49 protein-coding genes are annotated in these 57,671 nt (G+C 40.5%); 13 read left to right on the top strand and 36 right to left on the bottom strand.

The genetic code is table 11. The annotated features are described in order from the left end of the window. Positions 1 to 40: 40 nt before the first annotated feature. Positions 41 to 853, bottom strand: a complete 813-nt coding sequence (locus tag N475_RS10345) for a DUF6279 family lipoprotein (RefSeq protein WP_155730858.1) — start codon at positions 851 to 853, stop codon at positions 41 to 43. 323 nt (positions 854 to 1,176) lie between these two features. Here N475_RS10345 and N475_RS10340 point away from each other — a divergent pair, with 323 nt between their 5' ends. Then, positions 1,177 to 1,905 carry a tetratricopeptide repeat protein gene (locus N475_RS10340; RefSeq protein ID WP_063365215.1) on the top strand — a complete coding sequence of 243 codons (729 nt, stop codon included), beginning with the start codon at positions 1,177 to 1,179 and terminating at the stop codon, positions 1,903 to 1,905. A 20-nt stretch (positions 1,906 to 1,925) separates the two neighbouring features. On the opposite strand, the gene N475_RS10335 is transcribed toward N475_RS10340, so the two are convergent. From N475_RS10335 to N475_RS10280, 12 genes are all read right to left on the bottom strand, one after another. Next, positions 1,926 to 3,317, bottom strand: a complete 1,392-nt coding sequence (locus N475_RS10335) for an aldehyde dehydrogenase family protein (protein WP_063365214.1) — start codon at positions 3,315 to 3,317, stop codon at positions 1,926 to 1,928. Between the two features lie 254 nt (positions 3,318 to 3,571). After that, positions 3,572 to 5,014 (bottom strand): SLC13 family permease, encoded by a 1,443-nt coding sequence (locus N475_RS10330; protein ID WP_405127471.1) that lies wholly within the window; start codon positions 5,012 to 5,014, stop codon positions 3,572 to 3,574. Between the two features lie 192 nt (positions 5,015 to 5,206). Continuing rightward, positions 5,207 to 6,730 (bottom strand): M20/M25/M40 family metallo-hydrolase, encoded by a 1,524-nt coding sequence (locus tag N475_RS10325; RefSeq protein ID WP_063365212.1) that lies wholly within the window; start codon positions 6,728 to 6,730, stop codon positions 5,207 to 5,209. 63 nt (positions 6,731 to 6,793) lie between these two features. Continuing rightward, positions 6,794 to 8,965 carry a M4 family metallopeptidase gene (locus tag N475_RS10320; RefSeq protein WP_063365211.1) on the bottom strand — a complete coding sequence of 724 codons (2,172 nt, stop codon included), beginning with the start codon at positions 8,963 to 8,965 and terminating at the stop codon, positions 6,794 to 6,796. 397 nt (positions 8,966 to 9,362) lie between these two features. Continuing rightward, positions 9,363 to 9,782: a hypothetical protein gene (locus tag N475_RS10315; RefSeq protein ID WP_155732566.1), complete on the bottom strand. Its 420-nt coding sequence runs from the start codon at positions 9,780 to 9,782 to the stop codon at positions 9,363 to 9,365. Positions 9,783 to 9,931: 149 nt separating this feature from the next. Further along, the gene (locus tag N475_RS10310) at positions 9,932 to 11,923 is read right to left on the bottom strand and encodes a TonB-dependent receptor plug domain-containing protein (protein ID WP_063365209.1); all 1,992 of its coding nucleotides are present in this window, start codon (positions 11,921 to 11,923) and stop codon (positions 9,932 to 9,934) included. Between the two features lie 140 nt (positions 11,924 to 12,063). Then, entirely contained in the window at positions 12,064 to 12,324 is a 261-nt protein-coding gene (locus tag N475_RS10305) for a CBU_0592 family membrane protein (protein ID WP_063356173.1), read from the bottom strand. A gap of 148 nt (positions 12,325 to 12,472) precedes the next feature. Further along, a complete protein-coding gene (locus N475_RS26065; protein ID WP_063356172.1) occupies positions 12,473 to 12,724 on the bottom strand; it encodes a hypothetical protein in 252 nt (83 codons plus the stop codon). Then, positions 12,725 to 13,129, bottom strand: a complete 405-nt coding sequence (locus N475_RS10295; RefSeq protein ID WP_063356171.1) for a DUF1761 domain-containing protein — start codon at positions 13,127 to 13,129, stop codon at positions 12,725 to 12,727. 79 nt (positions 13,130 to 13,208) lie between these two features. After that, positions 13,209 to 13,733 (bottom strand): response regulator transcription factor, encoded by a 525-nt coding sequence (locus tag N475_RS10290; RefSeq protein ID WP_063356170.1) that lies wholly within the window; start codon positions 13,731 to 13,733, stop codon positions 13,209 to 13,211. After that, positions 13,730 to 14,965, bottom strand: a complete 1,236-nt coding sequence (locus N475_RS10285) for a sensor histidine kinase (RefSeq protein WP_063356169.1) — start codon at positions 14,963 to 14,965, stop codon at positions 13,730 to 13,732. The genes N475_RS10290 and N475_RS10285 overlap by 4 nt, the downstream gene beginning before the upstream one ends. A 75-nt stretch (positions 14,966 to 15,040) precedes the next feature. Beyond that, positions 15,041 to 15,439 (bottom strand): nuclear transport factor 2 family protein, encoded by a 399-nt coding sequence (locus N475_RS10280; protein WP_063356168.1) that lies wholly within the window; start codon positions 15,437 to 15,439, stop codon positions 15,041 to 15,043. 138 nt (positions 15,440 to 15,577) lie between these two features. Between N475_RS10280 and N475_RS10275 the strand changes: the two genes are divergently transcribed. Beyond that, positions 15,578 to 16,651 (top strand): ketoacyl-ACP synthase III, encoded by a 1,074-nt coding sequence (locus N475_RS10275; RefSeq protein WP_063365208.1) that lies wholly within the window; start codon positions 15,578 to 15,580, stop codon positions 16,649 to 16,651. Positions 16,652 to 16,982: 331 nt separating this feature from the next. After that, positions 16,983 to 18,455 (top strand): aminoacyl-histidine dipeptidase, encoded by a 1,473-nt coding sequence (locus N475_RS10270; protein WP_063356166.1) that lies wholly within the window; start codon positions 16,983 to 16,985, stop codon positions 18,453 to 18,455. A 53-nt stretch (positions 18,456 to 18,508) separates the two neighbouring features. Here the strand turns inward: N475_RS10270 and N475_RS10265 are convergent, their stop codons facing one another. Next, complete coding sequence (locus N475_RS10265; protein WP_063365207.1) at positions 18,509 to 19,876, bottom strand: leucyl aminopeptidase family protein; 1,368 nt, start codon at positions 19,874 to 19,876, stop codon at positions 18,509 to 18,511. A 191-nt stretch (positions 19,877 to 20,067) separates the two neighbouring features. Continuing rightward, the gene (locus N475_RS10260) at positions 20,068 to 20,433 is read right to left on the bottom strand and encodes a hypothetical protein (RefSeq protein WP_063356164.1); all 366 of its coding nucleotides are present in this window, start codon (positions 20,431 to 20,433) and stop codon (positions 20,068 to 20,070) included. Between the two features lie 555 nt (positions 20,434 to 20,988). On the opposite strand from N475_RS10260, the gene N475_RS10255 reads away from it, so the two are divergent. Continuing rightward, positions 20,989 to 23,610 (top strand): TonB-dependent receptor plug domain-containing protein, encoded by a 2,622-nt coding sequence (locus N475_RS10255; protein ID WP_063356163.1) that lies wholly within the window; start codon positions 20,989 to 20,991, stop codon positions 23,608 to 23,610. A 96-nt stretch (positions 23,611 to 23,706) separates the two neighbouring features. After that, the gene (locus N475_RS10250; protein WP_063356162.1) at positions 23,707 to 25,143 is read left to right on the top strand and encodes a tetratricopeptide repeat-containing sulfotransferase family protein; all 1,437 of its coding nucleotides are present in this window, start codon (positions 23,707 to 23,709) and stop codon (positions 25,141 to 25,143) included. A gap of 13 nt (positions 25,144 to 25,156) precedes the next feature. Here N475_RS10250 and N475_RS10245 read toward each other — a convergent pair whose 3' ends face one another. After that, the gene (locus tag N475_RS10245; RefSeq protein WP_063365206.1) at positions 25,157 to 26,059 is read right to left on the bottom strand and encodes an alpha/beta fold hydrolase; all 903 of its coding nucleotides are present in this window, start codon (positions 26,057 to 26,059) and stop codon (positions 25,157 to 25,159) included. A gap of 121 nt (positions 26,060 to 26,180) precedes the next feature. Between N475_RS10245 and rlmF the strand changes: the two genes are divergently transcribed. Then, positions 26,181 to 27,053 (top strand): 23S rRNA (adenine(1618)-N(6))-methyltransferase RlmF, encoded by an 873-nt coding sequence (gene rlmF, locus N475_RS10240; protein WP_063356160.1) that lies wholly within the window; start codon positions 26,181 to 26,183, stop codon positions 27,051 to 27,053. A 36-nt stretch (positions 27,054 to 27,089) separates the two neighbouring features. Here the strand turns inward: rlmF and N475_RS10235 are convergent, their stop codons facing one another. The 5 genes from N475_RS10235 to N475_RS10215 form a co-directional block, all read right to left on the bottom strand. Next, positions 27,090 to 28,418, bottom strand: coding sequence for an ATP-binding protein (locus N475_RS10235; protein WP_063365205.1), 1,329 nt, complete (start codon positions 28,416 to 28,418; stop codon positions 27,090 to 27,092). Positions 28,419 to 28,470: 52 nt separating this feature from the next. Then, complete coding sequence (locus N475_RS10230; RefSeq protein ID WP_063356158.1) at positions 28,471 to 29,052, bottom strand: thymidine kinase; 582 nt, start codon at positions 29,050 to 29,052, stop codon at positions 28,471 to 28,473. 63 nt (positions 29,053 to 29,115) lie between these two features. Beyond that, the gene (locus N475_RS10225) at positions 29,116 to 29,901 is read right to left on the bottom strand and encodes a substrate-binding periplasmic protein (protein ID WP_063365204.1); all 786 of its coding nucleotides are present in this window, start codon (positions 29,899 to 29,901) and stop codon (positions 29,116 to 29,118) included. A 213-nt stretch (positions 29,902 to 30,114) separates the two neighbouring features. Beyond that, complete coding sequence (locus N475_RS10220; RefSeq protein WP_063356156.1) at positions 30,115 to 30,729, bottom strand: superoxide dismutase; 615 nt, start codon at positions 30,727 to 30,729, stop codon at positions 30,115 to 30,117. 18 nt (positions 30,730 to 30,747) lie between these two features. Next, complete coding sequence (locus N475_RS10215; protein WP_063356155.1) at positions 30,748 to 31,254, bottom strand: DUF2753 family protein; 507 nt, start codon at positions 31,252 to 31,254, stop codon at positions 30,748 to 30,750. A 280-nt stretch (positions 31,255 to 31,534) separates the two neighbouring features. On the opposite strand from N475_RS10215, the gene bfr (N475_RS10210) reads away from it, so the two are divergent. Beyond that, the gene (bfr, locus tag N475_RS10210; RefSeq protein WP_063356154.1) at positions 31,535 to 32,005 is read left to right on the top strand and encodes a bacterioferritin; all 471 of its coding nucleotides are present in this window, start codon (positions 31,535 to 31,537) and stop codon (positions 32,003 to 32,005) included. Between the two features lie 12 nt (positions 32,006 to 32,017). Continuing rightward, a complete protein-coding gene (bfr, locus tag N475_RS10205) occupies positions 32,018 to 32,482 on the top strand; it encodes a bacterioferritin (RefSeq protein WP_063365203.1) in 465 nt (154 codons plus the stop codon). A gap of 51 nt (positions 32,483 to 32,533) precedes the next feature. Here bfr (N475_RS10205) and N475_RS10200 read toward each other — a convergent pair whose 3' ends face one another. From N475_RS10200 to N475_RS10175, 6 genes are all read right to left on the bottom strand, one after another. Beyond that, positions 32,534 to 32,728 (bottom strand): (2Fe-2S)-binding protein, encoded by a 195-nt coding sequence (locus tag N475_RS10200; RefSeq protein WP_063356152.1) that lies wholly within the window; start codon positions 32,726 to 32,728, stop codon positions 32,534 to 32,536. Between the two features lie 178 nt (positions 32,729 to 32,906). Next, positions 32,907 to 35,684, bottom strand: coding sequence for a response regulator (locus N475_RS10195; RefSeq protein ID WP_155732565.1), 2,778 nt, complete (start codon positions 35,682 to 35,684; stop codon positions 32,907 to 32,909). Between the two features lie 57 nt (positions 35,685 to 35,741). Further along, positions 35,742 to 36,632, bottom strand: a complete 891-nt coding sequence (locus N475_RS10190; RefSeq protein ID WP_063356151.1) for a cation diffusion facilitator family transporter — start codon at positions 36,630 to 36,632, stop codon at positions 35,742 to 35,744. A gap of 142 nt (positions 36,633 to 36,774) precedes the next feature. Continuing rightward, positions 36,775 to 37,983 carry a hypothetical protein gene (locus N475_RS10185; protein ID WP_063365202.1) on the bottom strand — a complete coding sequence of 403 codons (1,209 nt, stop codon included), beginning with the start codon at positions 37,981 to 37,983 and terminating at the stop codon, positions 36,775 to 36,777. Between the two features lie 72 nt (positions 37,984 to 38,055). Continuing rightward, positions 38,056 to 39,114, bottom strand: a complete 1,059-nt coding sequence (locus N475_RS10180; RefSeq protein ID WP_227008501.1) for a WD40 repeat domain-containing protein — start codon at positions 39,112 to 39,114, stop codon at positions 38,056 to 38,058. Positions 39,115 to 39,190: 76 nt separating this feature from the next. Continuing rightward, complete coding sequence (locus tag N475_RS10175; RefSeq protein WP_063365201.1) at positions 39,191 to 40,195, bottom strand: WD40 repeat domain-containing protein; 1,005 nt, start codon at positions 40,193 to 40,195, stop codon at positions 39,191 to 39,193. A 252-nt stretch (positions 40,196 to 40,447) separates the two neighbouring features. Between N475_RS10175 and N475_RS10170 the strand changes: the two genes are divergently transcribed. Further along, a complete protein-coding gene (locus N475_RS10170; RefSeq protein ID WP_063356147.1) occupies positions 40,448 to 40,726 on the top strand; it encodes a hypothetical protein in 279 nt (92 codons plus the stop codon). Positions 40,727 to 41,019: 293 nt separating this feature from the next. Then, complete coding sequence (locus tag N475_RS10165; protein WP_063365200.1) at positions 41,020 to 42,369, top strand: hypothetical protein; 1,350 nt, start codon at positions 41,020 to 41,022, stop codon at positions 42,367 to 42,369. Positions 42,370 to 42,456: 87 nt separating this feature from the next. Here N475_RS10165 and N475_RS10160 read toward each other — a convergent pair whose 3' ends face one another. From N475_RS10160 to N475_RS10150, 3 genes are all read right to left on the bottom strand, one after another. After that, positions 42,457 to 43,944, bottom strand: a complete 1,488-nt coding sequence (locus N475_RS10160) for a trehalase family glycosidase (protein ID WP_063365199.1) — start codon at positions 43,942 to 43,944, stop codon at positions 42,457 to 42,459. 12 nt (positions 43,945 to 43,956) lie between these two features. Beyond that, a complete protein-coding gene (locus tag N475_RS10155; RefSeq protein WP_063356144.1) occupies positions 43,957 to 45,192 on the bottom strand; it encodes an MFS transporter in 1,236 nt (411 codons plus the stop codon). A 163-nt stretch (positions 45,193 to 45,355) separates the two neighbouring features. After that, positions 45,356 to 46,363, bottom strand: coding sequence for a LacI family DNA-binding transcriptional regulator (locus tag N475_RS10150; protein ID WP_063365198.1), 1,008 nt, complete (start codon positions 46,361 to 46,363; stop codon positions 45,356 to 45,358). A 482-nt stretch (positions 46,364 to 46,845) separates the two neighbouring features. Here N475_RS10150 and N475_RS10145 point away from each other — a divergent pair, with 482 nt between their 5' ends. Then, on the top strand, positions 46,846 to 49,065 hold the full coding sequence (locus tag N475_RS10145; protein ID WP_063365257.1) for a TonB-dependent receptor: 2,220 nt from the start codon (positions 46,846 to 46,848) through the stop codon (positions 49,063 to 49,065). A 204-nt stretch (positions 49,066 to 49,269) separates the two neighbouring features. Then, complete coding sequence (locus N475_RS10140; protein ID WP_063356142.1) at positions 49,270 to 49,461, top strand: hypothetical protein; 192 nt, start codon at positions 49,270 to 49,272, stop codon at positions 49,459 to 49,461. A 48-nt stretch (positions 49,462 to 49,509) separates the two neighbouring features. Here N475_RS10140 and N475_RS10135 read toward each other — a convergent pair whose 3' ends face one another. From N475_RS10135 to N475_RS10125, 3 genes are all read right to left on the bottom strand, one after another. Beyond that, positions 49,510 to 51,204 (bottom strand): phospholipase C/P1 nuclease family protein, encoded by a 1,695-nt coding sequence (locus N475_RS10135; protein WP_063365197.1) that lies wholly within the window; start codon positions 51,202 to 51,204, stop codon positions 49,510 to 49,512. Between the two features lie 146 nt (positions 51,205 to 51,350). Beyond that, positions 51,351 to 52,043 carry an aspartate/glutamate racemase family protein gene (locus N475_RS10130; protein WP_063356140.1) on the bottom strand — a complete coding sequence of 231 codons (693 nt, stop codon included), beginning with the start codon at positions 52,041 to 52,043 and terminating at the stop codon, positions 51,351 to 51,353. A gap of 265 nt (positions 52,044 to 52,308) precedes the next feature. After that, on the bottom strand, positions 52,309 to 52,899 hold the full coding sequence (locus N475_RS10125; RefSeq protein WP_063356139.1) for a hypothetical protein: 591 nt from the start codon (positions 52,897 to 52,899) through the stop codon (positions 52,309 to 52,311). A 499-nt stretch (positions 52,900 to 53,398) separates the two neighbouring features. On the opposite strand from N475_RS10125, the gene N475_RS10120 reads away from it, so the two are divergent. Next, positions 53,399 to 54,862 carry a hypothetical protein gene (locus N475_RS10120; RefSeq protein WP_155730854.1) on the top strand — a complete coding sequence of 488 codons (1,464 nt, stop codon included), beginning with the start codon at positions 53,399 to 53,401 and terminating at the stop codon, positions 54,860 to 54,862. Between the two features lie 138 nt (positions 54,863 to 55,000). Here N475_RS10120 and N475_RS10115 read toward each other — a convergent pair whose 3' ends face one another. From N475_RS10115 to N475_RS10105, 3 genes are all read right to left on the bottom strand, one after another. Next, complete coding sequence (locus N475_RS10115) at positions 55,001 to 55,432, bottom strand: hypothetical protein (protein WP_063365196.1); 432 nt, start codon at positions 55,430 to 55,432, stop codon at positions 55,001 to 55,003. A gap of 586 nt (positions 55,433 to 56,018) precedes the next feature. Further along, positions 56,019 to 57,035: a low-specificity L-threonine aldolase gene (ltaE, locus tag N475_RS10110; RefSeq protein WP_063365195.1), complete on the bottom strand. Its 1,017-nt coding sequence runs from the start codon at positions 57,033 to 57,035 to the stop codon at positions 56,019 to 56,021. Positions 57,036 to 57,134: 99 nt separating this feature from the next. Then, on the bottom strand, positions 57,135 to 57,608 hold the full coding sequence (locus N475_RS10105) for a cupin domain-containing protein (protein ID WP_063356135.1): 474 nt from the start codon (positions 57,606 to 57,608) through the stop codon (positions 57,135 to 57,137). Positions 57,609 to 57,671: the final 63 nt, after the last annotated feature.

Below are 57,671 nucleotides of genomic sequence, written 5' to 3'. Positions count from 1 at the left end.
CTAATGTAACAACTCGGTTTGCATATCGCTAACCCCTTACTCATAACTTAGTCTGTATTAACTCGTTCACAACTCCCAGCCACTTTTTAAAGTACTCATCAACGTGCTCTTGCTGTTGGGAAGTGAGTGTTTCTCTTAACTCCAACATCAGCTGGAGTTGTTTTTCAACCCATTGATCTCTTGTACGAAGAATATGGCTTGGGGCATGTTGCATAGAATTGAAAATATAGCTTCCCAGCAATTTTCGCTCCTGCTCCGTTAAAGCCTTATCGTTTGCAAGCAAAGACTCTATTTTGTTGATTCTCTTTTGTGAATATAAAAGCCAAACTTGTCTATAGTATTCAGTTTCATCAAAATACTTCTCGACTATTTTTCGCTGCTGTACGCTAAGGTCTCCTAAAATATCTTCAAATCGCTCTAGCGCCCTTTCAAGTCTACTTGTGTTTTTGGATCTTTCCTCTGCACGTTTTTTTAATGCGGCAATTAGTTCTTCTTTTTGCTGCGCGTTCAGATCCACTAATAGCTTCGTCACAGGGTCATTCATCGATTGAGATAAATTTGCCCAGTGCTCCTGAATGTCCGTACCTAGCTCCCTAAGTTGGGATTGGCTAAGGCTGCGCCAATTCCCTTCTAGCGATGTTAACCACCTCACATAGTCAGGCATATAGGCTTTTTGATGGATTACTTGAAAGTCGGCAAATGAAGTTAAAAAGTACCGCTCTTGTTCAGCATCCAATTCCACCAGTTCTTCTAACCGATTTAGTGCTAGCCGATCGGCATTTTTGTACATAGTCTCATAGAGGCAGCCACTCAATGTGAATATCATAATTAAAGTGAGTATATGTTTTCTCATTTGACCCATAATGCAATTAGTTATCATTTAAAGTTGACAGCAAGCTAAAAGTTATTGATAATCATTCTCAATGAAACGCAGTTATTGATTATACGCATATAGCGCTTTGTTTCATAACAGTGAATAACTACTCGACCCAGTTTATTCACGTACTCATATACTTGCTACATTACATTGCTCATATCAGTGACGGTTGATATGAAACTAAAAAGCCCTATAAGGGCTTTTTTTATTTCCCTTCAAAAGCTTATAATCTAAACTGGTAAATTGCACTAGGTGCATTAAACTAAATTTATCCCCCCTGTGCTATAAGGAGAAACGCCATGTGGCAAAAAATAACTCGAACCTTTGTGTTAGCGGGGCTTATTACTTGCTCTGCACCTTCCCTAGCAACGTTAGAAGAAGGCATCGCTGCAGCTAACATGGGTAAGTTCGATGTAGCCCTAAAAGAGTTTAGGTATCTTGTTGATATGGGTTACGCACCAGGTATGTATGAACTAGCTAAAATGTATGATGGCGGATATGGTGTACCCAAAGATCCAAGAAAAGCAGCTGAGTTATTACAACGTGCAGTAAAACTGGGTAGCTCAGACGCTATGTTTGCCCTCGCAGTTATGTACGAGGATGGAAGAGGCGTTAAGCTTGACAAGCAAAAAGCTGTCGATTTATTTACTCAAGCAGCGAGAAAAAACCTTCCAGCAGCCCAGTACAACCTAGGTGTTATGCATGCTAATGGAGATGGAGTAACCCAAGACTATCTCGAAGCTCGCTTTTGGTATGAGCGTGCTGCTGCGAATAACTATACATTAGCAATGTTTAATCTTGCTTTATTGTACTATCAAGGACTTGGCGTTCAGAAAAACATTGAACGCTCATATATTTGGAATACATTAGCTGAGTTTAACGGTTATCAACCCGCAACTGAAAGTAGGCAACTAGATGAGCAAAGCATGTCCCGCTCTCAAATAGAGAGAGGACAAAAGATCGCCAATGAGATATACCACAAGATACAAGCACGCACTTATATCGCTGGTAGTGGGTTTGTTGAGTAAACTACCGCCACCAAATTAGCCTACTTTAAATACAGCCATGTTAGTACTTTTCCTATGATGTGGCTGTATTTATCAAACATTTTGCTTCGCCATGCATGGGCACTTGAAATAAAGACCCCTTTTCCATGACTGAATGTTTTAAATCCCTCAATAGAGTGATATTGTCCAAAACCAGAACTACCAACTCCACCAAATGGCAGATCTGCCACTGCGACATGCAAAAGCATGTCATTAATACTCAACGAACCGCATGCAAGCCGATATTTTATGTCATTTTGTGCACATTTATTTTCAGTATATAAATAGCATGCAAGAGGTGTCTCTGTGCTCCTAATGATACTTTGAGCATGTTCTAAATCTGTTACCTTAAAAATATTCAGTATTGGACCAAACACCTCTTCTTGCATTACTTGTAATCCACTTGGGGGATCAAACACAAGGTGCACACCAAAGTCATCTGCAGTGGCCGTTTCTAGAGGCTTTGAATGCCAAACTTCTAAGCCTTTAGACTCGGCCTGTTGGAGCATTGCTGCCAACCTTGATTTATGATCGTCAGTCAATAACCCCGTACTGCTTTCATATTTGTTAGGACGTTTGAGATGCTCTTTTAGCTTGTGAACAAACTGCTCATACACTGCTTGATGTACCAATACATAATCTGGCGCTACACATATCTGCCCACAGTTCATTCGCTTCGCGAAGGCTAAATCCAACACTACTTTGTCAATATTCACGTCATTTAAGACAATTACAGGGGACTTGCCACCTAATTCTAAGGTAACAGGCACTAGGTTTTTCGCACACGCTTGGTAAACCTTTCTACCAACGTGCGTAGAACCAGTAAAAAACACATGGTCAAACGGTAATTCACTAAACCTTATTCCAATCTGACCATCACCTTCCACAACCACACAGTCTTCTGATAAACATGCCAAAATAGATCTAATGACCTTATTCACATTCGGGGTGTATTCACTAAGCTTTAGCATCACCTTATTGCCTGCTGCAATTGCTGTAGCCAGTGGTACCAATGACAATTGGATTGGATAGTTCCAAGGAGCGATAATTCCGACGACGCCTTTCGGTACGTATTCGATGTAAGTCTGTGAAGGTAAGAACTCAATACCTGGACTACGTTTGTCTGGTTTCATCCATTTCTTAAGGTTACGAGAAATGTGCCCAATATGGTTCACGGTGGGCACCATATCAGCCATAACGGTATCAAGCTCTGCGCGATGGCTAAAGTCGGATTGGGCCGCCGACACCAGCTCTGTTCTATGGTTCGCAATTGCTGACTTTAACGCCACTAACTTTTCAACCCTAAGTGCACAAGAGGTGTATGGCTGCTCCAAGTAAGCTGCTTTCAATCTAAACAACAATTGCTCCAATGCAGAGTCATGTTCAGTTTTCACAGATCTTTCCTCATATATCTAGTTAGCCGGTCCATCAGTGCAACCAAAAGTGCCTATACTCGTTTCTTTTTCACCGACATATTAAAGATAGTATCAAAGAAGTATGACAACCACTAGATTGTAAAAACCATGTTAAAGCAATACAGCGGATTAGTTTGAAGGATAAATATACGATTATGAATCAAAAAGACGTGACGAAACTATGATGACCAATAGCGCTGCCCTAATTTGCAGCGCTATTCAGTTCGCAGCGATTAAAACACAAAAACCCATTTAGCGACTGTTAGAGTTAAAACACTAATCATGGTGATGGCGATTAAGTTCAAGACAAAACCAGCTTTGACCATATCTCTTATCTTTATTTCTCCAGAGCCAAATACGATTGCATTTGGTGGCGTTGCTACGGGCATCATAAATGCACAGCTTGCAGCCATAGCAGCTGGAATAATCCAAATAAGTGGTGTTCCAGTTACTTGCTCTGCGACAGGACCTAGTAGAGGCAAAAAGCCCGCAGCTGTTGCGGTATTACTTGTCAATTCAGTTAAGAATGTAATAAGTGCTGCCACAGCGACCACACCTAGAACAATTGGAATGGCACTGGCACCAGCCAACAAGTTAGCAATGTATTCAGCAAGTCCAGAGCCTTTTATTTGGCTCGCTAGCGTTAATCCCCCTCCAAAAAGAAGCAAGATCCCCCAAGGTACATCTTTAGCTGCCGCCCAATCCATCACTTTTTCCCTACCATCTTTACTAGCGGGTAGGACAAACAACAAAATAGAAGCCGCGACAGCAATACCTGTATCTGTGATATCAAGTCCAGTCCATGTTTGAAGGTAAGGTCTTAGCAACCAACCAAATACAGCAAACAAAAATACAAACAATACATTTTTTTGCGCAATTGACATCCTGCCTAGTGCGGCTAGTTGAGAAGAAAAAATCTCAGTTAAAGCGTCACTATCTTCTTGCGGCGACAATTTAAATGCGAATTTCGTCAACCAAACCCAGCACAATAAAATCATGCCAAAAGTAAACGGCACCGCTACTATCATCCATTGCGCAAAGCCAATCTTTATCTGATAGTTATCCCATAAATATGCCACCATCAAAGCATTTGGAGCGGTACCAATAATTGTTCCAACCCCACCTAAACTAGCACTGTATGCGATTGCAAGTAACAGAGCTTTATCGTAGTTATTGCAACCATTACCATTTTTTTGCAGTACATGTATCACCGATAGCGCAATTGGTAATAACATCAAGGTGGTTGCCGTATTGTTGATCCACATAGACAAAAAACCGCTTACCAACATCATTGCAAGAATTTGATACTTGGGATTAGTACCACTTTTGAGCATCGTTTTAAGCGCGATCCTTTTATGCAGTTGCGACTTTTCCATTGCAATAGAAATTAGGAATCCACCCAAGAATAAAAAGATAAGGGGGTGTGCATATGCCGATGATGTACTTTTAATATCGTTAATACCCACCAATGGCACTGCCAATAAAGGCACTAAAGACGTAACAGGGATTGGCACAGCTTCACTAACCCACCAAACAGCTAGCCACATTGCCAGACCAGCAGTTCTCCACCCCTGTTCAGATAACCCTTCTGGACTATTGGTAAAGCACGTAATCAAGAAAAGAAATGGGCCCAATAATAGCCACAAATTATTAAAATGCGCACTGCCTTTATTCATTGTATCTGTCATTTTTGTATTTTTTATAATTATGCTTCGTAAATAAGGAGGCAGTATGAATCACATCAGGCACAACGACAAGACAGACCAGACTATAAGTAGCTCTTTTCAAGATATTAAAGCTGATTTTGGATAAACGTTACTGGAAGAGCAACTCAGACACTCTACCAGCAACGTACCTTTACATGCTATCTATTTGGCGCTGTAAGTTAGCGACACACCAGATGACTGCGAATACCCTCTTATATCAAAGTACCAGTTTCCAGCTGAGGGCGCGTTGAACGTGCAACTCTCATTGTTGCCGTACAAATACGGCCTACACCTATAGGTGGAAGTTGAGGACTGTGAACCAAAGTTCACGTACAAGTCAGCATCACCAGTGCCACCGGATATCGAAACTTTAAGCTCCTGATAGCCTGAACCGAGGGCCAAACTAAAACGTTGCCATTGACCAGAGCCCACATCCACACCGGTAATAACTTTTTGTATCGGCGTCGGGTCAGTTGGCGGGGGCGGAGGCGTGCTACCAGCTGTTTTTGCGAGTTCAGCTACATATGCGGCCGCTAACTTGGCAAAATTAATTGAATGACTTGCATCAAATCCAGTATCGTTTGACGTATGGATACTACGATTTGCCTCTCTCATTCGAGATTCAAATGGAAAGGATGCCGCAATTCCCTGTTGATACCAAGAAGCATGATCTGAACAGCCATAGCCACACCGATCAAATCCATAGTTTACGTTCGGTAAATACGCATCTAATAATTGGCTCATAAACGTATTTTGCGCACTATTTGTGTAGTCAGTTATAAAAACGATGTCATAACTGCCACCTTTATTACCTGACATATCAAATTGTGCCATACCTACGACATTTTTCCCTTGCGCTACATAGTCCGCTGCAATCGCTTTAGAGCCTCTTAGTCCTACCTCTTCTGCAGCATACCCCATGATTTGCACTGTTCGTTTAGGTTTGAAACCAGAGTCTGCAATCGCTTTTAACACTTCACTCAATACTGCAATCCCAGATGCGTTGTCATCTGCACCTGGCGCACGACCATTGCTTGAGTTTGAGCTATTGATAGAGTCTAAATGACCTCCAATAATCACTATTTCATCTGCTTTTTCACTACCTGGAATCGTTGCAATAACTGATGGCTGAGCCCACTGATGAGAGTATTGTTCAACCGTAATGTCGGCTCTATTTTTTGAAATATCGGCCCAGTGTTGCTTGACCCAGTTTGAGGCATCTACGCCAGACTGTTGAGTATAGTAACGATTGTAAAATGACATCAACGAGTTCACAGTACTATCAAGGCCTGTTGTAGAAACTCGAGAAATTAAATCTTGAACTGTATCGCCATTATCAATTGTGTAGGTTTGTGCAGGCTGTGCTAAGTGAGCCTGAGCAAGTTGCGATAGATATTGCTGTGCTTCAATTTCACTGTCATGAGCTACAAATCCACCACAGCGGTGATAATGGTCGTGCATAAAATGGCTAAGCTGAAAGTGCTCTTGTTCATCTACCAGAAGCACATCAACATCCGTCGAGCTCGATATGGCACTTTGGTAGACCGTACCTTTAAGCGCATTTTGTAGTTGATAGTGATGACTTGCTTGTGATTCGATGGTGATCCATTTAGGAGCTGGATCTGCGTTCGCGATGGCAGGCAAAACAATGCACGCCGCCATCGATAATAAGGCTTTTGTACACATAATTGTTCCTTTAAAGTGGTGCTAAACTGAGGCGGTAGAACACCGCCTCATCAATTGATGTGATTAATTGGCTTTGATATTAAGCGTCACGCCAGAGGCACTGTTATAACCTCTTAAGTCAATATGCCAAGTTCCACTTTGAGGGTTAGTAAAGGAACAAGACTCACTATTACCATTTTTATATGGTCTGCACTGGTAAGTCGATGTTGAAGAGGCAGAGCCGAAGTTAACATAAAGGTCTGCGTCACCGCTACCACCAGAGATAGTTACTTCAAGGCTAGAGTATCCGGCACCTAGCTGCTGTGTATACCTTGCCCATTGGCCAGAACTAACAGAAATATTACTCTCAGTTCTATCAATCGGTTGAGTACCACTCCCACCTGATGAATATGTACCAGTTAAAGATACTCCTGAGATTTGATTCCACGCTTCAACCATCACGTAGTACGTACCCGCTTGAATATTTGAAATAGAACACGTTTCATTACTCGATGAAGAGGTACTCTTACAATCGTATGTTTGCAGAGAAGGTCTACCACCGAACTTGACATACAAGTCAGCGTCGCCAGAACCACCAGCCGTTACAAATTTTAAACTCGTTGCATCTGCTGGAACATTTAGTACAAAGAATTGCTGCGATTTAGAAACGCCACTGATACCAGCACGTGCCACCCCGTTGGTCAGCTCTTCATCTGTAGGAGGTGTACCACAGCTACTTCCTGAGCTCAATTGCGAGTTAACACCAACCTGAGCAAGCGCTGCTTTTACATCATCAGGGTTGTAGCCCAAATCACACGCTGCATCCAAAACTCCATTACCAGCGAGATCCCAATCTGTACTTGCAGTCCAATACATTTGGTTCGCCTTTGCCATTACGATGAACGCTTTTTTCGTATCCCAGCCAGTCGTAGTTGCAAGGTTATAAAATGCTTTATTAAATACACCTGATGAATGGTGCACATCCATCCCTGATGTAAAACTAGATTGTTGATCAATTGAACGGCCATCTTTGGTTGGATCATTCATATACCTAAGCGCACCGCTACCTTTAAAAATATCTTGACCAACTAGCCAGTCATTTGAGCCTTTCATATAGAATTCAGCCGCTTCCCCAGCCATGTCTGAAAACGCTTCATTTAGACCACCAGACTTGTTTCGATATATTAAACCAGAGTTTTGCTCAGTAAAACCGTGGCTTACTTCATGGGCAGACACATCTAAACTGACAAGCGGATAGAATCTATCTTTGCCATCACCAAATGTCATAGACCGGCCGTCCCAAAACGCATTTTCATAGTTGTTGCTATAATGCACACGCATTTGTAACTGGAAGCTTAGAGGAGCAGTTCCCAACCAATCGTTATACATATTGAAAACGACGTTCCCAAAATAATGTGCATCATTTAATGGTGAATAAGCGCCATTAATAGATTTAACGGTATTCTCAGGACATGTAAAACTATGTGCACTTGACCCGCTCGAGCCATGGTTAAGGTTAATCGTTTTAACATTGGCATTATTCATCGTACAGGTTGAACCTGACTGGCTGACGTCTAAATGGCCAAAATCTGTACCGTAATCATAACGACCTGTTTTTTGGTTACCACCGGGTCCAGTCGCATTTGCATGTTGAATATTATTATAGTTAACAAGGACTTCACCAGTATTTGCATCGACAATCATGTATGGGCGAGCTGGCTCATGACCATAAGTTACGTAGGTCATTTCATAAACTAAACGTGCAGTGCCAGCTTCATCAAGCCATACTGCCAACCTATTTTCTTCGTTGTGCTTTTGAATATGTTCGCTGGTTGACATGACCTGTGTTTGAGCAATGCTGGCCGCACCATCTAGCTTTAAAGACGGTTGAACATTTACTAGATCTGACTCAATACCATAAACAGCCGCGCCATGCGCATGCTTTAACGCACCTTGTTGATCAAATGTAAGGCTTACTGTATCGCCAATTACTGGCAACCCCTGATACATTTGCTGGTAACGGTGCGTAATCGATCCATTCTTATGTTTGAATGATTTCAAAACTTTTAACTGACTTTCTGTACTTAGCCCAATCATTTGCGCTGCAGGTGTTGAAAGCACAGCAGGCGCTCCAGACTGAAGCATCATGCTTAAATTTGCTTCGCTGTTTAAGTATTGTTTTTGCGCGGCTATCGCGCTTCCTGACATTAAGGCCAACGCAGATAACGTCACCGTTGTTATCATTGATAATTTCACTTTTTATGCTCCTTGATTGTGTGTTTTTATCTCTCAAGCAGAAGTTGAGAGCGCATGCTAAAAACTCATGCCTAAATCAGATTAGACAAACGGAACAATAAATACACTTATTTTTTACATTTGTTACAGGATAGTTTTTCTATATTTTTATGCAAGAACTTCATTAGCTTAAGAGTTTTCTATCATAGAAGAGTTGATAACGCAGCTAGAATTGTAAATTTTTTGATACGAAATTAGTGTTTATACCCTTCTTAAGCATTCATGGGCACAATTAAATTGACATATAGTTACAGAGAATGTTTTTACAAAGGAAGTGGAATATATTCATATTCCACGCTGAAGCATTTGAATTAAAAGAACTTAATTTACATTATGGCTTTTTATACCTAACTTTCGTCTAAGCTTTGCATTCAACCTCATTTGACAATGAATCAGCAATTAATCCCCACCCAGCTGCCGAAGATTTCAATGCATCAAGTAATGCAGGCTCACTATCAAAACAAACAATTTTTTGACTTGGGTATATAGTTATCGTGGTTGTTACATACGCTAAATCATCATCACCTGGGGCCGCTTTAAATGACAAACTGTTTATCGTAAAACTCTTAGCAGCGGGGTATTTAACTGCGACCTTCTCAACTAGGTTAAATTGATTTTCTGTAAGAGATTCCATTAATGCGGTTTCAATATCTTTCCCAATGCCTTGATCTATTGCTATCCCAACAGCAATCCCCATAGGGCCCATAGCCCCCATTAACATGGGACCAGCTGCTTTGCCTCTGCCTTCATATGACACTTGTGGTGGCTCGGGGCTCATACTCAGAGTTTTGAAAGCTGTGCTACAACCAAATAGTGCAACACAACATAATAGCGATAAAATTGATTTAGGATTAAGCAACATCATAAAAGAAAAGTCAGTTTGAAATCATTTCTAATATTTTGATTTATAATGCCAATTTTAACAAGCTAAAACTTGTAGGTATAACGCATTCTAATTTGCCTACCTCTTTGCGGCACTCTTCCGTCATAGCGCCTTGGGTCAAATGCATCTGTTTCTTTATCAAATAAGTTCTGTACTTGTAAAGTAACCCCTTGAAAGTCATTTAAACGCCAGCTCACTGTGGCGCCAAATATCCAGTGACTAGGGTGCCTATATGGAGAAAACTCTGGGTCGTCTGGTAACTCAACAGGAATAACTGTAATACCATCTCGCCACAACCCGTTGAACGAATATTGAAACGCGCCAGCTTTAAAGTTAAAAACCAATGAACCAAATTTTTTGTAGCTGGGGTTAAAAGGCAAATCAATATATTGGGTAAAAGTGCTACTTAGCCAAGCATTTTCTGAGAGGTGTACTGAGCCATTAAACTCAACTCCTTGCATACTTGTTTCAAACACATTATCAAACGTAAAGCGTGTCAACTCTTCATCCACCGGGATGAGGTTTATAAAATCTTCTAATTCGTTATCAAATACAACAAAATCAACTTGCCAATCTTGGTCTTGTATATGCCAAACTAGCTCTGTGGTTTTTACATACTCCGCCTTTAGGTTAGGGTTGCCTTGAGTAACTTCGTCATTCGAATTTAACTCATTGCTAACCGGGACTCTAAAAGACTCTCCATATTGGAGCTTAAACGTATGCTTTGGATTGAAGCGATAAATAACCGCCAATCTTGGTGAAAGCTTTTTATCAATGTCGAGTACGTCATCAAATCTAGCCCCAGCGAATACGGTTAAATCTTCATTTACCGTGTATTTCGCCTGCAAATATGCCGCATATGAATCGAAATCCTGCTTTAAGGATGTAAATGGTGCGTAATCATTGATAACTCGCAGCCCACCTAAGTAAAACTCTTCGGCCGGGAATACAATTTGTTGTTGTGGGTCATAATAGTTTGTATAAACATCTGCGCGCGACTGCTCTTCCCAAGAATATTCACCGCCCAAAATGATATTTAGAGAATTGCTATGGTCATATATAAACTCTGTATTAAGGGTGAGATCTCTTGATTGCCACCTCGGACCAACAAATAGCCCATGCTCAAGCCCTAACTGTTCACCTGTAGCTATCTGTCCACTACTTTTTATGTCGTGTTTGATAAACTCAATTTTAGTTTTATTGCTGAGAGTCTCAGTTATTTTATATTCAGCTTCTAACTGCATCCCTAAATTTCGGCTAGTGTATTCATTGTCCTTTGATTCACCTGATAAATTAATGAATTCATCTAACCGAGTCTCAGTATTATGTATCGCAAATCGCCAATTCTGCCACTTGAGATCAATCTCAACAAACCGGCCATCAACGGGATCTCTCACTCCCTGTTCGAAATATTTATCACCATCATCACGATATAACGACGCGTTTGCGTTAAACTCAAGCCCATTTTCAAAACCTTTATGAAAGCTCATCGCGCCCTGATACATCCCCCTGTCGCCAACAGCAGCCATTAGCCTATTGTCGCTTTTTCTGGTTACAATATTCATTACTCCCAAAAACGCATTGCTTCCATACAATGCCGACCCTGGTCCACGAATAAATTCGACCCTCTCTACCACTTCAACAGGGATAAATGGAGCGTATACAGATGCTTTACCAAATGACGATTCATTTAAACGCTGGCCATTTAACATGACCAACACATTGCCACTATCTAAATAAATACCGCGAGCATGTTCTTTGGGAACCGCCCCAACCCAGTCTCCTCTCGTAGACTGCATGCCTGGCACAAAATTCATTAATTCGTAAACATTGGCAACCCCAAGTAATTGGATATGCTGCTGGTTAAACACAGTAATACTAGAAGGGACTGACGTAGAGGTTTCTTCGGTTTTAGTTGCCAATGTAATATTTACATCTAGCAACTCTTCAAAGCTAAGCTCAAATATATCTTCTTGAGATGCTGCGCAATTAGCGCTAAAAAAAGTGGCAAGAATTAGAGGGACTGTTTTTTTCATATTGAGCCTGACTACTTACACGATAGCAAGCTCATGTTTAAATAAAGAAAAACTTTATCTAAATTTGGCTTACACAGTTACCGTCCATACAACTTAATAATACGCATGATATGCAACTGTGCAAGTTTTTGCTTATGTTTTTACGCCGTTTGTAATTTCTTAGCTTTGAAATATTTATATAGGCCAATAAGTGAAGCTGCAATCCAGAATAACTCGATCACAAAGCTCGCTAAGTTAAAGTTGTAACATAAGCTGATCAGCAGCAAGATAGCGCCAGAAAGGTTCATGAGGTTATATTTGAGGCCGTCAGGCGCGACTTTCTCTAGTTGCAGTAAAAAGAAAGCACCAACAACAAGAAAAGTTCCTGTCATACCAATAACGTCAAATAAGATATCAATCATGTTTTTGTCCATAGATTTTGTGGATACTCACCCAAACACGCTGGCCCTATTCCATGGGAAGGGTGACTTTCAATCGTTGAAACAGCACAAACTTTAAAAGTATCGCTGTTTTCTATGTGCAGCTACAGGATATATGTCCGCTAGAAATTTATTTAAAAGTAACTTTTTTTCCCACTATTTTTAGCGCTGGCGCCCCTCTTATTAGCGTCTTGCGCGAAAACTCCTGCTCACAGTTTGGGCAGTGTGTTTGATTCATGGTATGGTCCACACTAATTCTTTCAACAAAACACTTTATTAGATTACCTTTGCCCCCTTTTCGGTACTTAAACAACTGCGTTTTACATTTAGCACAAAAGATATCAACGGTACGAGTCGGCCCTTTTTTGTTTGGCTTTGCCACCTAGTTAAAACTCCCCACAATAAACCCAATCAACGTAAACTGTAACGTATGATAGCCTGCGTTAACTAAAAATAACTTCAATGGCCTTTGCTCAAATAGGTAGCTAACGCCAAAAGAAGTACTCACAAAAACAACTCCAATTCCCATACCATAAAGCATTGCATCCAAAACAGAAGGCAACTTTCCTATGGTTACAGCAACTCCTACCGATGCGACTAAGCAAAACACAAACGCACCGAGAAAAATCATTTTATGATTTGCACTTTTTAAATCCAGCTCTGTCAACCCAGCTCCTTCTAACCAAGCCTGTTGAAACATGAGAGGTGAATACCACATCCCGCCCAATACAAAAGAACCAATTGCGCTTAGCAATACGGCAAATATGTTCACTTCAAATAAATACATTGATACTTGCCCCATTATCTCGTTAATTTCAATTTAGTTAATAACTGAGAAATGAGCAATGTCACCCTTGTTTGAGCAGCTACTTGGAAACTGGGCGCTTCTGTAATTTACGCTGTAATGTTCTTCTATGCATGTTCAACTGCCTTGCAGTTTCCGAAACATTACCTCCGTTTGCTTGAAGAGTTTGTTGGATATGTTCCCATTCCAGCCTTTCAGGCGACATTGTTGACTCAAAACAACTTTCTACCTCTTCTACATCCTCTCCTAAAAGTTTTTTAGTAATCAGCTTCGTATCTGCAGGCTTGGTCAGGTAGTCATCTGCCCCTAATTTTATCGCCTCCACCGCAGTGGCAATACTCGCAAAGCCAGTAAGTAAAACGAGCTTACAATCTGGCAAAGTTTCTCTAATCTTGGCGATATATTGAAGGCCAGAAGAGTGTTCTAGCTTCATATCGAGTAGAACAAATTGAGGTAAAAACTCTGAACACTTATCGATTATTTCGGATTCACTATTTACACACCAACAATTAAAACCCATTTTTGCCATTCTGCGCGCCAACGTATTTGAAAATGCAATATCATCTTCAATAATCAACAACTTCATTCAGCACCTACTATCGGTAATTTTGCTGTGGATAATACACCACCTTGCGCCATGTTCTCTAGTTTTAGCTCCCCCTGAATACGCTCGAGTGTAGCGTGAGTCAACAATAGAGCCATCCCAAACCCACTGTCACTATCAACAACTGACTTACCTATTGTATCAAGCTTCTGCTGCGCAATTCCTCGTCCTTGATCTTTTATGGTTAAATACCAAAAGCCATTTTTAGAAAAAGCACGCAAGTCGATTTGAGTCATTCCTGTACGTTCATTTGCCTTTGCAGCATTAACTACCAAATTGAGTAGCGACGGGATTAACATAGGGTCTCCTTGAATACTCACTGGTGTAGTCTGTTCAACTATATCGATTGTTTGTTTAGGATACTGCAGCGCCATCAACTCTTCTAACTGAGATAAGATGTAATCAGTTGATTGTGCCTGTGATTGTCCTTTAAGCTTAAGTAGCTCAGTCTGATCACGAAACCCATCCAGTTGAGTGCGACATTGAGATATCGGAGCAACCATTTCTTTTACTGCTGGGTGGTTTGGGTAGTCTTCCTGCAACTCTTCAAGAAGCAGACTTAAATGAGCTATTGGAGTCGCTAATTGGTGAGTTACTTGTGCGGCTGCACTGCCTAAAGCTAAAAGTTGTTCTTGTTGCAGTTGCTTCTCTCTGGTTTTTGCTAATAAAGCCTCCCTCTCTCTAATTCGCTTTACTAACAGGGCTACTACGCCTACCGTGACCACGACCATGAATACAAAATTGACGAACATACCCAATAGATGCTCACCCATGTGCATTCCATGATGGTGCATAGGCATAGTTACAGCAACGTATAGATAGCCATACGCGCTCAATGCACTCGCAGAGACAAATAACACATAACCGATAGAGACTGTTACAGCAGCAATAATACATGGAAGTAACAATAAGGATACAAATGCATTGCTTGCCCCACCAAGAAAAGAAAGAAGAACAGATAGAAATAATACGTCAGCCACAAGCTGTAATGTCATCGCGCGCTCAGAAATCTCTCTAGAACGCCTGTAGATGAAAATACTGAACAGCTGAAAAACAGATTCCAAAGCAATGATTGTAAATACGGGTCTGTGTGGAATGTCTTTATCAAGTAGCAAAATTGAGATAATGACAAGTATGAGTTGCAACACTATCGCTATCGAGCGCAGCAATAACAACTGACCTAGTGCAGATTGGGGAGAAAAGGCGATAACCATTTTAGAAGTCCAGTGCAAAATGAGAGCGTACTTTACCGCACTAAGGTGTTAGCTGAAAACCCTGTGCTACAGATGCTAGTCGTATTTTAGCGCAAACTCGGGACTGGGCGTCCCTTGGTGAAAGAGCAACTGCCAACTGCTGGTATTTTTTCGCCAAATAGACATCCTAAAAGAGTATTGTAAATTGCTATATGCATTGCGCCGATATGCAGCTTGATACGTCAGTTGTGCGATATTTTCAGCCAACATTTGACCTCTAAAGTCTTGGTTGTAAAACTGCGGTACTTTTTCATTCGGTAGTCGAGATAAAACATGGCGCTTGTTGAACAACAAACCATTGGCAGATATTTCGTAAAAATCGTCATCCAACATAACAGACAAACGCTCTTTTGATTCTCTCACGTTTGGCTCAAGTAATTGACGCTCTAATGAAATAAGCTCGTCGAGTAGTTCCTGAGTGATTTTTTGAGTCATAAAGTGCTGAATTTTAGCCTGTTTCAATCTTAATTTTAGACAAATGTAGCAAATCAACAAGGTTATCTTTGTGTAGATATCAATAGTTTGTTATAAAGGTGCAATTAGCCAAGTGGTCGGATTTGATAAAGAGACACTATGATTTATGCGAAAATAACAGGCTGGGGTAAAGCAGTCCCACCAGCTGCAATCAGCAATGATGAAATTAGCACTATTGTTGATACCAATGACGAATGGATAGCCACCCGAACAGGAATACGCTCAAGAAGAGTGAGTCACGTTAGTACAGCTGAACTTGCAACTATAGCGAGTAAGCATGCATTAGCCTGCGCTGGTATCGAAGGTAAAGAAGTTGACCTAGTTTTACTAGCCACATGTACACCATCAACCATGGTTGCTAACACAGCTTCATTGGTTCAAAAAAATATTGGGGCAACGGGAGCAGCCGCTTGCGATACAAACGCAGCTTGTTCTGGCTTTTTATATGCACTTCAAAACGCCACAGCACAAATCCAGGCTGGTATGATAAAACGCGCAGTGGTTGTCGCCGCTGAACGTATGACATGGTACGTGAACTGGGCAAAACGCGACAGCGCTGTGCTCTTCGGAGACGGTGCTGGTGCCGTTGTTTTAGAAGCCAGCTCAGAGCCAAGCGGGCTAATGGGCACAAAAACAGGGTGTGATACTGAAGACAGAGACATTCTACATATTACCAATTATGGCTCTGACATAGACAAATATAAACCGGTTGGACCGTCTGAATTGTTATTCGAAGGCAGAGAGATATTCAAACGTGCTGTTACTGGAATGAGTATAGCGTGCGATGATGTTATGCAAAAAGCGCAGTTAGAATTAGATGATATTGATGTGCTGATCCCGCACCAAGCAAACCTAAGAATTATTCAAGCTATCCAGAAGAAATTAGACATCAGTGATGATAAGGTGATGGTCAACATCGACCAATACGGCAACACTTCAGCGGCAACTATCGCAATTGCACTTTGTGAGGCAGTGGAGCAGGGTCTAATCAAACCTAATGCCAACATTATGTCTGCAGCGTTTGGTGCCGGCTTAACGTGGGCAGCTAGTTACATTCGCTGGGGAGACCGCACAACGCCTATTAACACGAGCGACTATACATTCCCAGCATATGAAAAATCGGGCTTAGAGTTAGTTAAGGATGCTGCATTGGCATGTAAAAAAACTGACTAACCTAACTTATATTCGCGAGCCGCTACTTTATTATAGCTGCTCGCTATCCCGTACCATAACTGCTAAAATTCTCACAACACGATTTAACTTAGAACTGCCCTACTCGGCACTTAACAACGAACGTGTCATCGTCATTCTCATCCATTGTATTTTACTGAAGCGATTTCGTCATACAGACATACAATGCTCCTTGCGTAAATGTTGCGTAATGATTAGGTAGATGAGCAATGGCGGCCAACAATAATAACCTGGCGACACCTCACTTAATTTACTGGTTAGGTGAGTATTCAATTTAATGACAACAATCTTAGATTCATATTAGGGGAATAAGGTGTTTAAACCTCACTCAGAGATAAGCAATTTGGAGCCAAAAGCTGTTTGGCAGTTTTTCGATCAAATATGTTCAATCCCTCATCCTTCAAAACATGAAGAAGCGCTGGCGCAATTCATAGTTGATTGGGCTAGCTCCCAAAACTTAGCTGTACGAAGAGACAAAACGGGCAATGTATTTATTAAAAAGCCAGCAACCACGGGAATGGAAAACAGAAAACCGGTTGTTTTACAAGCTCATATAGATATGGTTCCGCAAAAAAATAACGATACAAGTCATGACTTTGTAACTGATCCTATTAAACCATATGTTGATGGCGAGTGGGTTACCGCGGATGGTACAACTTTGGGTGCTGACAACGGTATTGGTATGGCTTCTTGCTTAGCGGTATTAGCTTCTGATGATATCGCACACGGCCCATTAGAAGTTATCCTAACTGTTGATGAAGAAGCTGGAATGACTGGCGCTTTTGGGTTGGAAGCTGGCTGGCTTGAAGGCGACATTCTGCTTAATACGGACTCTGAGCAAGAAGGTGAAATATACATGGGTTGCGCTGGCGGCATTGATGCTAGCTTGAACCTCAATATTCAAAGGCAGTCTAAACAGAATAACCAAGTATACCTTCAAATATCATTAAAAGGGCTAAAAGGTGGTCACTCCGGAGTGGACATTCACACGGGTAGAGCCAATGCCAATAAGTTACTTGCTCGCGCATTAAAACATCATCTTCCAGAAATTGAATTTCAGGTTGTTGAGTTTAATGGTGGCTCATTAAGAAATGCAATTCCTCGTGAAGCCAACGTAACGATTGCGGTCAATGATGCTGATGTGAATACTGTGACATCACATATTCAGAGCGTTGAAAAGTTAATGCAGCAGGAGTTGGCAGCAATTGAAACTGGTTTAGTGTTCAATACAACACAAGTCGAAAGCACACTTATGCCGCTATCAAGAACCTGTACTGCCAAATTGTTATCAATTCTCAATGCTTGTCCTAATGGCGTTGTTAGAATGAGTGATGATATAAAAGGTGTAGTAGAAACCTCTCTCAATTTAGGGGTTATTTCAACAGAAAATGACTCAATTGAAATTTTATGCCTTATTCGATCTCTAATAGATTCTGGTAGAAAAGATGTCGAAGGTACTTTGACTTCTTTAGCTGAATTAGCAGGTGCTCAAATTGAGTTTTCTGGCGCATACCCAGGCTGGAAACCAGACCCTGATTCAGAGCTTATACATATTTTCCGTGACATGTATGAGGGCATTTATGGAAACAAGCCAGATATAATGGTGATCCATGCTGGCTTGGAATGTGGCTTGTTTAAAGAACCATACCCAGATATGGATATGATTTCATTTGGGCCAACAATTAAATTCCCACACTCTCCTGACGAAAAAGTACACATCGAGTCCGTCGGATTATATTGGCAACAAATGCAAGCTCTTTTGTCAAATATCCCTGTTAAGAGTTAATTATTGATAACTATAGAAAAACGGCTCAAATGAGCCGTTTTTTGTATTTCAGGTTAGTTTGCAAAGCGTTTTTGCAAGTACGCAAATGTTGCTCTTAAACCCAATCCTTCACCACCAACTGGTCTGCCCGGCAAATGGCGAACGTTCCATGCCATAACATCAAAGTGCAACCAAGGCGTTGTTTGTGGCTCTACAAATTCTTTTAGGTAGAGTGCCGCAGTAATTGAGCCACCGAATGGCGTTGAACCACAGTTTGCAATATCAGCGATGTCACTTTTAAATAGCCCTTTATACTGATCAAATAAAGGTAATTGCCATACTGGATCTTGATGTTCTAGACCTTGTGCAATAATTTCATTCGCTATCTCCTGATCGGTACTATAGAAACCCGGAAGTTCAGTGCCTAAGGCGATACGACATGCGCCAGTTAAGGTTGCAAAGTCAATCAACAACTCAGGATCTTCATTTTGCGCTTCAGCCAGTGCATCACATAACACAAGACGCCCCTCCGCATCAGTATTGTCGATTTCAACTGTAATACCTTTACGCGTTTTTATAACATCACCCGGACGGAAAGCATTCTTGGAAACTGCGTTTTCAACTGCAGGTACTAACACTCGCAGTCGTACAGGAAGGTTCGCAGCCATAATCATATGAGCTAAACCAAGCACATGTGCGGCTCCACCCATATCCTTTTTCATATTGCGCATGCCTGATGCAGGTTTAAGGTCTAAACCACCAGAGTCAAAACATACTCCTTTGCCGACCAAAGTTAGTTTTGGAGCGTTTTCATCACCCCAAGTCAAGTCTAATAACCTAGGCTTGTTATCACTCGCTCTGCCCACCATATGAATAGTTGGGTAGTTATGCTCTAGTAACTCATCACCGATCAGCTGTTTAAACTCTCCACCAAACTGTTCTGTTAGCTCAATAAATGTTTCTGCAAGGTGTTGAGGCATCATATCCACTGCAGGCGTATTGACTAAATCTCTAACAAGATAAATACCTGTTACTGTGTCATTTACGCGTTTAAATTGAGCTTCGTCAGACAAAGCGAGTTTCGCTTGAATTGGTGCTGATTTTTTATAGGCACTATACTTGTACGCGCCCAATGAATAACTTACTGCAGCTCTTTCGATTAGGTCATTTGTACCTGCAATCTGATAAGTTCCTTTTGGTAGCTGTTTGGCTAAGTCTCCTGCAATCCATTGATCTTCTAGGGACTCTACGATACAAACTACACTTTCTAGCTCTCCACTATTCAAATCAGGGATCAGCAAAACATTTTGCCCTTCTTGTCGAGATGCCAACACGAATTGCTGTGTAGCGCTTGCGTATTCAGCTAGCCAACTCGTAAGTTGAGACTCTGTGGTGAAATGAATCGGAGTACCTTTATTTGAGTGAATGAGTAAAGTGCTCATACGTGCCTCTTATTGTAAGTTGTATTAATTTAAGGATACCAATTCGCGACGGACAATTCACCGTTATAAGGGTAAGTTTTTTCTATTATTATAGAAATCAGTCTAATAACTAGATGAGAGACAATGTATAAAGATGCCTTCTAAAATTCCGGAGTTTGAACACATTTATTCGCGCTCGCGTTAAGTCGAGCTTATTTTCTCTTTGCTTCTTTGTGATTGGAAAATGAACTAGGTAGTACGTCAACACCCAACTTATTTCCTAGCGCAATGATAATAGGTATCGTGATTGGTGCGAAAGGTAAGATCGCGAAGATCCCTAATCCGAGTCCTTTTAAAACATCAACAAATTGCTTATTCGCGACTTTAAGCTCTTCTTTGGATGCGTGGCCTTGTGTATATCTTTTATAAATGGCGAGCATTTCTTCTGTTTCTTGCTTCTCTTGCGCAAGTGCTCCTTTCAAAGCGATTAAAGAACGCTTTAATTTCAATTTTTGACGCTTTCTACCTATCCGTACAACGCGTATCGGCGCTTTATGCGCAACTTTTATTAACCTCATTGATACCCAAAGTTAGGTCCTTTTGTCTGATTCTAGCAAAGTTTGCTATAAAAATCGTGGGGATTTTTGGTCCAACTTAGCAGTTTACAATGTTAGACATTGGTCGTACAAACTAAATGCACATTCTGAGAGTTAAGACCAAAAACTCACGTTTATTTAAACTAATGCCCTAAATAAACAACAACTGTCCGGTATTCCATAAGCTAATAAAAACATTAGTAAATACAAACATTTTACAAAGGCCACAAATGTTTTTATTTCTAAAATTCGTTAAAAAATCGATATTGCACACGTAATTGCAACATGCTTCGTCCCCGTTTAGCAAACAAATATAACGCTATAAAAATCACTTATGAGTATAAAAAATTCGCAAAACCTGAGAAAAAGCAATTAAATCAACCAAAAAGTTGAACTTGGAAAATTCACTGCTACTTTTATAAATGTGTTAACTATTTGATTGATAGTATAGGCAAAATCCTTTTGCAATGTTATCTTGATGTTAACAGTGTTAAGCTGGTACACAGCAATAAAAAAAGTTAAAACTGGGGAAACAGGATGAAACTACAGAGATGCAAACTTAGAAGTGCGATTAAATTTGCAATTTCAACTACTGCCGCTATTACGACAATAGCGTCGTTCAATGCTCTGGCAGATGCCAGAGAAGATGGAGCACAAAAAGACATAGAAAAAATAGCCGTAGTCGGCTCAAGGGCTGCACCGCGCTCTGTTGGCGAGTCGCCAGTACCAATTGACATCATCGGTGGTGATGAATTGAGTAAAGCAGGCGGTGACGATATGCTGGAGTTACTAAAAGGCTCAGTACCGTCGCTCAATGTGCATGCTAACCCAATTAGTGATGCTGCAAGTTTAGTACGTCCAGCCAACCTCAGGGGCTTACCCGCTGATTCAACGCTAATCTTACTAAACGGTAAGCGCAGACACCGCTCATCTGTTATCGCATTTTTAGGTGGTGGTATTAATGACGGTGCACAAGGTCCTGATATTTCGGTAATACCGAGTATCGCCCTTAAGCAAGTGGAAGTACTTCGTGATGGTGCAGCTGCACAGTACGGTTCAGATGCAATTGCAGGGGTACTCAACTTCGTATTAAAAGATGCTTCAGAGGGCGGCAGCTTCTCTGTGAAACAAGGCGAATACTACGAGGGCGATGGCGATACTACGACTATTGAAGGTAATATAGGCCTACCATTCACAGATCAGGGCTTTGCTAACCTTAGCTTCCAATATAAAGAGGCTGACCCAACAAGCCGCAGTGTTCAAAGACCTGACGCACAACGCTTTATTGATGCAAACGTAGAGGGTGTAAGGAATCCTGCACAAATTTGGGGTGCTCCGGAGATCAAAGACGACATAACTCTATTTGGTAATGTCGGACTAGAGCTAAGTAATAGCTCCGAATTTTACATGTTTGGTAATTACTCTGAACGTGATGTTAAAGGCGGATTTTACTATCGTAACCCTCAAACTCGTCCACAAGTATATTCTAATGATGGCGGTGCCACTCTGCTCGTTGGAGATTTAGACGGCCTAGATAATGGTATAACCTGTCCAACCGTTAACTTACGCGACAGTGACGGAAATCAAATATACAACGTAGCGACTATCGCAGCTTATCAACAAATTGCTGCAGATACAGAGCTGGGCAGAAACTGTTTTGCATTTAATGAAATTTTGCCAGGTGGTTTTACACCTAACTTTGGCGGTAACATCACTGATACTTCATTGACCATTGGTACAAAGGGCGAATTTACGGACGGCTTTTTGGAAGGTGGTTTTTACGATTTGAGTGGCTCTGTTGGCCGAAATGAATCTCGCTACTTTATTACTAATACAGTAAACGCATCTTTGGGTGCCGAGACTCCAATGGAGTTTAGCCCAGGTAAATACATCCAATTAGAAAAGAACTTTAATTTTGATGTTTCTAAAGGCTTTGATTTTGGCTTAGCTTATGAAGTAAATGTTGCAACTGGTCTTGAGTGGCACGAAGAAACATTCGAAGTCATCGCTGGTGATGAAGCTTCATTCATCGCGGGTCCATTAACACAACAAGGCTTCGGTATTGGCTCTAACGGCTTTCCAGGATTCCAACCATCAGCAGCTGGCGAGTTTACCCGTAGAAACTACGCGGCCTATGTCGATATAGAAACACCATTTACTGATGATTTCTTAATGGGATGGGCGTTGCGTTTTGAGGACTATGACTCATTTGGTTCAACGACTAACTTCAAGATCATGGGTCAGTATCAATTAACAGATGACCTTTCTGTAAGGGGCTCTGTCAGTACAGGCTTCCGTGCTCCTACCGTTGGTCAAGCAAATGTAAGTAACGTTCAAACAAACTTAAGCAGTGGTGTTTTAGTAGATTCAGCGTTATTACCTCCAACAAACCCAGTTTCTGAAATTCTTGGTGGTACTGAGCTACAACCAGAAGAGTCTGAGAGTTACACTCTAGGTTTTGTTTATCAGACTGGCGACTTGTTCTTAACTATTGATTACTACAATATCCAAGTTGAAGATCGCTTAAGTCAATCAGATAAAATTAACCTAACTCCAGAGCAAAAAGAAGCTCTGAAAGCAGACGGCGTACCCAACGTTGATAGTATCGCGCAAGTATCATTCTTTACCAACGACTTTGATACAACAACGCAAGGTGTCGATGTAGTTGCTAACTATTCCATGGACTTACTAGGCGGTTTCGCAACCTTTAGTATGGCCTATAACTGGAATGAAACTACAGTTGACAAGTTCTCTGCGATAACAGGCGACTTTAAAGTTAAACGCCTTGAGAATGACTTACCACAGCACAGAGCAACCTATACATGGTCACAACAGTGGGAAGAGTTCTCTGGCTTTATTCGTTACAACTATTTTGGTGAATACCAAGGTGTACACGTTGACTATGACGCAACAGCGATCATGGCTGACCCAACATTTACGTTTGATGCTGAGTTGACTTATTACGCTACAGAAAACATTAGCTTAACGGTTGGTGCAAACAACATCTTTGATCAAGATGCAGAAGAAGTTATCGACTTCTACGAAGGTACCAACACAGAGAAAACAGCTAAAAACACTTGGGGTGGCGTTTACTACGAAACATCTCCATTTGGTATTAATGGCGGTTACTATTACGTCAAAGCAACATATACGTTCTAAACTTTATCTGTAACCCAGAAGCAAAAGAGGAATTAGCATTGGCTATTTCCTCTTTTTATTTTTATTATTTGTTTAAAAATAAAAAGCTTAAATCATATGTTACTTTTAGATCGCGCCACAGAATTGCTACTTGAAAACCGTCTCAGAGAGGCAGAGTTCATGTTTAAGCAAGTGCTGAAACAAAACCCTAAAAACGGAAAAGCATTATTTGGGCTTGGCAGGATCTGTATGCGCTTAGAGCAATACGATAATGCTATCTATTACCTAAAACGCGCATGTGAACACTTACCAAAAATGTTAGATCCGCTCTATGCCCTAGCGGATGCGTTTATTGCTGTCGGCTCTCCTGTAGATGCCAAGACCGTTTTGGAATACGCGTTGAGCGTAGCCAAACATAACGCGCAAATACATTACCATCTTGGGCAATTTTACTTAGATCATGGCTTTATTGATAACGCGACACAAGTATTTGAAAAAGGTCTAGAGTGCCCTCCGTCAGGCGTATCTGTTTTTATGATATTCGAATTAATGCAGCTTAAACCCCCCTCTCAAATCCCTGCACTAATTCAACGTTTGGAAGACTTCGAAAATAAATATGAACACCCCAAATTTCAAATTATAGCTTACCATGCCTTGGCAACAGGGTATCAAGCTCTTGGAGAAAACGAAAAAGCGTTTGAATTCTATGAAAAAGCCAACAGGCTACAGCTCGCACAATGTAAATTTAGAACTGCGGATATGCTGCCATTTTTCAATCGACTCTTAAATACATTTGACAGCGCTTTTTTCGATAAGCCAACAGACAAAGTTCAATCAACCTTTACACCTGTGTTTATCGTCGGATTGCCCAGAACGGGCTCTACATTACTTGAACAGATTCTTATACAACATAGTCAAGTCGGGACCATTGGCGAAAGTATCATTGTCAGTGATAAAATAGTTCCTTACCTTGAAATGAGAACAGAACGACCATTTCCAGAGTGCTCACTCGAAATGAGTACCTCTATGTTAGATTACTGCCGTAATGTCTATGTTGAAGAAATCAAAAAGCATCGAGTTCAAGAAGAAGTCGTTATCAACAAATTACCTGCAAATTTTCAAAATATCGGACTTATTTATAAGGTCTTTCCTCAGGCAAGAGTAATACATTTAACCAGAGAATTTATGGCTAACGCATGGTCGGTATATAGTAATCACTTCGCTGAAGATGAGCCCTACTTTTGCTCACTCAAAGAGTATCAGCAATATGCATCCATTGAAGAACAAGTGATGTCGCACTTTAAACCGCTTATGAAACGAAATATTTACTCAGTAACCTACGAAAAGCTAATTGAAGACCCACAGAGAACGGTACAAAAGTTACTCAACTTTTTATATCTCAAATATGAGCCAGAATGCATGGAGTTTTACAAAAGCAGAAGTAAGGTAGAAACCTTGAGTAAAACGCAAGTAAGGCAGCCATTACACCAGCGCTCATTGAGCCGCTGGAAAACCTTTGAAAGCTTTATTGAAAAATCATTAGACGATCAATAGGGGTTACTCTCCCCTATTTTCGGTATAATTCAAACCACTTCAGTAGATCTTTAAACTGGTCATCTTGTGCTCTAGGGTGAGTCAACATGTCTATATGGCCATAATTGTGCCCATGCCCATGCTTTTTTCCATATATGTTAAGTGTTTGAAGTCCTATCCCAGACTCTTTCATAAACATTTTAATGTCTATGGGCTGGGCAAGTGCCTTATCTTTGACGCCAGCGATATGTAATGTAGGCGGTAAAACTTGTGATTTTAATGCCTGAGCGTAATCAAACCCATCATCACTATCTACCCATGGCATTTTTTTGGCCCATTGAGCGCTTTGCCAATGAGACTTTACCGTTTCATTATCTGAGCCCCACTTAAGCTTCTTTGCCGGTAAGTAGCCATATTTTTTTGAATAGCGATGAGCCAACCAGTACCAAAGCAAGTTTGCTTTGATTAGCTTTTCTGGGTGATTGTTGTAAAGGCTTCGTTTAGAGCCAAAATATACGCATGCGTCTACATTGGGAACTTCTTCTGGAAAGCGCGCGAATACGCTATTCATAATAACCCCGCCCCAAGAGTGGGCCACCCAAAACTGCGGTTTTGAACCCGTATACTGCTCAATGAACGCCAGAGCCGCTGGCACATCCTCAAGAATAGATTCTGTTTGACCATATTCATGACCACTGTCAATGGCCGGTACGCTTCCACCCCTTCCCCTTAAATCCAATACGAAACACCTAAACCCATTAAGCGCCATAAATGGAGCTAAACCTTTATTGCTATGCGTATAAAATATTTTGCCATTTTCTATGGCTCCATGAAGAAATAGAACAACTGGGCCCGTCTTTTGCTCATGATATATATGACGCAGATGCAAACAAGCCCCACCAGATACGGGAACAGATAGAGATTTTTGTGTGATCATGATTGTTCGAATTTACTTTTTAACTCATCGTACCAGTTAACTTATCCTAAAGTAAACCTCATAGTTACATCATCCAATTTAGGGTATAATAGTCAGCAATTATTTTGCGCTACTTTTTACTATGCATCCTAGAAATAAACATTTATCTGGTTACAACTTTGATATTTTAGTCAAACACCTACCAGAGCTATCTAATTACCTTATCACTAAGCACGATGGCGAGAGTACTATAAACTTTGCTGACAAGTCAGCGGTCCTCTTACTCAATAAAGCGCTATTGTCTGCGTATTATGACATTAGGTTTTGGGATCTTCCTGAGCAGTTCTTGTGCCCACCTATACCTGGCAGAGCGGACTATATTCATGCATTGGCTGATCTTTTAGCGGATGATAATGGGGGTGTAATTCCTACTGGTAAATCAGTTCGGTGTCTTGATATTGGGACTGGTGCAAATCTAGTTTATCCAATACTTGGACAGTCAATCTACAAATGGCGATTTGTCGGCTCTGATATAAACGAAGTAGCAGTAAAGGTTGCGCAAAATATCTCTAAAGCCAACAAATTAAACGTTAAAGTAAAGCTCCAAAATAATGCCGACATGATATTTTCTGGCATAGTTGGCCCAACAGATTACTTTGATATCACCATGTGCAATCCCCCTTTCCATGCTAATGCTGAAGAAGCCCTTAAGGGGACGCAGCGTAAATGGAAAAACCTTGGATTAAATGAAAAAGCAGATGAGAAATTACTCAACTTTGGGGGCCATGCTCCTGAGCTTTGGTGTGATGGCGGTGAATTTGGTTTTGTTAAAAGTATGATTATACAAAGCGCACACTTTAAAGAGCAAGTAGGCTGGTTTACTTGCTTAATCTCTAAAAAAGATAACTTATCTCCTTTAACTAAATTACTGAAACAACAAAAAGTAAGTCGCTTTAAAACGGTGAAGATGCTACAGGGCAATAAACAAAGTCGCTTTTTAGCTTGGTGCTACTAAGCGCGATAATTAAAGTGGGCTGCTTTTTGAGTTTGCTCACTTAACTTTTGAAAAACGGACATCAAAACAGCTTCCCACGCCAAGCTCAGACTCTACGCTTATATTGCCGCTATTGTGTTTAGCCAATACTAGTGCAATCGTTAAACCAAGCCCTAAATTTTGACCGATTGGTTTTGTGGTGTAAAAAGGATCAAAGATACGAGTTAGCTTAGATGCTTCTATTCCATCACCTCGATCTTTTACAGTGATCTGTATGGCGTTTTGGCTTGAGGCTATTGTTAATTCAATATCACCTGTTTTTGTTCCAGATTCGACTGAATTAACATATAAAATTTCCAAAACTTGTAAAAGCTGCCCTCTACAACACCTTAAATGCCAGTCAGCCCCTTCAACTATTGAATAAGATACTTGCAGTGGCTGCTGTAAAGAAGCTACAAACTGCTCTACGACTTCCTTAATATTTAGTGAGGTACTCTCTTCACCTGATATACCATTGAAAATAGATAGTGCGTTCACAATCTTTGCAATCCTATTCATATCAATGTCAGTATCTTCAAGTATCTCTTTAATGTCAGCCAAATCTGGGGTTAACTCATCTATATTACGCTCCTTCATGCATTTACTGAACTTTTCAATGTAGTCGGCTAGTACATCAAAATTGCACTTCATAGCACCCAAAGGGTTGTTAATTTCATGAGCCACACCAGCAGCCAGCTGACCGATAGATGCCATTTTTTCCGATTGAAGTAAGGATTGTTGTTGAGCAATAATCTGCTGTTTAGCTTGAATTAGTTCAAGATTTGCCAGTTGTAATTCTGAAGTGCGCTCAACCACCCGCTCTTCCAAATTATCATTGAGATCTTTAAGTGCGTTTATTAATTCAGCCTGACGCTCTATATCTTGGTATGCTCGCAGTGCACTTGTCATAGCAATGTATAAACGCGACTTGGTCAAATCGACTTTATTTTTGTAATCATTTATATCGTATTTGAGCATAACTTCATGCTCTGGGATCGTACTTGGTTGGCCGGTCCGAAGAATGATACGCACCGTTTTGTTTTTCAGCACATGGCGTATTTCTCTAACACAATCTAAACCAGCCGTGTCTGTCTCCATAATCACATCGAGTAATATTACACTCACTCTTGTTTCTGATTGCATCATCTCTATGGCTTGAGCCTTAGAATAAGCATGGAGAAACTCCAAAGATCGGCCTTCATAAGTAAACCTAGACAACGCCATTGTAGTTACTTGATGTATTTCAGGCTCGTCATCAACGAGTAAAATTATCCATGGTTCTTTTTTTGGCGTGTTAAGTGGTTGACCCGATTCGCTAGCTAAAAATGAAAATGAAGAGTTAGACATGGCTACCAAGTATTAATATCGATAGCCTAAGCATGGTTAAAAAAACGCAGAATTACAACTTATTAAGTTCTGATTTATAGTGCTTTCTACACACAGAAACATACCTATCATTGCCACCAATCTCAACTTGGTTACCACCAGAGATAGCATTGCCATTCTCGTCTAATCGTAAAACATGGTTCGCTTTTCGGCCACAATGACAAACTGTTTTAAGCTCAATGAGTTTATCAGCCCATGCAAGAAGGTATTTTGCTCCATCGAAGAGTTCGCCCATAAAGTCAGTTCGCAAACCATAACAAAGTACTGGAATACCCAAGCTATCAACGACATCAGTTAGTTGAGAGACTTGCTGTTTACTCAAAAACTGGCTTTCATCAACCAAAATACAATCAAGTTTTTGTTCATTGTGATGCTTGCTAATCAACTCAAATACATCTGAAGTTGGCTCAAACGTATGTGCTTCTGCTTCTAAGCCGATTCTAGATGCCACCTTACCTACTCCAGAGCGATTATCTATCGCTGCGGTTAAAATAAAAGGAGTCATTCCTCTTTCTCGATAGTTAAAAGCTGACTGTAATAGAGTAGTAGACTTACCAGCATTCATTGCTGAATAGTAGAAGTAAAGTTGTGCCATGGTGAGCTCGCAGAGTATATCAGTGCGCGATAGTCTACATAAAGAAAGCGAGCATGACCACAATCAATACCTTGGAAGTTTATGATTAGCAGGGTTCTTTACATAATCCAAGTAATACTTGTGCAAGGGCAAACTTTCTAACTGATCCCACAAGGTTTGCGCCATCTCAGGGTTTTGTTCAGTAAACTCCTTTGACAGAGCCAAATACCCATAACTGATATCAACGGGTGGATAAACCGCTTGTAGTTTATCGCTATGAGGAAAACCTGCGACCTGTTCATCGTAAATTTTACACAACCCCAAAGAACCATCGACTAAACTTTTCAGCACCAGTTGATACGCATCTTCTTGCGAGTCGGTTAAAATCACACGATATAAATCTTGTTGTAACGTACTGAGCACGGCGTAACCTCGTGGTGCAGCCAAGCTCAAAGGATAATTTCTGTTAGCTATGTCTACAGCCAACCCTTGCTTTCCAACTAAGCAAGTTCCTAGCATACTAATCGCCAGCGATAAATTAATACTGCCATCTACATTCTTAGGAAACTGCAGAAACTTACTGCGCTCTGGGCGATATGAGGCTACGACCGCATCTACTTTGTTATTTTTAATGTCTTTTAAGCAGCGTTGCCAAGGCTTACGTACAAACACCATTCGCACAGTAGATATACGCTCTTCTAGGCTTTGAAGTATTTCTATTGTCGCCCCAGGGCGCTCTTTTGGTACATCAAACCCACTGCCCAAGAAAAATGGTGGGGCATTCTTATCTTCATAACATACAGTTATAAAGGTCGTCGCTGAAGCAAACGAAGAGAAAATGGCAAAAAAAACGACAGCAAGAAATTGCATACAACCCACGTTTAGTAATTAGAATTAGCATTTTGATATATAAACTTAAATGCCAAAGACTTATCTATACTATAGCGCACAGTTTTGGTCACGTCTCTTAGAGGTAGTGACTATTTCTTTGAATACATCTATTTGTTCATTTTCCGAAACACAAATGGAGCAAGAAAGAAGGGAAAAACACCGCATAATTGCTATACGGTGTTTTGAAGTGAATTAGCTCGCAATGGCAGCTTGGTAACGTTTTTCAACTTCTACCCAATTAATCACATTGTAAAAAGCGGCAATGTATTCTGGGCGTCTATTTTGATACTTCAAATAGTATGCATGCTCCCAAACGTCTAATCCTAAAATGGGTGTTTTGCCGTCCATCAGAGGACTGTCTTGGTTAAGTGAACTCGTAACTTCTAGTTTTCCATCAGCGGTAACTACAAGCCAAGCCCAACCACTGCCAAAACGGCTCACAGCTGCACCAGTAAACAACTCTTTAAACTGTTCAAAACTACCAAATGTGTCTGAGATAGCAGCTGACAATGAACCATCATGAAGATTGCCACCATCTGAAGACATAATTGTCCAGAAAAGGCTGTGGTTATGATGACCTCCCACATGATCTCTTACGGCACCTTTCAAGTTCTCAGGCAGGCTGTCAATATTTCTTAGAAGATCTTCAAGATCTCGATTCGCATGCTCAGTACCCTCTAATGCAGCATTTGCTTTACTTACGTATGTTTGATGATGCAACGTATGATGAATTTCCATTGTTCTCGTATCGATATGCGGCTCTAACGCATCATAAGCGTAAGGTAGCTGTGGCAATGTAAAAGCCATGATTTTTCCTCATTTACTTTAGTGGACTATATGTGGACGGTTGAATCCACCTTCCATCGCCATATTGACTTGTTCAATTAACTCAGGAAGATGGGGATGACAAGAAGCAAAATTAATCAACTCTTGTCGTGTTTTATGTAAGTGGTGGCAAGCAATCTCCACGATTTCTAATGAGGCGTTTTGGACCAAGTTCAGCATAACAGAATGTACTTCTATCAATTGCTCACACGCTCTTTCTGGATTTGACAGCGCTATGAAGCAATCCGCCAAATTATGAGCAGCTACCACAAGGGCAGGACAGCAATGCTCAATAGCAACTAACTGTTCATCACAAGTCTCACTATTGACGAACCTTTGTAGCAAATGGCCAGCTAGGTTTAACGCGCTCTGGTAACGATCTCTTGCAGAGTCGAATTCCCCATGTTGGAAAGCGTGATTCCCTGACTTGATTGCATACTGCCACGGTGCCAATGCATACTCCAAAGGAGTGTCAACAGAAGTATCTATTTGCTCAGTTAGGGCCATTACGCTCCCCTTAGATTGCTATACACCTCACAACTATAAACAAAACAAACACCTTAATGCAAATTGTTTTTATTTGCATTATTGGGATCATTTGCATTTATTCTTGTAAATATTTACCAGAACCTTTATAAAATTCGAGCAAAATTTAGCTAAAAGAATAAATAACAACGAAAATGAGAATAAGAATCAATTGATAAACCATTGATTTATAAGGAATTTATTGACAATAAAATCTCTTTATATAAAATAGCCACATCAGTCAGAGTTTGAGGAAAGACCTATGAAAGGTAAACAAAAGATCATTGATGCATTTAATGCGCTACTGGCAAACGAATTGGCAGCCATCGACCAATACTTCATTCATTCGCGTATGTATGAAGATTGGGGTTTAAATAAGTTATATGAGCGCTTAAACCATGAAATGGAAGAAGAGACGACTCATGCTGATTGGCTAATAAAACGCATTCTATTCTTGGAAGGCGTGCCAAATATGACCAAGCGCCGTGATTTATTAATTGGACATGACGTAAAGTCAATGATGGAAAATGACCTTAAACTAGAGTTAGAAGTAGTAGCTTGTGTAAAAGATGCCATCAAAGCATGTGAAGAAGAGCAAGATTACCAATCTCGAGCTGTTTTAGAAAAGCTCCTATTTGATACTGAAGAAGACCATGTTTACTGGCTAGAGCAACAAATCGGCCTAATCGACAAAGTCGGAATTCAAAATTACCTGCAATCACAATTAGTATAAGGAGCTAAGTCTATGAAAGGCGATAGAGAAGTCATTGTTGCGCTTAATAAAGTACTTGCTAATGAACTTGTAGGTATTAACCAATACTTTTTACATGCACGTATGTTCAAAGACTTTGGCTTTCCAAAGCTTGATAAAGCTGACTACAAAGTGTCAATTCAAAAAATGAAAAATGCTGATAGATTGATAGAACGTGTTTTGTTCTTAGAGGGATTGCCTAACTTGCAAGATCTAGGCAGGCTCAATATTGGAGAAAATGTTCCAGAGATGCTAAATGCCAATATGCAGTTTGAAGAAGCATCATTGGTAGATTTACAAAGTGCCATTGCATTGTGTGAAGAGAAGCAAGACTATATCAGTAGAGAAGCTTTGGACAACATCCAAAATGAGCAAGAAGAGCAAATCGATTGGCTAGAAACCCAATTACACCTACTAAAAGCAACAGGTACAGAAAACTATTTGCAGTCTCAGATGTAAATCTAGGCAAATAAAAAAGGGCCAGTAGGCCCTTTTTTATTTCTAGAATTCTTATGCGACTTGCTCTGTCACATCTACAATTTCAATCAGTTTTTCGTTCAGAATTTTCTTCGTGCAATTACAACATTTGCCACACTGCGTACCTACGCCAAGATCTTTACTAAGATCCCTCATAGATCTCGCACCATCATCGATAGCTTGTGCGATTTTATTGTCGGTAACTCCGTGACAAATACAAATATACATGAATGAAAACCAATCTCAATTACATCAACTGGAAGTAAGTTTAATCTAAACAAAAATAGTTATCAACAAGCATTAGCATAAAAATGAGAATAATTACTAATAACATTGATAGATAAGGAATTTTATTTTGAGTTAAACTCGCCAACTCTTCCTTTTTGTGCAATTAAACAACAGCTTCTTATGCCCCACCACCAAACAGCCTCTTCCAATTAGCAAGGCACGAGTACAATGCCTGAGATTCAATTGGTTTCGCAACAAAGTCATCCATACCAGCCTGCAAACACTTTTCTTTGTCCTCAGCAAATGCATTTGCTGTAATTGCAATGATATGAGGAGTGCCGTACTTATCAGATTGCTGACGAATAATACGCGTACACTCAAATCCATCCATATTAGGCATCTGACAATCCATTAAAATGACGTCGAACAATTGCTCTTGCATTGCTTTTAAAGCTTCTACGCCATCTTGAGCTTTTACAATGGTACAACTTGTTTTTGCAAGAAACTGAATGGCGACTATCTGATTGATGGGGTTATCTTCAACCAATAATACTTTCACCTTCTCTAGGTTCGGAATCTCTGCACTTGCCATTACTTGTTGTGGCGCCTTACCTACTTCTGCTGGTATCTCTACCATAAACTCGCTGCCAATATTTTCTGTAGATTGAAAACTCAACTGACCGTCCATTAGATTAATGAGGCGTTTGCATATTGTCAGTCCAAGACCTGTGCCGCCATATTTGCGTGTTGTAGAAAGATCAGCCTGGGTAAACTCATCGAACAAGTCTTTTTGCGCATTTTGGGCTATACCTATACCTGTATCTTTTACTAGCAGCTCCAGCAAACCTTGCTCATAGCTCACATCGAGTTTTATTGTTCCCTGCTCAGTGAATTTTCCTGCATTACTCAGAAGGTTATTAATAACTTGGCTTAACCTTAGGTCATCGAACACTAAAATTGATGGAACATTTTCAGCCATGCTGCAAACAAATTCGACCTCAGGTTTATTGAGGGACTTTTCAAATGCCGTTGATATTGATTTGACGAACTTTTGAACATCAGTGTCATGCTTCGATAATTCAAGTGCACCTGCTTCAATTTTTGAGTAGTCTAAAATATCATTTAAAATCAATAGTAATTTGTGAGCTGACTGATGGATAATATCCAATTGCACTTTTGAATCTGGGTCAGGCTCCCTACCAATCAACTCCTCAGACATACCAATTATCCCGTTTAGAGGCGTCCTGATCTCATGGCTCATATTTGCGAGAAACTGACTCTTTGCAGAACTCGCTTTGTTTGCACGCTCCAAAGCAATTATTAACTCTTCTGTTTTTTCACTAACTTCTTGCTCTAAATGCTCATTAAAGTCCTTGAGTTTGTGGTTAAGTTGCTCGTTTTCTTGATTAGCACTATTTAACTTTGCAAAGTTCATGGAGAGCTTAAACGCCAATTGAGAAAACTGCTGCTGCAAAGTAATAACTTCTAAACAACTTCCTTCGGAGGTATTGTTCACCTCAGACATTTTTGCTCCAGGGTCAAAAGAGTTGATGCTGTGACTCAAATCCACGATGGGTTTTGTAAATACTCTTGTCATACGATTCACTAAAAAACTGCTTATAGCGATGATAAATAGTGCTAGCACAAAAGACTGAATCCAAGCCGACGCCACAGCTAAATTAACATGCTTTCTTTCAATGAGGCTGATCACTCGCCAGTTGAAAATGTCCGATTCAACACTTTGACGATAGAACACATCTCGATTATTACTGATGTATATCTCATCTGTAGACTCAGTAAGCTCCGCGAGTTGGTCATTGGCAACGTTATCAAGTATGTTGAAGTCTGACTTAAGCGAACTAAAAACAATATTATTCTCGTGGTCCACAATCAGTAAGTGCCCTTTTTGCGCAAGTACCTTTGGAATAAACTGTTCAAAGGACTCGAAGAATAACGAGCTTTCAACAATACCCTGAAATATACCGTCCTCATACAGAGGTGCTGACACGGCAACTACTGGGTCATTGCCAAATCCTCTTCCCTGAAAAATACCTGATACATAGCCATTTGGATAATAAGGGGCTTGTATAAAATACTCTCTGTCAGCAACGGATGGCACTTCTCCTACCAAGCTGGTTTTTAACGCATCAGGATAGAAATGTGTCACAAAAGCACTTTGGTCCGCGACAATTGCAGTTCTGAAATTTGGGTAGGTATCCACCAAACGGTTAATAACTTGCTGTTTATCGACACCTGACTGAATATCTTGTGCCGCAATGTTAATAGCCCGACGGTAACTCTCTAAATAGTCATCAATTTGCTTCAATGCGCTCACAGAGGCGTCATGCAGCTGAGCTGTAACTTCAAATTCGATACGTTTATAGTGACTATTGGTAAGCACAATTGTCGTGATAAGTACCACTAAAATGATCAAGTGACTTATCATATAGTTGAGGATCTGATACAACGACTTTGCTTGCCACATTCTTTTAAATAAGAACAGTGAGGTAAGGTCAACAATTGCCAAATAAACAGCTGCATTTATCATGTATTTGGCAAGCGCTGTAAAAATTACAAGCAGTGTCAGGCCCAACACGAACTTGCCCATAATAAATAGGATGGGGATACCAAATAAGACCCAAAACCCAAGCCCTCTCATGAATAGTGGCTTATTGGCCCGTACACAAAATACCTGTAACCAAATAATTTCAATAAGAAAGACAACTGAAGGAAGGCAGTGCCCCCACCGATACAACAAAAATATTGCACCTACTCCAACAGCTAAGATGGCATATTGCCAACCCAGTGCAAGTAAACACAGGATGACAAACAGTTGCCCAAACAGGAACTCTGAGCTATCTAAAAACCAAATTGGTAACAGGTTGGCTACGCCACCCAACACGCCCAAAAAGAGCGCAACAACCAATTTTGGTAACTTTGTGATGTAATTTAGCAATACCAGCTCCTTTTATATTCTATTAAAAAATAAAGGAAAGCTGGTAATTTGCCAAGTTTAATGGTGGGGACAATTGTGACTTTCTATTTGTAAGACACACTTTTGTACAGAAAAAAGCTGTTTTAGTCTCGCTTCTACTTGATAACGACAAGCGTCATCATGCATTTCAACCGTGCAATGATGCTTCAATACTATATGCGCACCAACCATCAAAGTACTATCTGTGTTGGACACTGTAATATTGTGAACACTTTCCACATGTTCTGTTTCTATTATAGCCTGCTCTACTCGCTCAACAGCTGGTAAAGAAGTACCTTTATCGAGTAGCCCAACAATACAGGTTTTAATGACCTTTAAACCTGTAAATAACACAAAACATGAAATCAGCATACTCGACAATACATCGATAATATTCCAGCCAGTCAAGTGGATCAAAATACCTGCGATAAATGTAGAAATAGTTGAAAGCAAATCAAAGAATGAATGCAAGAAGACAGCATATACATTGATGCTATCTTTACGGCCTTTGTATAGCACCCATGCAGCCAAACCATGGAACAAAAAGCCTACACCTGACACTGTTGCCATCACAAAAGTGTTAACTTCGTGCACATGCCCTTGGCTATGAAGTTCAATTCGTTGCGTTGCTTCTAGTAAGATGATGATTGCGATTGAAAGATACAAAATACCATTAAGTAAACCGCCGGTGTATTCAGCTTTTTTGTATCCTTCATTGAAGTTTTTTGCCAGCTTTACAGCCACACTAGAAGCGATAAGGGCAATAAATAAAGAGCTATTGTGTACAAACAAGTGCCCAGCATCTGCCAATACAGCAAGAGAGTTAGCATAATGCGCTGCAACTACCTGTATCAACATAAATGTACATGTTAAGGCGAGCGCAATTAACAAGCGCTTGCGAGAAGCCTCATGAGTTGTAAGATCGGTCATTCGAAACTTGAGAAACCTTTGTAACTAGTAATTAGAGGGTGCTAATGATAAAAGACAGCAATTGTAACCCTATTTTCTATCAGACGCATCAAAAATCATAATATTTAGCAAATAAATAAGTAATTTATCTTGCTATTCGAACCTATGAATTACTCGCCAATTGTGCATCTGTTGTAAGTAAGCTTTCGGCCGAAAACAACCTTTGCTCAAAGTACCTCAGTTGCTCAAAGCTAAACATATACTGTGTATATCGCATTACTTCTATGGCAACTTCTTCGCTTCTAAAACAGTTGAAAGGTTGACCAGGGTAAAACTCTGATTCATCGTCAAATACTATCATACATCTCACACCACTCTTTGCGCCAATGCACTTGCTTAGATTTGCAATCCTAACTTTTGCAACATTGGCTGGATTCAAAAAGAAATTAGATGACCCCTCTTCGATTACATTCCACATTTCGCCTTGAATATCAGCTTCGATAATGCCAACTTGAGGGCAATATATAAGCGCAAAAACACCAAAAGGAGACAAAACTATAGCGTCTATATCCAACTCCTCAAGCAAGGGACTCATACTTCGATACAACACAATATATTTTTTGTTGTCCAATCTGCTTGTAAGTAGCTTGTACGTATTTATAAAAGAACGTTTTTGTCTTTTTGGATTGCTTGTGTTTCCTTTAAAGCGAAATTTGATCAGTTCAATAATTATATAGCCAGCAGCAATAACACTTAGCCACATTATAAAGCGATCAAAATGTCCCTTTTTTGTTTCTTCTACATCGAAGTCCACTGGCGAAGGTTTGTTAGAAGCTTGCTCCACGACGTTTTTTTCTGCGCTTTGTTGATTTTCAGTTGCAGACTCAGCAAAGCTAGACTCATCGATAGTGTCAGAAGGCTCTCTTTGCAGGCGCTGTATTTTTTGCGCTTGCTCTTGCTCTTTGCGAAGCATCACTTCAAACGCTTGTCGTTGGATAGCAACTTGTTCGGCGCATTTTACTGCGCTTGCGAAATCCTGAGCACCATGGTGACAAATCATCGGTTTTTGAAAATAAGCAAGCCACCGTTCACGCGTTTCTTGGTTCTTGTGCGAAGTGCCACCATAAACAACAGCAGGTTGATTTTTTGAGGAAAGGGGTTGTCGATTGGTATCTTTAGGCACTTTACAATACGTCTGAAGGCGTTCCAGTAGCCTTAGCAATCGGGCTTCCTCGCCTTCCTTCAACGTACTAATATGACGCAAAAACTCTAACTCTGCCGTAAAACGCGCGCACTGCCTTTGGTCAAGCTGTTCAGTGCTTGCAACCACACCACCTGAAAATACAATAAAAAACAAAATCCATCTGTTCATCTTCTCTAACCTAATTGTAAAACCAAGACAGACTTAAACCGTCACTTACCTTTTAAGCGTGCCAGACGACATTTATTTTATTGCAAGCATGTTTAGTGCCCACTCCTCCAAAAGTCCATCACTGCTTAATGTAACTAATTTTTCCCTGCTAGGCGCATACATATCTACAATTGTTGCACCTGCATTAAGCGTATCAATTTGCCACGTTCCTATTTCATTACCACTTTTCGTATCCCATATGGTTAAATGGGATTTAGAGGACGAGGTCGCTAAATAAGCACTTTGTTCAATAAATAAAGCTTTACGAAATACTTTGAACCGCGCCATATACTTAAGTTCGCTTTTATCCGCACCATCTAGCAAAGTCGCAATCACTTGATTGTCCAAAGCATCTGATACAAAAAACTCTGAAAAGTCGCGCCTGACAGCAAGGCTCGTCACACGATGGTTAAATTCTTTCGTAAACACAGGTTCTGGTGAGCCAAATTGCCAAAGCGCTAGTTTGCCATCTTGCGCAGCTGTCATTACCATTTCGCCTTTATCATCCCACTGTACATGCATCACAGGTCGAGTATGTGGCGCAAACTGATTATTAACTTGGGTATGTAAATTAGCCATGTTCACCGTGCCATCTGACATAGCAACAACTATTTTATCCATTGTGGGCGCCAATGCGACAGATGTAATATAGGCGTAGCCAGACACCCCATTGAAGCTCACTTTAGTGACAAACTTTTGTTTCGGTAATGACCAAAATTGTAATTCATTGTCCCCGACAACTATGAGCATTGAATTGTCTTGCGATATGACCACTTCCCTGACCAAGTCAGGCATTTTGTCTTTTGGAACAGTAAACTCTCTAACTCGATTACTGGTTTCCCAAACATGCAGAACGTTAGTACCATCAACCGTTACCAGTTTGCTCCCATCGGCAGAAAAATGCCCAATCAGTACACCGCTATTTCCCAACTGATCTAAGGTCCCCTTACTTAATGCAACGTCTTCATCACATCCAACTAGCAACAAGGTGGCAATAAATATAAACAGTCTGAACAGCATGGCTTTAGTCACTCTAATATACGTCGAGATTAAACGACTGGGGATAGTATAGTCATTTATACAATTGTACATCGTAATCTCGCAATTTGCTCGTGTTCAAATAAAGTCATAACACGATGGATGGACTTTTACAGCAAGGTTTAAGCCACTACTTAGGGTTTGCAGCTAACGTGTTGATATCCCAAAACTCAATAATACCATCGCTACTTAAAGTGGTCAGAATATTGTCTTTGTTAAAGTGCATATCCAATATCATGGCGGTTGAAGTGGCGGACTCAATTTCAAATGCGTCAATTTGTCGGCCATTTTTTGCATCCCAGAGTGTCCACCAATACTTGCTGGAACCAGTGGCCAGATATTGTCCACTAGGACTCAATGCCGCAGCCCTAAACCAACGGAATCGCTCTCGGTAATTTAATTTTATTGGCATACCTGTGTCTGAAAACGGCTTGAGCAAATATTGTTCGTTTAGTGCATCAGACACAAATAAGGTCTCATTTAAAGCACCACTTGCTGCACTTGTTACACGCTTTTCTAATGCGTAACTATATTTTGGAGTTAAGGAAGTAACATGAGACAACTTAATTTGTCCGTCATGTCCGGCGGACATTATTAATTGTCTATGCTCCCCCAAGTTTAAATGGCTAATTTTAGCATCGTGTAATTTTGCTTGCTTTGTCAGTTTATTCTCAAAATCAATGAGGTTTAATGTGCCATCAGTCATGCCTGCAAGTACCAACATCGGATTTGCATAGATCACGACCTGCGATATTTTGGCAAATTCTGAGTGGCCCGCTATCGAAAACTGACCTTTTAGCGCATTTTTTCTTAAATCCCATACGCTCAGCTTATTCTCAAAACTGACTGCGAGAAGGCTATTATCTTGTGAAAGGGACAAGTCACTTGCATTGAGCTGATCTACTTCAAACTGATTCATAATTTTAGCTGATGAAATGTCAGAAACCGTCACTTTTCCTCCATATAATAAGGCAGCAACAGTGGCGTCCTGAGATATTACCCCCAGATCGATCGGCGCTTCAGAAAGATGGTTATAGGCATTTTGTGGATCTTTCTTCGGTTCAGAGCATCCAAAAAGGAAAGTTACTAGCACTATAATCGACAATTTTCTATCGTTTTTACCAACGCTTTTCACCTTTGCTCCTTTCACGACAATATGATTCGATATTGATTAGATCAAAAAAACTTAAATTAGTTCATTAGTAACCCGTAACATGGCGAATTGCGCCAAAATAATTGCCCTTTCAATACAAAAGCCAACAAGACATACTACGCTAAAAGTACTATACTTAACATTGAGTAACTAGTAGTATATTTCAATTAGAAATCAGTGTGTTACCAAAATAAACACAATGTTATCTAATCAGCAAGTAGTAACGAGGTTGATATGTGTGCTGCCCCAAGAGCAAGGCAACCTTCAAGAGGAAAGCCTGTAGACTATCAAAGCGCCATGAATGAGACTTTAAGTGCCGAGAAACGCACTGTGTTTGCAAAAAAAGCCAATGCCGCTTACGAACGACGCCACCCAAATGAGGAAAATGAGATGCCGTTTAAGAAAAATAAGGAAGAGAGAAAAACCAAAGCTATTGTGCATAGAATCGAGCTTATTTTGTTACTCATTGTAATTGCCGCAATCGGTATTCGAGTATTATTTATGACAGATTAAAAGCCAACTGCCAGAATATTTAATTGAAAATACCCAACTACGATACCCTATATTGTAGCTGAAGTTTTCACAGCGCCAGTCGCGCGCTTTATTAGAAGTTCAAATCACCTCCAGCTAAACGTTTCCAAATTTAACACAAGAACCATCAATAATTTTCAATTCACACTTGCAAGCGAGCAACGTTATAGTATAACATAATTTCATATTGTTACTTTATAACATACCAAAAGCAGTTGTATTGTAAGGAAACGCGCAAACCCTGCTGAACATAACTCTTATAATTGAAAGTAAATATGAAACACACATATAAACTACTCTCTGTTGCTGTTGCAACGGCTCTACTTACAGCATGTGGTGACACAAAAACAACTATCGTGGAACATGAACCGGTAGTTGAAGAAGTAAAAAAAGATGAAGGTAAGGATCACGACCATGATCACGACCACGGTTCAGTTAGTGCATCAGGTCGCCTGCTAGTTACTTCACCAGATTCTAATTCAATACACATATTAGATGTTGAACATAAAGAAGTGGCAGAAGAGCTGACTTCTACCCATTTCCCGAAATATGTCTATACAACAGCAAGTAGCCGTTATGCAGTTCTTGTTCAATCTGACGACAGTCGTGTTGAGTTTGTAGACGGTGGAATCTGGGAAGAAGATCATGGTGATCATATGCACCCATATGAAGAAATACCTAAATTAAGCAGTGTATCTTTTGATAATGTAAAACCTGCCCATGTAACCAGTGGCGAACACAATACTGCGATCTTCTTTGATGGTGAAGCTGGGCAAACTAACGCGCAAGTAGCCGTTTTCTCAGAAGCATACTTAGGTGGTGATACATCAGCATTTGCTGAAATTGAGTACGACTCTTATATGCATGGCGCAGCTCAAGCAAGAGGTGAATACACATTAAGTACCATCCGCGAAGCTGACTCACACCCAGTGCTACCAAATAAAATTGGCCTTTTCCATAAGCATGATGACCACTTTGATCAAGAAAAAGTGTTTGAAGTAACCTGCCCTGTCTTGCACGGTAGCGCACAAAACCACGAACACGTTAGCTTTGCATGTGGTGACGGCGTAGTTGTTATTACAGAAGAAAATGGTGGGTTTACAGCCGCTAAAATTGCAAACCCAGAAAGCTTTGCTGAAGGCCAGCGCATTGGAACACTTAGAGGCCACGAAGGCAGCCATCAGTTCATTGGAATTGCAGGTACAGATCTTGTTGTTATTGACCCTGAACACAACGAAATTGAAAAAGTTGAGTGGACAATCACAGAAGGACATTCAATTGCAGGTGGCGATTTCAACTATGACGGTTCACACGCAGCAGTTTTAGACTCAGCGGGTGTACTTACTATTTTTGAACAGCATACTGAAAATGATGAGCATCACTGGGAAGTAGCACACACTGTAAAAGTGCATGAACACGAATTAGATGCGTTGCCTGAAGGTGCATCATTCAGACTTACTTTCTCTAAAGCTGAGAATATCGTTTTCGTAGTTGACTCAAGCGCAAAGCACGTATTGGGCTACGACCTTGAAAGTGCTGAATTAAAAGTAGAAATTGAACTAGATTTCACGCCAGACAGAGCTGTTTGGCTAGGTATTGAAAATGGAGGCGAGCACGCACACTAATACTCCCGAGTATCACGTGTATGTCTCTTGATTGTGAGCCAAAGTGCCTTTTTTAAGGCACTTTTTTCATTTAAAGAATTTATATTTTTAGGAAGAACGAAGCAATTTGTAAAATCGACTGACTACACCGTTTGTCCAACCAAACCCTTGCTGCACAATATACTCACCACCCTCGGCGACTTTATTTTTTTCAACGACATTGTATTTCTCTAGTAAACACCCAGTTTGGATAAAACTAGACTCTAGAGTATCGACCCACTTTTGCGCGACGGTGTGTGCGTCTTGATTAAAGCCATAGTTTAACAACCCTTTGACGCCAAACCACTGCAGCGGTGCCCAACCATTGGGACTATCCCATTGTTGATCCGTTTCACACAATGTTGTGACTAGTCCACCCGGCTTAAGGAAATCAGACATTAAACGCTCAGCCATCTCTTGTGCTCTGTCATTTTTCACAAACTCAAAAAACATAGGGGTGACTCCCGCCATAGACTCAATGCTACTTTGGCATTGCGCGCCATGGTCATAATCAAAATACCATTTAGCTTTTGGTTGCCACATGTAAGTATCAATAAGCTTGACACGGGCTTGTGCTTTCTTAATAAAATCTACCTGCTGTGCCTCAGCGCCAAGCGCTTTGTAGCAACGAGATAATTGGCGCTCCATAAAATAGAGTAAACAATTAAGATCTATCGGCACCATTTCTGTAGTTTTGATTGAGTTTAAATCTTTTGAGTTCTCAAGCCAGCGACTACTGAAATCCCATCCAGATTCACAAGCTGCTCGAATATTGCGATAAAAACGCTGTTTTTGTTCTTCTGAAAAGTTTTTAGCGTCCATTACATCTTCGCGATATGATTCTGGTCTTGGAGCAGCCTCATCATCCCAATAGCGATTTAGCACGCCGCCGCATGGCATTTTTACCACCCGACGATAACTATTGTGGCCTTTTTCCAATAGATCAGTACCAGACATCCAAAACTCGTATTCAGACATCAGAGCTTTGGTCACAATAGTGAGCCAAACTTTATCCGCACGTTTAGATTCCCATAAAAGGTCAACCATCAATGCGGTGACAGGTGGTTGGGAACGCGTTGCGTAATAACTTCTATTGCCATTAGGCACATGCCCCAGTTTATCAATTAAAAAGCAAAAATTTGCGAGCATATCTTGTACAAGATCTTCTCGTCCACAGTCCATCAACCCAAGTGCAGTAAAGTAACTATCCCAGTAATATATTTCATTGAAGCGTCCGCCCGGAACGATATAACTTTCAGGCAATGCCAGCAAAGAGCTGGCGTCTTGCGCTTCGCCTTCTCGTTGTAACCTGCTCCACAACACCTCGATATATTGTGAAACATTCCTAAGGTCTGGCAAGGCCTCAAGTTCCGGCTGTGCTCTGAACTTAAAGTGCTTTTTGACAAACGCTTTTAGATCTTCTGGCTTTTTATTGTCATACAAATCGCATACTTGCGGCCAAGAGTTAAGTGGAACAGCATCAGCAAAAGTTTTGCTATCGTTAAAAATACCACTCATTTGCACATCTTTAAAAAGATTGCTGTGCTCAAACTTCATAATTTTCCTCGACTATACTGCTGACGAGCACGCTACCTGCTGAGCACGCTTTTTGAATAAAAATAAGGTTAGTGTAATGACGCCCATGGGGATCAAGGACATATAAAAAGCATGTTGACCACTCATGTATTCAAATACAAATCCGGTTATGAGCGATCCTGTAGTGCCACCTAGAGCAGAGAAGACCACAATCAACCCTGTCATAGCTGCATGTCGGTGTTTCTCTAAACTACTCAACATAATTGAGTTTATGACGGGGTAAATTGGTGCCATCAACAAACCAATTAGTGGCATTAAGTAGGCAGCCAATGGTGCATTGAAGATGCTTGTAACAGGCTCATTTGGCAAGTTTTTAGTCATTGGCAAAGTCAGTATCACTAAAGCAGCCATGCCCACTAAACACACATTTAAAAATACATACCAGTCAACTTTCTTAAGGATTTGACCTGCAAGTAAACGCCCAAGAGCAAGGCTTGCGGCGAAAATACTACTTAGCTGAACACTCACATCCACAGGCAAATTCAAAACTTGATTATTAAAGGTCGGCAGCCACGTGCCCACTCCTTGCTCTATCAGTACATATAAAAATGCACTAATTACAAATACCAAAACAAGCGGTTGGTATGTAAGCCGAAGCATGTCAATGAAATCATTTTTGGGGCTGTGGTTCTCACTTAGCTGCGGCTTTTCAATTTTGGCACTAGATACAAGCAACAAAGTCAGTATCGATAGTCCCGCCAATAGAAAGTATACGTTTAACCAATTGTTTGAGGAGACATCCTCACTCAGAAATGCAGCAAATACCCAGTAACCGCTGAGCACGCCAACCATAAATACACCTTCAATGGTGTTTAATAAGCTTGAGTGTGATTTTGCTGAGTCTGTCACTTGCCCTATCAGGGCGTAAACCGACACTTTAACAATAGCAAATGAACAACCTACAGCAGCAAACAACGCCTTTAGTGCCCAAAAACTTCCCGCAGCAGGCGTAATCAGGCACATAATAATTACCAGCGAAAGCGCCCCCAATAGTGCAATCTTGTATCCTATACGAGGAATGAATGAAGCAACCAAAAAAGAGACAATCGCTATTGGAATATCTTTAAACCCTTCTAGGCTGGCAGCTTGAGCTTTGGTAACACCAAAAGTATTAATGGCTTGCAAGATAACTGTCCCAACACTGTTGAGTAAAATTGCAAATAAAAAATAGCTGGCCGCCATGGCCAATATAATACGCATGTTCTGCATTACTAACTCTTAATTACACTATGATTAATTTAGTCTAGCGTCCAATAACGCTCAATGCAAACGTTTGCAATTTTAAATTTAATGTAAACTTGGCAAGTGATTGTCAAATGCATCTAATACTCTAAGCTGTAGACTTATTAATAAACCTACAGTTTTCTTACTTTTAACTTGATTGGCGCTCTACGAGCGAAATAGCTAATTGACTTGATTCCACTTCTTCCCCAGCAAGCTGCGTTAAAAGCTTTTCAACTAAAAGTTCACCCGCTTTTTGTGTATCTTGTTTGATTGTTGTCAATGAGGGAAAGCTGACATCAGCCATAGCAATATCGTCGAACCCAACAATAAGCACGTCGTTTGGAATACTAACATAACGCTCTTTTAGCGCTTTCATCGCACCCAAAGCTACCATATCACTACAAGCAAATATGCCATCAAAATCAAGGCCATCGCTGCGTAACTTTTGGTTAATGCTGTCATATGCAGCCTGACTTGTGATATCAATTTTCAATAATTGCGCTCGCTCCGTTAGATTTGCGCGCTCGACTACAGAACAAAACCCTTTGTAACGTTCCCCGAGTTCTGCATGTTCAGGCTCGCCTAAAAACAGCGGCTGTTTACAGCCTTTGTCAAGCAGGTGTTGTGTCGCTACTTGGCCACCTAGAAAATTGTCACTCCCAACAATCACGTAGCCAGCCTGAGTTTTGGGATCTCCCCACACAACTAAAGGCATCCCAGCAGAGGAAGCCCGTTCAATAGAAGCCTGCTGCTTACCTTGACCGACAACAATCACCCCATCAGCTCTTCGGCCATCAATGAAATATCCATACCAATCCTCTCCGGCCATGTAAGAATTTGAAAGCAATAGCTCATAACCTTGGCGATTAACGGCCAGATTAATGTCACTCACCACCTTCAATAAGAACGGATCATCAATGGATTGCTCAGTTTCTGCGTCAAGATTAATTAAAACAGCAATGACCTTCGTTTTTTGCAGCCTTAGCCTACTGGCTGCTGCATTTAGGCTAAAGTTATGAGTTTTGGCTAGTTTTTGGATGCGCTCACGTGTTTCTTGCTTGATTAGCGGATTGTCATTCAGTGCTCGAGATGCAGTTGAAGTAGAGACTCCTGCTATTTTTGCTAAATCAGCCAACTTTAGTTTCTTTTGTTGCATTACACATCCATCACATCTTTAAAATACAGGTTATATTCAATCTTAAATATAAATAAGCTGTTGTTATATATAGACTAAAACAATTAACTCAGGTAAACACTAGCTGTATACTCGTAGCCTTTTCAAGCTATTTTCTTATGATATGCCAGCGCCGTCCATCAGTTTCTTAACTCATTGTTTTTAGTATGCCTTAGTTCTTAAACTTAAGTAAAAAATCCTAACAGCGTTTACCAAATTAGGTAAACGCCAAGTAAAAAAATACTTCACAACGCTATTGCAAACGTTTGCATTAAGATCTATTTTAGAATAACGCCAAGTGCAAACCAAATAAAATTATACTGAGCAAGATACCATTATTTGTTCCGTATCGTGGCGAGAAGCAGCGCTGACGTACAGTTAGCCATTATGACAACACATGAACAACCAAGGGAGCAGCTCCTGTGAACTTAGGCAAGAAGTATTCAGTACTTTCAGCGGCGGTAATGTCCGCGTTGGCATTTTCAACCGCAGCTAGTACAGAGCAAAACAAAAAAACTGACGAAAAAGTAGAAACAATCATTATATCTGGTACCCCAGGTGGAATGGGGATCCGCAAAGTAGATGCCGCTTACGCAGTGACAAATGTAGACGAATCTTTAATAGAACGTCTCGCACCTAAAAGCACAGCAGACTTGTTTAAAGCAATACCCGGTGTTTGGGTTGAAAGCTCAGGTGGTGAATCAGGTGCAAATATTAATGTGCGAGGTTTTACCTCAAGTGGTGACGCGCCTTTTTTAACAGTTAGCCTTGACGGTTCACCAGTTTACCCTGCTCCAACGCTATCATTTTTAGAGAATTCATCCATATTTCGAATTGATGAAACCATTTCGATGATGGAAGGCCTACGCGGTGGTCCAAATCCTGTTTTATCCAATGGTCAACCAGGCCTAACTACAAATTTTCGCTTGAAGCGAGGGCAAGCAGACACCGAAGGGACTTTTAAATACACAACATCCGACTACGGGCTGCAGCGCGTTGACGGCGTGCTAAGTGGTGAGCTGAGCGAAGATTTCTACTATATGGTTGGTGGATATATAAAACGCTCATCAGGGATCCGCGATGCTGGATTTACCTCTGAGAAAGGTCATCAGTTTACGATCAAACTAACAAAAGAGTTAGAAAACGGCGAGATAAACGTCTATACACGACAAACTGACGATACCGGTGCATGGTACCTACCGACCCCACTGAATGAGCAAGGTGTAGATGCAGAGTTTACTCAGTTAGGCTCTTTGAACAGACAAGCGACTATTTATGCTGGTAATGGAAAAGCTGATATTGATTTAGCTGAAGGTCGCGGATGGAAAGGCCATGTGTCAGGCGGAAGCATCTCTCTTGAACTAGGTAACGATTGGCACTTTATTGATCGATTCAGTCTTACTCAAGGCGATGCGAACACCTATGGCCTTGTTCCTGGTGGAAATGTATTAAACCTCTCAGATGTTGCCGACAATGGTACAAGCGCCATCGGCGCGGCAACTGGTACTGTTTATAGCGCTGACACTCGGGTACAAGATTATGGCCGCTGGGTTGTACTTAAAGATATTGAAGCTTTCACAAATGATTTGGCGTTTAGCAAAGATTTCGGAAAAATCAGTAGCGCATTTGGTTTATACACTGCAACAACATCTGCAAAAGACTGGTGGAGCTTAGGTAACTCTGCCTACCATGTGCTTGCACAAGGCGGTGAAATGCTAACAGGGATCGCTTGCAATGATTCAACTGAAGGCTGTGGATTCAATTACGATATAAATAGCACTGGTGATGCAACAACTGTCGCTTTTTATACCACTCAAAGCTACCTAGCAACCGACGAACTTACATTGGATTTAGGTTTACGTAGTGAGCGCCATGAAGTTGATTATTCAGTTGATGAAGGTCTAGATGGTAAAATTACCAAAACTGTCGACTATAGCGCGAGAAAAACCTCGTGGACAGTTGGTGCTGACTACAAGCTAAATGATATCAGTGGTGTCTTCGTACGTTTCAATAAAGGTTTCAAAATGCCGTATTTTGACGACTTTAGAGACAATTACGACACGTACAATAGTGGCGACCAACTTATCAAAGAAGTATCTCAAAGCGAGATCGGTTACAAATACATGGGCGAAAACATGGACTTCTTTGCAACACTTTTCGCAAACGAAGTTAAAGGCGAGTCTTTCTCAACCCGTCCCGATCTTCCTGCTAAACGCTTTACCACAGAAGCCCATGGAATCGAGTTGGACTTCAACTATAACCATGACTCTGGGTTTAGCATTAATTTGAATGGTACTTGGCAGAACAGCGAAATTGCAGAAAGCCCGGACAGCACACTAACAGGGAACAAGTCTCAACGTATACCTGATTGGCAACTACGTGTAACTCCAAGCTATGAGTTTGAAGTTGGCGACATGTTCGCAACAGTTTACGGTACCATTTCAGCTGTCGACTCTCGCTTTAGCGATATTCAGAATACGCCAAATGCCGTTTTAGATGGCTATGAAAAAATCGACTTGGGTATAACGCTAGAACCAATGGAGCAAGTTCAGCTTCAGTTATCTGTTGATAACCTGACCGATGAACAAGGCCTTACCGAGGGAGACCCACGAAACCCAGCCGCCGCCAATGGCCGTTATATACTCCCTCGCAGCATCAAATTTAGTGTCGCGTACAACTTCTAAAGCACTTAATTTTGCACGAAGTTAATACGTCGTGCCACCAGAAAACTAACGACCAAAGCCCAGGAGGATCACCTTTTATACTGGGCTTTTTTACACCTTCCTTCTACACTTTAAATGCAAATACCTCTGTAAATGACAACTTTATTTCGACAGCACAATAACACGCTATAAACTCAATTATTGTCGAAAATTTGGAGCTCAATTATGAACATTGAAGAAATTCGAAAAGGTGAGTGGCTAGAATATCATGAACACCCAGTAGAAGTGCTCTCGGTAGACAAACAGCATAGTATGGTAACTGTCTGGGATGAGAAAAATCAGAGCAAAGTGGATTTGCACATTGATGAGCTAAAAGACGACCCTCAATGTCACTGTGACTCTTACTTATACTATTGATTGATAGACCCAAAGTGCCTATTTCTGGCACTCTGGGTTAGTTACCAACTAAAGCGACTCTAGTTGCCACTGTGCATTGGTGTTATGTGCTTTTCCAGCACGCGTCAAGTGAACTTGACTTGTTGATGGGTTTGCCCAAACATACTGCTGCCAGTATGTATTTTTAAGATTGACGGCTGAGCCCTGTCGCTCAAGATAAAACGCAGCTTGGTTTGGTGAAGTCCACAACTTTGCATCACCACTTGAGGTACTCTTGTAGCTCAGGAATAACCTGGCGTTGTCTCGTGTACGAAAGTAAGCTGTATTTGGCGCTGACTCAACTTTTATAAAAGCCAAAGGGGCCTGAGCACTTAAATATAACTCTTGGTTTTTTGCAGTATTTCCACGATCACTGATTGCATGACCATTTAGCATGCTCGTTACTTTTACCACTTCACCTGTATCAGCTTCCAGTTGTGCTGGTTGCCAATCAGCTGGTGGGGTTTTCCAAGTCAACGATCTCCATTTCCAGTTATAAGGCATATTAATTAAAGGGTCATTGACATCTGAATAGCCTTCTTCAGCTTCAATATTGTAAAGACAATGTCTACGCTCTTCTTCTAGCTGAGCAACTCGAGCTAATTGATCTGTCGTGCCAACATTTAACTCCTCCATACATTGAATTAAGGTCTTGCCTTTACCAGACTCACCCGGCGCAAGCACATAAGTATGGTCTCGTTTTGCCTCATCTTCATACCAAGCTAGCATAGCTTGCTCATCAAACGACAACCAATTATTCACTAACTGCTGCGCTTCCATTTGCGCTTTAGCACGGCGCTCTTCCAAAGGTAGGGCCATGGTGCGAATGAATGCAGCCCAAAGATCTTTGCTCGCTTCAAGAGAAACTAACGCAACTGGCTTTATGTTGCTTGGCTTATACGCTTGCCAACCCGTTTCCCCACGCGACTCAGGCTTCCAAATTACGTCACCACTTTGGTAATTTAACGCTTCTTTGGTGTCATGAGTATGCTGCTCTGCACCTTCAGAGCACAGATATGCCTTTACTTGCCATATTTTTTCATAATTATCTGCTGGCAATCTTACAGTGTGTTCAGGACTGAAGGAGTCTTGGAAAAGATGAACTGCTCGACCGAACAAGAAGTAGTTGTGATCAACTTCTACCGCTTGTGCATATCCGCCACCATCCCAGACTTTGATTTTTTTTGACTCAGCTGTGGCTGCATTTATGAAATGATTAATAAACCTAATTTGCGCTCTTTTTGCTGCATTGACACCACCAATACCCCCAATGTCATCATAACGGCGCATAAAGTGGTCTTGTTGCAAATCAGCAGGTTCCTGGGCGACTGCATTAAAACAATTTGGTCCTGTAGGGTCCGTGCTTGCGTTCGTGACATTAAACCCTGCTATGTCAACCCACCTTTCTCCCACTATGGCAGCATAAATAGCATCGTAACCTGACCAATACGTACCATCTTCGTTTTGATTAGATAATATTCTGGCTACTTCTGCTTGAGCTACATTTAACTCAATGGCTTTTGCGAGGCCATTGTTCCAGCCTAGCCTAGGGTCGTCGCTATCAGATACTTTCGTATCTTGACCCATCACTTCAAGTGCTGATGTACGTGTTAGCCATTCATGTCCAATCGGCATAACTCCTGCGCCACCTAACTGAGTGAACGCGGTTGCCGAAGAACAGATAGTCATTGAAGCTAAAATACTGCATAGATATTTGATTTTCATAATTACTCCTTTTAAAACGGAGCAATTTTTACATAAAAATTAAGTTAAAGCTCTATAAAATGAATTTTTTATTATCATTTTGTTACATGATAACAAGTTCAATCTATAAAGCTATCTACCATTAGAACATTAAATCACTGTAATTATTATTCTAATGCCAATTTTACTGCCTTATCGGCATGAACTATGGTGGTATCGTAAAGTGGAAGTTTTGTGTCACCTTTATTAACAAGTAGTGCGATTTCAGTACATCCTAAAATCACAGCCTGTGCGCCTTGTGCTTGAAGGCGAGAAATAATTTCTAGATAAGCATTCTTTGATTCAGCCAAAATTTCTCCAACACATAATTCGTTGTAAATTATGTCGTGCACAATGTCTTGGTCTGATAACTCAGGCACAACAACGTCGATAGAGAACATTTCTTTAAGTCGATTCTTATAAAAAGGTTGCTGCATGGTAAATTTAGTGCCAAGCAAACCCACTTTAGAAATACCGTCTTGCTTCAATTGTTCAGCCACTGCATCAGCAATATGCACTAGAGGTATTGATACATGGGCTGCAACTTGGTCAAAAACCAAATGCATAGTATTTGTACCGATAAGAATGAAATCTGCGCCTGCACGCTCTAGATCTTTGGCTTCTTGCCCGAGCATATCGGCCATAACTTGCCACTCTCCACGTGCTTGCAATTTCGCTATTGGTCCAAAATCAACACTTTTCATCGCTATTTTTGCAGAGTGAAGACCACCTAATCGCTTTTTTACTCCCTCATTCATAAATCGATAGTAACTTGCCGTAGACTCCCAGCTCATCCCACCTATTAGACCTATAGTTTTCAAACTAAAACTCCTGTTTTGATTTCAATTGACTTTCTTCCAACCATTGCGGCTTAAGTGGCAGTGCTTTTAGTGTAATGCTTAGGAGCCACTATTAAAGACCTTATAAAATGAAGAACAATAATGAAACAAAGAGAGTGAAATAAAAAGCCAGAGCCAAACGGTAAATTTTCATTCGGTAAATGTTAAACGGCGCTGTATATAGACAAATTACCCACTTGGAAAGCATGCACTCTCCAAATGGGCATAATTTAGTGGCTTCCTAAAATTAGAAGGAGTACCTATACATCAATGCTGACTGATCAAAATCATCACCTTTAAAATACTCTAAGCTGATGCTGGACGATCCAAAATGCGCTTTGAGTCCACCGCCAAATCGTGCGCCATCTCGTTTCGATACATCTGATGCATCATAATTTTCATACCCTACCTGGGCGAAACCAGAAAGATATTTGTTAAAACTGTGCTCATACTCAGTATAAACCCTTGCTAAGTCGAACTCCGTTGTATTGCTATCAGCTTTTATATCCATTTTTCCAACTTGAGCGCCAATAGCGAATCGACCATTTTGGGATTCATGTATGATATAACCTGCTTCTAACAGGTTTTCATCAAATTCAACATCCGTCTCATTCAGAAAAATACTTAGTGTATCTTTCTGTCTTTTATAGTTAAAACCTACGTAAATACCATTTTCAAACTCATAACCCGCACCAGCCTTATAGCCAGTGGCATCATAATCAGCTTCATCTAAATCTGTTTGAGAATAACCAATTTCTAGATAAGTTTTGCTTAGGTTAGCCGCTTGCACATTGAAACCCAACGTCGCGATTACCGCCAATATTAATTTTTTCTTCATCGTATCTCTCCATATATTTCATGGAGTACATCGTAATACTCTCATCAACTTAAAACCGTAATAAAGAATTATGGAGAGCATCAGTATTCGGCCAAAAAAAACTAAATTTTAGACCTGCCGTTTACATTCATTTACTAAAAGTAGTCTACCAAAGCTACACAAAACATCGACCCAATAAAAAATATATTATTTATTATCATAGGCTTATACTAATATAATGGTAGTCAATCAACGCTTATTCTCATGCTCCAACGTACTGCCCTACACATTACTCTTTAGATTTATTTCAAAGGCTTAGACATGTCCATAGCATTTTTCATCATAAGGATACCTGAATTAACAGCGGTATTTTGGTACTGTACTTTGGATAGAATGAACAAATACAATGCACTTTTTATTGCATTTGGTAAAATAATAATCAATTTTAAAGTTTAACCTGTAATTTTTGCTCAGCAACACTTGTCACGAGCAAGACAAACCTTAGTGATCAATGATGAAAATGTTTAACATCTTTAGCAGCACAATAATACTTGCTAGCGTAGTCGCAATTACTGGCTGTGGCCCTTCTAGCGAAACTGAAAACCCTACCAACAATAGCTCCAATAGTGATTCAAGCTCTACCACACCAAATGGTACTGGAACATCTTCGGACAACAACCCTCAGCCATCCGAAGATAATACTGAAGCTTCAGAAAAAAGCAGAGTCAAGCTAGTCACACAGCGTGAAAGTTGCTCGGGATACGAACCTGTACCTAATGTAGAAGTCCTATTTCATGATGAGCAAGGCAAGGTTGTTGCGATCAGCAAGACCCCTGAAAATGGTGAGTTTCAGGCAGAAATACCTGACGACGCTTTGCACATTTCTCTTATTGAGCCTGCATCTGAAGACCTCGAAGAAAAACGTTACATTCATACCTATCAAAATATTCAAGGTGGGGTTAACTTAGGTAAGATATCATTCACTAAACCTGATTGGTTTAGCAAAGCAAATAATTGTATAGATACCCCCGTTCCAGAAAGTCAGAACAGCTGTCAATCATATAAGCTAGATGTGAGTGAATTGCTAAGCACTTACCCTAACCACAAGCTACAATACGAGCGAACAAAAGACCTCACACTTTCTGCAGAATACGTAAACGGGCGCAATTTTAACGTCAGTTTTTGTGAAAGTGATAAGTCTTTTAACTTTATCGTCTCTTCGCAAGATGGCACTCAATCAATAGGCGCACAATTCTTACCAGTTGCAGGCCAAGAGAGCGTAAAACTGTTGCCTGAGCACTTCACACATCAAGGTGTGAAAGTTGCACCACCCAGTGGCTCATCATTTGCACAAAACAATGGGATCAACGCTTACCAAAAAAATAACCTGACGGGTGAGTATCACACAGTACTTGCTTTTAAGACTGATGAGATAAATTTCATTTTCCCAACAATGTTCGAAAGTCATCACTACAGAACTCAAATGACTGATGCCATTAATTTAGACACTTACTCAATCAGTATGTTCAGCTACTTAAGGTCCAAGATTGAAAACAGTGGCCACTTTGACTCAATGCCTACAGACATTAACTTTGATACAGCTAAACAGTTTGTTTTAGGTGATCTCAATAATTCATTTAGTTTTTCCTTTGATTTCAGCTTGCTCGATGAACGAATAAAAACATCAACATGGTCTTTTGAACTATTTCGCATGTACAAGCAACCTGTTTACTGGCAAGTAAATGGTGGTATCAAAGGACATTTGCCTAAGTTTCAGTTTGGTGATGCACTCGACCTTGAGCAAATAGAGTTTGAAAAGCAAACTAAATTTTCGGTACGACTTAATGGTTATGCACATATGCCAGAACAATTGAACGAATATAGAACTTATAAAGCTGAAACAAACTTTAACCCAAATGAAAAAGAATTTAGTCCATACATAGAGTTAGGATTTGATTTTTTGCCAATTCAAGACTCTGAATAGGGCACTAAATATAAGCTTTAAACTAGTCTAGGACACGAGCATTTCAACAATGACTTAACCCTAGCGACAGTGGCAAGCATACTATTGCTTGCCACCAACCAGATTTCATGTGGCGCAGTTACTGCGCCACTCAATAAATTACAATCCGATTTTATGTCTTAATGTCACTTCGCAAGGATCTCCATCTCGGCCAAAAGCCGATTGAATGAAAAGCTCATCACCCTGCTTTAAGTTAGTTAATATAGCTTTAGTTGTGTCATAACGACGTTTCGCAACTTGATCTTCAAACTTCGTTGAATTGTCTTTATTCACATCATAGTAAATATTACAACCACCCGTAGCACCGGTATTTGTTGTCCAAGTTAAATTTACTGTGTAGTTGGATACACTGTAATTAAATTTTGCATTTTGGTTTTGTGTATACGTGTCGCCCACGGTAACAGTTGTCCAACGCGCTTGAGGCAAACCAGGACGAGGTTGTTCATTGATGCTGACACCAAGTGCAGCTGCTTGGGCAGCAGAAGTAACGGTAAGTGCAGCCAAAACAATTGACGTTTTTAAAATATTCATTCTTAATTTCCTTATAATTCATTTTATTACACTCGGAAGTAGTTTTTCGAGTGCGTCTGCATATTAGGAAAATCAGCACAAATTGTAAAATTACAATTTCATTAAATTAACAATTTCACAACTTAATTACAGAGCTCAAGAATATCCGAACGACTGCATGAAAAAGTAAAAATTCAAAATTATTGTTGTAACCCATTAAAAACTCGAATTAAGTTTTTCAACTACAGCCACAGTTCAGTAAATGAACTCGTTGCATGTTTCTAATTCATCAATGGCTCTGTCGAATTAATCGCCAGCAAAGGAGAAGTATAAACGAAGAGATAAGGATAGACCGACTCATAGAAGTAGAGTGCTTAGCAAGCTCATGAACAGTATATGCTATGTGGTAAGTGTACTCATATGACATTTGTTTTATATAAAAAGCGAATGACTCCACCAGCGTTTACTTGATTCAAAAAGTATAATTGTTACCTTTTAGTCGTTTTGAATGATGCAAAGAGCTTTGCTAATATGATTTTTGCTCGCTTACATTGACGCTAGCCACCGATGAAAGTGAGAATTCAGTGGCTATTTCGCAACCAGTAAGTTAGCAATTAAAGTAAACTTTGGCTTTATCTATAAACACATCAATATCATCACGACTAATACCTGAGTGTGTGACTAAACGCATCCCCTGATAGCCCGGAGTAATATTGATTCCTTGCTCATACATAGCCTTTGAAAAACTTGCAATATCCACCTCTTCGCTAACATCAAGAAATACCAAATTAGTCTGAACTTGATATTTTGAACTGTCAAAACCGGGCAACTCGTTTACCCTTTGCGCTAAATAACTCGCGTTAGCATGATCTTCTGCCAGCCGCTCCACATTATTTTTTAGTGCATACAAACCGGCAGCAGCTAAAATACCAGCTTGCCTCATACCACCACCCAGCATTTTTCTTATCCGACGAGCTTTTTCAATAAACTCCTCATCACCCAGAAGTATAGAGCCAACTGGGGCCCCAAGACCTTTAGACAAGCAAACTGTCATCGTATCAAACTGCTTACTTATCTCTGTTATTTCTACATCAAGAGCAACTTTAGCGTTATAAACTCGCGCACCATCTAAATGTAACTTCAATCCAAACTTTTTAGTAAGTGATCTAGCTGACTTTAAATAATCTAACCCGAGGACTTTGCCACCTATGGTGTTCTCAAGGCTCAACATTTTTGTTTTAGCAAAATGGAAATCATTGGGTTTTATCGCTGCACGAATTTTGTCAAGACAGATTGTACCATCGGCCTCGTTTTCTATTGGTTGGGGTTGTACCGAACCAAGTACTGCTGCGCCACCTGCTTCATACCTATAATTATGCGCATTTTGACCACAAATATACTCCTCGCCTCTGTCGCAATGGGCCATAATCGCTAACAAATTAGCCTGTGTTCCAGATGTAACAAATAAAGATGCATCAAAACCATGAATAGCTGCGCTATAGTGCTCTAATTCATTTACTGTCGGATCATCCCCGTAAACGTCGTCGCCGACCATCGCATTACTCATTAATCTGCGCATGTTTTTACAAGGTAACGTAACCGTGTCAGAACGTAAGTCAATCATAAAGCATCCTAAAATTTGTCTGAGAGATTTCATAATATGGGCAACTTTCGTAAAATAAAACACTCCTCAACTTTTAACACTCCTATTTAATTTTCAAAGCTAAAGCTCTTCAATCCCAAATTGTTGATTTAACGCGGGACATGCCAACTCAGTTGAATCCGATTGCGAGAGGTAATTCTCTAAACATTGGACAGGTGTACCATCCATTTCAATCATTTTTTCAATGCCCGCGGGAGTATAAAATATCAACATTTCAACGCGCTCTTTTGTCTCATTGCGAAACCCCCTTTTCGCTCCCTCTGGGCAAAAAACAAAAGTTCCTGAAGGAGCTGAAAACCGTTGCTCTGCGTCGAAAACGGTTAAACGCCCTTTTAATATGTAAAAAGACTCTTGTTCAAAAGTGTGGGTATGAAGTGGCCCACCTTGGCCTGGCTCCAAGATTGACAACAATAACGAAAAACGTTCTTTGGTTTGTGTGCCTGTTGCTATTGTTCGGTACAAGTTACCAGCCGAAGCAATAAAGTTTTCTTCTGTGGGGTAGGTTAATTCAATTTTTTGTATTTTTGAGTTCATATTCATAGTCCTTTAAATTCCAAAATCTATATTTTCTAAGGCATGTTCTGCGCAACTAAATCA

The organism is Pseudoalteromonas luteoviolacea DSM 6061, from assembly GCF_001625655.1.
GTDB lineage: Bacteria > Pseudomonadota > Gammaproteobacteria > Enterobacterales > Alteromonadaceae > Pseudoalteromonas > Pseudoalteromonas luteoviolacea.
Note: the sequence above shows the minus strand (reverse complement) of the source record. Positions and strands in the feature narration are given on the sequence as shown.

Bases quoted from the DNA above. Each gene is read 5' to 3' on its own strand.
- N475_RS10345 (WP_155730858.1), bottom strand. From the start codon at position 853: ATGAGAAAACATATACTCACTTTAATTATGATATTCACATTGAGTGGC.
- N475_RS10340 (WP_063365215.1), top strand. From the start codon at position 1,177: ATGTGGCAAAAAATAACTCGAACCTTTGTGTTAGCGGGGCTTATTACT.
- N475_RS10330 (WP_405127471.1), bottom strand. From the start codon at position 5,014: ATGAATAAAGGCAGTGCGCATTTTAATAATTTGTGGCTATTATTGGGC.
- N475_RS10325 (WP_063365212.1), bottom strand. From the start codon at position 6,730: ATGTGTACAAAAGCCTTATTATCGATGGCGGCGTGCATTGTTTTGCCT.
- N475_RS10315 (WP_155732566.1), bottom strand. From the start codon at position 9,782: ATGAGCCCCGAGCCACCACAAGTGTCATATGAAGGCAGAGGCAAAGCA.
- N475_RS10310 (WP_063365209.1), bottom strand. From the start codon at position 11,923: ATGAAAAAAACAGTCCCTCTAATTCTTGCCACTTTTTTTAGCGCTAAT.
- N475_RS10305 (WP_063356173.1), bottom strand. From the start codon at position 12,324: ATGATTGATATCTTATTTGACGTTATTGGTATGACAGGAACTTTTCTT.
- N475_RS10295 (WP_063356171.1), bottom strand. From the start codon at position 13,129: ATGTATTTATTTGAAGTGAACATATTTGCCGTATTGCTAAGCGCAATT.
- N475_RS10290 (WP_063356170.1), bottom strand. From the start codon at position 13,733: ATGAAGTTGTTGATTATTGAAGATGATATTGCATTTTCAAATACGTTG.
- N475_RS10285 (WP_063356169.1), bottom strand. From the start codon at position 14,965: ATGGTTATCGCCTTTTCTCCCCAATCTGCACTAGGTCAGTTGTTATTG.
- N475_RS10280 (WP_063356168.1), bottom strand. From the start codon at position 15,439: ATGACTCAAAAAATCACTCAGGAACTACTCGACGAGCTTATTTCATTA.
- N475_RS10275 (WP_063365208.1), top strand. From the start codon at position 15,578: ATGATTTATGCGAAAATAACAGGCTGGGGTAAAGCAGTCCCACCAGCT.
- N475_RS10265 (WP_063365207.1), bottom strand. From the start codon at position 19,876: ATGAGCACTTTACTCATTCACTCAAATAAAGGTACTCCGATTCATTTC.
- N475_RS10260 (WP_063356164.1), bottom strand. From the start codon at position 20,433: ATGAGGTTAATAAAAGTTGCGCATAAAGCGCCGATACGCGTTGTACGG.
- N475_RS10255 (WP_063356163.1), top strand. From the start codon at position 20,989: ATGAAACTACAGAGATGCAAACTTAGAAGTGCGATTAAATTTGCAATT.
- N475_RS10250 (WP_063356162.1), top strand. From the start codon at position 23,707: ATGTTACTTTTAGATCGCGCCACAGAATTGCTACTTGAAAACCGTCTC.
- N475_RS10245 (WP_063365206.1), bottom strand. From the start codon at position 26,059: ATGATCACACAAAAATCTCTATCTGTTCCCGTATCTGGTGGGGCTTGT.
- rlmF (WP_063356160.1), top strand. From the start codon at position 26,181: ATGCATCCTAGAAATAAACATTTATCTGGTTACAACTTTGATATTTTA.
- N475_RS10235 (WP_063365205.1), bottom strand. From the start codon at position 28,418: ATGTCTAACTCTTCATTTTCATTTTTAGCTAGCGAATCGGGTCAACCA.
- N475_RS10230 (WP_063356158.1), bottom strand. From the start codon at position 29,052: ATGGCACAACTTTACTTCTACTATTCAGCAATGAATGCTGGTAAGTCT.
- N475_RS10225 (WP_063365204.1), bottom strand. From the start codon at position 29,901: ATGCAATTTCTTGCTGTCGTTTTTTTTGCCATTTTCTCTTCGTTTGCT.
- N475_RS10220 (WP_063356156.1), bottom strand. From the start codon at position 30,729: ATGGCTTTTACATTGCCACAGCTACCTTACGCTTATGATGCGTTAGAG.
- N475_RS10215 (WP_063356155.1), bottom strand. From the start codon at position 31,254: ATGGCCCTAACTGAGCAAATAGATACTTCTGTTGACACTCCTTTGGAG.
- bfr (WP_063356154.1), top strand. From the start codon at position 31,535: ATGAAAGGTAAACAAAAGATCATTGATGCATTTAATGCGCTACTGGCA.
- bfr (WP_063365203.1), top strand. From the start codon at position 32,018: ATGAAAGGCGATAGAGAAGTCATTGTTGCGCTTAATAAAGTACTTGCT.
- N475_RS10200 (WP_063356152.1), bottom strand. From the start codon at position 32,728: ATGTATATTTGTATTTGTCACGGAGTTACCGACAATAAAATCGCACAA.
- N475_RS10190 (WP_063356151.1), bottom strand. From the start codon at position 36,632: ATGACCGATCTTACAACTCATGAGGCTTCTCGCAAGCGCTTGTTAATT.
- N475_RS10185 (WP_063365202.1), bottom strand. From the start codon at position 37,983: ATGAACAGATGGATTTTGTTTTTTATTGTATTTTCAGGTGGTGTGGTT.
- N475_RS10180 (WP_227008501.1), bottom strand. From the start codon at position 39,114: ATGTACAATTGTATAAATGACTATACTATCCCCAGTCGTTTAATCTCG.
- N475_RS10170 (WP_063356147.1), top strand. From the start codon at position 40,448: ATGTGTGCTGCCCCAAGAGCAAGGCAACCTTCAAGAGGAAAGCCTGTA.
- N475_RS10165 (WP_063365200.1), top strand. From the start codon at position 41,020: ATGAAACACACATATAAACTACTCTCTGTTGCTGTTGCAACGGCTCTA.
- N475_RS10160 (WP_063365199.1), bottom strand. From the start codon at position 43,944: ATGAAGTTTGAGCACAGCAATCTTTTTAAAGATGTGCAAATGAGTGGT.
- N475_RS10155 (WP_063356144.1), bottom strand. From the start codon at position 45,192: ATGCAGAACATGCGTATTATATTGGCCATGGCGGCCAGCTATTTTTTA.
- N475_RS10150 (WP_063365198.1), bottom strand. From the start codon at position 46,363: ATGCAACAAAAGAAACTAAAGTTGGCTGATTTAGCAAAAATAGCAGGA.
- N475_RS10145 (WP_063365257.1), top strand. From the start codon at position 46,846: ATGTCCGCGTTGGCATTTTCAACCGCAGCTAGTACAGAGCAAAACAAA.
- N475_RS10140 (WP_063356142.1), top strand. From the start codon at position 49,270: ATGAACATTGAAGAAATTCGAAAAGGTGAGTGGCTAGAATATCATGAA.
- N475_RS10135 (WP_063365197.1), bottom strand. From the start codon at position 51,204: ATGAAAATCAAATATCTATGCAGTATTTTAGCTTCAATGACTATCTGT.
- N475_RS10125 (WP_063356139.1), bottom strand. From the start codon at position 52,899: ATGAAGAAAAAATTAATATTGGCGGTAATCGCGACGTTGGGTTTCAAT.
- N475_RS10120 (WP_155730854.1), top strand. From the start codon at position 53,399: ATGTTTAACATCTTTAGCAGCACAATAATACTTGCTAGCGTAGTCGCA.
- N475_RS10115 (WP_063365196.1), bottom strand. From the start codon at position 55,432: ATGAATATTTTAAAAACGTCAATTGTTTTGGCTGCACTTACCGTTACT.
- ltaE (WP_063365195.1), bottom strand. From the start codon at position 57,035: ATGATTGACTTACGTTCTGACACGGTTACGTTACCTTGTAAAAACATG.
- N475_RS10105 (WP_063356135.1), bottom strand. From the start codon at position 57,608: ATGAACTCAAAAATACAAAAAATTGAATTAACCTACCCCACAGAAGAA.